Genomic DNA, 55,560 nt, shown 5'->3' on the forward strand with positions numbered 1-55,560 from the left:
GTCGGTGATGCCGATGCCCTGCCCCGGCGTGGTGCCCCACGTGACGACGGGTTCGAGTTCGGAGCCGTCGATGGTGACGACGTCGTCGTACTCCGCCTCGGCGTCCGAGCGAATCGACTCCCAGTACTCCTTGTGGCGCTCGAACTTCTCGGGGTCGTCGGCGTAGGCGTCGGTCTCCGCGAGCCACTCGTAGGTGGTCTCGTCGGGGTTGACGTAGCCCGCACGGGCGCCGCCCTCGATGGACATGTTGCAGATGCTCATCCGACCTTCCATGCCCATGTTCTCGATGGCCTCGCCCGCGTACTCGTAGACGTGACCGACGCCACCGTCGGTGCCGAGCCGGCGGATGATCTCGAGGATGACGTCCTTCGCCTCGACGCCCGGGCCGAGCTCGCCCGTGACCTCGATTTTGCGCACCTTCTGTTTCTCCATGGCGATACACTGCGTGGCGAGCACGTCGCGAATCTGCGAGGTGCCGATACCGAAGCCGATAGCGCCGAACGCGCCGTGCGTCGACGTGTGCGAGTCGCCACAGACGATGGTCTTGCCGGGGGTGGTGATCCCCTGCTCCGGGCCGATGACGTGGACGATACCCTGGTCGCCCGTCGTCGGGTCATCGAACTCGATGCCGGCGTCCCGGACGTTCTCCTCTAGTTCCTCCATCATCCGCTCGGCGGCGTCGTTCTCGAACGGCCGCGAGCGGTCGCCCGTCGGGACGATGTGGTCCACCGTCGCGTGCGTCAGCTCGGGGTACGCGACGTCGAGGTCGCGCTCCTGGAGCATCCCGAACGCCTGCGGGCTCGTGACCTCGTGGATGAGGTGGAGACCGACGAACAGCTGCGTCTGGCCCGTGGGGAGCGTCGTGACCGTGTGCTCGTCCCAGACCTTGTCGTAGAGCGTGCCCTCACTCATTCAGCGTTCACCTCTACGCGTTCGTCCTCGCTCTCGGTCTCCTCGTCGGCCCACTCGAAGAGTTCGCGCAGGCGCTCGCCGACCTCCTCGATGTCGTGGTTACGCTCGCGCTCGTAGAGCTGGTTGTACTTCGGCCGGTTCGCCTGGTTCTCCAGAATCCACTCCTGGGCGAACTCGCCGTTCTGCACCTGCTCTAAGACCTCCTCCATGTTCTCGCGGGCCTGCTCGTCGACGACGACGTCGCCGCGCGTCAGCCCGCCGAACTCGGCCGTGTCGGAGACCGAGTCCCACATCTCCGCGAGCCCGCCCTCGTACATCAGGTCGACGATGAGCTTCAGCTCGTTGAGGACCTCGAAGTACGCCATCTCGGGGCTGTAGCCCGCATCGACCAGCACCTCGTAGCCGGTCTTGACGAGGGCCGTCGCGCCGCCGCAGAGGACGGCCTGCTCGCCGAAGAGGTCCGTCTCCGTCTCCTCTTTGAACGTCGTCTGGATGACGCCGGCGCGCGCGCAGCCGATCGCGTTCGCGTACGCGAGGGCCTGCTCTTTCGCGTCGCCCGTCTCGTCCTGGTAGACGGCGACGAGCCCCGGCGTCCCCTCGCCGGCCTCGTAGTTCCGGCGGACGAGGTGGCCCGGGGACTTCGGCGCGACCATCGTCACGTCGATGCCCGATTTGGGCTCGATCTGGCCGTAGTGGATGTTGAAGCCGTGGGCGAACTGGAGCGTGTCGCCTTCCTCGAGTTCGTCCTCGATCTGCGCGTAGACGTCCGGCTGGACGGTGTCCGGGACGAGGATGCTCACCACGTCCGCCTCAGCGGCGGCGTCCGTGGGCGTCTCGACGCGCAGTCCGTCTTCCGTCGCGGCCGCGCGGGAGGCCGACCCCTCGCGGAGGCCGACGACGACGTCGACGCCCGACTCGTTCAGGTTCTGGGCGTGCGCGTGGCCCTGGCTCCCGTAGCCGAGCACCGCGACCGTCTCGTCGGCGAGGTACTCGGGGTTCGTGTCTTCTTCGTGATACACCGGCTGGGTGAATTCGTCGTCACTCATTGTCGTGGGTTTCGTGTGCCGTGAACTCCGTGCCGCCGGCGAGCGCGGCGGTGCCCGTGCGGGCGACCTCGCGCACGCCGAACCGTTCGAACGCCTCGACCGCGGCGTCGATCTCGCTCTCCGTGCCGGTCAGCTCGACCGTCACGACCTCCGGGCCGGCCTCGACGGCCTCGCCGCCGTACATCTCCGCGACGGCCGCGACGCCGGCGGGGTCGTCGTCGCCGACCTTGATGAGCGCGAGCTCGCGCTCGGTCGCGGCGTCGAGCTCCCGGACCGCGTGGACGGGGACGAGCTTCCGCAGTTGGCGCTTGACCTGCTCGACGCCGGGACCCGTCTCCTCGACGACGATGGTCATGCGCGCGAGGCCGTCGGTGGCCGTCGGGCCGACCGTCAGGCTCTCGATGTTGAACTGGCGGCGGGCGAACAGCCCCGAGACCTCGGCGAGGACGCCGGGCTCGTGGTCGACGAGCGCCGACAGCACCTCCCGTCTGATCTCGGGTTCGGCCTCCGCCTGCGGGTCGATGCGGATGCCCTGCTTGTTCCGGCGGCCCGACGGGTGCGGGCGCTCCTCGGGCGCGGGCCCGGGGAGTTCGCCGGTCATCGCCGCTCACCCCGCTCGTGCGTGCGTGCGTTCGCGTGTGCGTGCTCGTGTCCGTCTCCGAATCCGTGTCCGTTCATAGGTGCTCCTCCTGCAGGGCGAACAGCCCGTTCGCGCCGCCGCTCGCGACCATCGGGTAGACGTCCTCGCGCGGGTCGATGTGGCAGTCGATGACGCTGGGGCCGTCGTAGTCGCGCGCCGCCGCGATGGTGTCCGCGACGTCGTCGTAGTCGTCGAGCGTGAAGCCCGCAGCGCCGAACGCCTCGGCGAGCGTGGCGAAGTCCGGCCCCCACGGGTACTCGGAGGCCATCCGGCGCCCCTCGAAGAAGGCGTCCTGCCACTGTCGGACCATCCCGACGGCCTCGTTGTTGAGGACGCAGACCGTGAGGTCGAGGTTCTCGCGGACCGCGACGGAGAGCCCCTGGACGGTCATCAGGAAGGAGCCGTCGCCGTCGAAGCAGACGACCTCCTGGTCGGGGGCGGCGACCTTCGCGCCGATGGCGGCGGGGAGGCCGTACCCCATCGTCCCGAGGCCGTGACTGGATATCCACGTCCGGGGTTCGGTGAACGTCCAGTACTGGACGGCCCACATCTGGTGTTGGCCGACGCCCGTGGTGACGATGGTGTCCGCGTCCGTCGCCTCGTCGAACGCCTCGACGACGAACTGCGGTTTGAGCGGTTCGTCCTCGGGGGCGTCGTAGTCCATCGGATACTCGTCTTTCCACTCGGCGCACCGCTCGCGCCACGCCGCGGCGTCGGGCGAGCGGGGGAGCGCGTCGTCGAGCTGGCGCAGCACCGTGCTCGCGTCGCCGACGAGCGGGTAGTCCGCGTGGACGTTCTTCGAAATCTCGGAGGCGTCGATGTCGACGTGGATGACCTCGGCCTCGGGCGCGAACGTGTCGACGCCGCCGGTGAGGCGGTCGTCGAAGCGCGTGCCGACGCCGAGCAGCACGTCGCAGTGCGTGATGGCCATGTTCGCGTAGCCCGTGCCGTGCATCCCCGCCATCTCCATGGCGAGGTCGTGGGTCTCGTCGAACGCGCCGACGCCCGGCATCGTCGTGATGACCGGGATGCCGTGGTCGACGGCGAACTGCCGCAGTTCGTCGGTCGCCTCGCCCTTGATGACGCCGCCGCCGGCGAGGATGGCGGGCCGCTCCGCGTCCGCGAGCGCGTGTGCCGCACGGCTGACCTCCTCGGCGTCGGCCTCGTCCGGAATGTCCTGCGTCTCCGGGCCCTCCGCGGGGCCGGGGCGCGCGACGTCCTCGGCGTTCGAGACGTCCTTCGGAAGGTCGACGAGCGTCGGGCCCTGGCGGCCGTCGCGGGCGAGCGCGAACGCCTCGCCGACGGTGTCGCCGACGGTGTCCGGGTCGCTCGCGAAGTAACTCGACTTCGTGACGGGGCGGGTGATGCCGGTCGTGTCCGCCTCCTGGAAGGCGTCGTTGCCGACCATCTCGGTGGCGACCTGCCCCGTCAGGGCCAGCACCGGCTCCGAGTCCATGTCGGCGTCGGCGATGCCGGTGACGAGGTTGGTCGCGCCGGGGCCGGACGTCGCCAGGCAGACGCCCGGCTCGCCCGTGACGGCGCCGTAGGCGTCGGCGGCGTGAGCCGCGCCCTGTTCGTGCGCCATCGTGACGTGGTGGATGTCGCTCTGGTAGAGCGCGTCGTAGATGGGCATGATCGCCCCGCCCTGCACGCCGAAGGCGGCCTCGACGCCGGCGTCCTCCAGTGCGGTCACGACGGACGACGCACCCGTCGGTAGCGTCTCCGCCTCGTCGCGGTCAGTGGTTCGTTCTGGTTCGCTCTCGCTCATTGTGTGGTGTGTGTGGTGCGGTCGCTGATCGGTCGGTCGGCCGGTACTGACGGTCGGGGAGGATGAGGAGAGAGGGGGCTTACGCCCCTACGATGAACGTCGGGACGGCGGCGACGACGCTGCCCGAGAGACGGTCGGTCCGCGCGGTGGGTCGTCGCATCGGTATCGGCTGTAGGCGTCGCTCCTATTTGAACCTTCCCGGCCGTGCAAGCGTTGCCGAACGAGGGCATGACGTCTCAGGCCCTCACTTCGGCCGATTCGCGCTCGATGCCGACGTCCGCCGCGAACTCGTGGAGGTCGTCCGTGGTGACGCGGCGTTTGCCGGCGGCGTGCTCCTTCACGCGCTTGGTGACCGCCACCACCTCGTCGTCGGTCGGCTCGTAGCCGGCCTCCTCCAGGTGTTGGCGGACCGCGTTCGTCCCCGTGTGCTTCCCGAGGACGATGGAGCGCTCCGCGCCGATCATCTCGGGGGTCATCACGCCCGGCTCGAACGTCTCCGAGTTCTCGATGACGCCCGCGGCGTGGATGCCCGACTCGTGGCTGAAGGCGTTCTTCCCCACGACGGGCTTGTTGTCGGGGACCGGGACGCCGGCCTTCTCCGCGACCAGCTCGGAGAGCTCGGCGATTCCGGTCGTGTCGATGCCGGTGTCGACGCCGTAGAGGCTCTCGATGGCCATGACGACCTCCTCCAAGGCGGCGTTGCCGGCGCGCTCGCCGATGCCGTTGACGCTCACTTGCGCCTGGTCGGCTCCGGCGACGATTCCCTCGACGGCGTTCGCGGTCGCCATCCCGAAGTCGTCGTGACAGTGCACGTCGATCCGGGCGTCGGTGTGCTCTTTGACGTAGCGCACCAGGTCCGCGAACCGGCTCGGGGTGGCGATCCCGACGGTGTCGGGGAGGTTCACCCAATCGACGCCCGCCGCATCGACCGCCTCCAGCACCTCGGCGAGGTACTCGGGGTCGGTCCGCGTGACGTCCATCGGGGAGTACATGACTTCGACACCGGCGTCCGCGACCTGCTCGACCGCGGCGACCGAGCGCTCGACGACCTCCTCGCGGGTGGCGTGCATCGAGTCCTCGATCTGGATGTCGCTGGTGGACGCGAAGACGTGCACCATGTCGACACCTGCGTCGATGGCGGCCTCGACGTCGGACTCGACGACGCGCGCCAACCCGCAGGTGGTGGCGTCGGTCGCCTCGGCGACGTCCCGGACGGCCTCGAACTCCGCCTCGGAGTTCGCGGGGAATCCGGCCTCGATGACGTGGACCCCCATTCCGTCGAGCAGCGCCGCTATCTCACGCTTATCGTCGTAGTCGAACGACGTGCGTGGCGTCTGCTCGCCGTCGCGGAGCGTCGTGTCGAAAATCCGTGCGTCGTCGATCTCGTCGTTATTGTGGGCTAATGTGCCCTGGAAGAACCCGTTCCCCCGGACTCGCACCGGGAATGTCGTTGGATGACATCGTGTACGTTCGTCCAGACCGGCCAGCCACATAAGGGTATCCCTCTCGTTCCGACACCGCGCCGCCGGCCGCGTCGCACGCCGCGAAACCACCGGACTGCGGCGTCTCGTAGGAATATTAGGTCTGAGTATGAGAGTGAAGAACAAGGCGATGCGGGGCGTGCCGACTCGGGTCGCCCCCGAGCCTAGTGACCGAACGTTCAGTCGCGTCGCCGTCGGCGGGTAGGAAACCCCCCGTGTGTCAGACGACACCGAGGCCGACGCTCGCCGCGAGGACGCAGGCCCCGCCGACGACCGTGCTGGCGACGGCGTGCGTGCGGAGGGTGTCGAGGAGCGCGTGGTCGTGGCCGTCGTGGTCGTGGGTGACGGCGTCGTGTATCTCGCCGCCGACCTCGCAGTCCGGGAGGAAGTCCATGGCGATGTGGAGGAAGACCCCCGCGGCGAAGCCGAAGACGACGGCGTCGACGGCGGGGTTCGGCGGGACGCGGAGGAGAGAGACGGCGACGGCCGCGATGCCGACGGCGGCGGCCGGGAGGAGCATCGGCGTCACGGGTCGCCCGTCGAGGCGGAGGCGGCGCGCGGCCGCGTAGCCGGCGGGACCCTTGTGCGAGACGATGGCGAGCCCGAGCACCGCGCCGAGGTCGGGCATCGTCGCGTAGACGGCACCGATGATGACGCCGGCGGCGAGCGCGTGCGCGGTGAGCTGTGCGGCCGTCCGGTCGATGGGGAACTCGCGGTGGGAGAGCCGGTGGCCGACGGTGTGCGCGGCGAAGCCGGCGACGACGCCGGCCGCGAGCCCGAAGCCGGCGAGCTTCGGCTGGTAGCCGACGGCCTGCGGGACGAGGAAGACGGCGGCGCTCGTCACCATCGCGCCGCTGGCGAGCCCGTAGCCCCAGACGAGGCCGCGCGCGCTCCCGTTGTGCGCGCGCTCGCCGAAGAACGCGCCGCCGGTCATCGCGGCGAACGCGACCCAGCCGATTCCGACGACCTTGCCCCCGCGGCCGGCGGCGAGCGCGACGGCGGAGAGCACACAGAGGAGGACGACGGCGACGGCCCCGAGGGCGACCGACGGGCGGCGGACGGCGCGGGTGAAGAGTGTGTTCGACACAGTTACTAAATCTTCTCCTAATGTTAATAACCCTGTCGGTGGCCGCGACGACGGCCGGCACGACGAAGGGGCCGCGCGGCGAAGCGCGCGTATGCGAGTTATCTCCATGGACTGGCGCGACGTCTGCGTCGCCTCGTACGCCGTCGACCCCGACGTCGTCGCCGCGACGCTCCCCGAGGACGTCACGGTCGACACCCACGGCGGCGACGCCTACCTCTCCGTCGTCCCCTTCGTGATGGGCGACGTCCGTCCCTACGGGTTCCCGCGGTTCGTGGGACCGACCTTCGGCGAGTTGAACCTCCGGACGTACGTCACGGGCGACGCCGGCCCCGGCATCTACTTCTACAACCTCGACGCCACCGACCGCCTCGGCGTCGCCATCGCGCGCGCGACCTACCGGCTCCCCTACTACGACGCCAGTCAGCGCATCGTCCGGCGCGGCGAGACCGTCGAGTTCGAGAGCGAACGCACGCACGCCGGCGTCCCGCCCTGCGAGTTCGACGCCGACTACACCCCGCGGGGCGACCCCGAACCCGCCGAGCCGGGTTCGCTCACGGAGTTCCTCCTCGAACGCTACCGCTTCTACGTCGAGGGGCGCGACACCCTCCTCCGCGGCGAGATCGAACACGACCCGTGGCGGGTGCAGGAGGCGACCTACGACGTCCGCGAAAACGACCTCTTCGCGGTCAACGGCTTCGACGACCCCGCGGGCGACCCGCACGTCGTCTACAGCCCCGGCGTCGAGGTCGCCGCGCACGCCCCGAAACGCGTCTAGACGATTCGCGCCGCGCGCCCTCAGAGGAGCGTCCGCTCGACGAGCGCGGCGTGGGCACGCCGGAGGCGCTCCGAGAGCGACTGGTCGGAGATGCCCAGTTCCTCGGCGAGCTCCACCGTCGTCGTCCCACGCGGGATGTCGTAGAAGCCGGCCTCGTAGGCGCGGCGGAGCGTCTCGCGCTGGTTCGCCGTGAGACCGTCGTCGCGCTCCTCGGTCGGGTCGAGGCGGTTGACGCCCGTGACCGTCAGGTCGATGTCGGCCTCGCGGCAGGCGTCGTGGAAGCCCGAGAGGGCGTCCTGCGACGGGAACCGGGCGGTGAACTCCCAGGCGTCGCGGGTGCCGGTCGCGCCGCTCAGACTCGCCGACGCCCGGCGGAGGTGCGAGAGGACGCACGTCTCCGAGGACGCCCAGTCGACGCGGTAGAGCCGCCGGTCGTCGAAGACGTCGACGGCCTCGACGTCCGCGACGTCCGCGTCGCCGGCGAGACGCGTCTGGAAGTCGTCGAGCGCGTCCGCGTCGGCGTACGCCCAGAGGAACGGCGGTGTATCTACGCCCAGCGGTACGACACGGTCGAGTTCGGCTCGTATCCCCCCTTCCGGCATCGCGCGGCCGAGTGCGAACTGGCCCCCCGGAACGGTGAACGTCAGAACGACGCTCATCCTACCGGACCTAGTCGGTGGGTGTTGATAAACCCATCCGCATCGCGCTCAGGGGTCGAGGACGGCACCGAGGCCCGCGTCGAGGAGTTCCGCGGGCGTGGTGTCGTGGAACGCGACCTCGTAGCGCGCGCGGACGACGGGCGCGTCGACGTCCACGACGGCGTCGAGGTCGACCGGCGTCCCCGCGACGACGACGTCGGGGTCGGCGGCGTCGATGGTGGCTTCGAGGTCCGCGAGCTGGGCCTCGCTGTACCCCATCGCGGGGAGGACGTCGTCGAGGTGGTCGTACTCGGCGAGGACGTCCGCAATTTCGCCGACAGCGTGGGGCTCCGGGTCGATAATCGACGCCGCGCCCGCGTCCTCGGCGGCGACGTACCCCGCGCCGTGGGGCGTCCCGCCGTGGGTGAGCGTCGGGCCGTCCTCGACGACGAGCGCGTCGCGGCCCGCGATGGCGTCGGGGTCGTCGGCGCGCACGACCGAGTCGCTGTGGTACACCGGCGCGTCGGCCGGCGCGAGGCGGGCGGCCGAGTCGCGCGCCGTCTCGACCTGGTCGTCGCTCGCCGCGTTCTCCTTCGTGACGAGGACCGCGTCGGCGCGTCGGAGGTTCGCCTCGCCGGGGTGGTAGCGCTCGCCGTGGTCGGGTCGCAGCGCGTCGACGAGCACGAGGTGGTAGTCGGGGCGGGCGAACGCGAGTTCGTTGTTCCCGCCGTCCCAGACGAGCACGTCCGCCTCGTCGCTCGCCCGCTCGAATACCGCCCGGTAGTCGACGCCCGCGTAGACGACGTGGCCCGCCGCGACGTGGTCCTCGTACTCTTCGCGTTCCTCCACGGTGAGCCCGGCGAGGTCGCGCTCGTCGGCGAAGCGCTCGACGCGCTTCTCGACGAGGTCGCCGTACGGCATCGGCTCGCGGACGACGGCGACGTCGAGGCCGCGCGCGTCGAGTTCGTCCGCGAACGCCCGCGCGACCGCGGACTTCCCGCAGCCCGTGCGCACGGCGTTCACGGCGACGACGGGGACGTCGACGTCGAGCTGGACGCTGTCGGGGCCGAGCATTCCGAAGTCCGCGCCGGCGGCGAGCGCGCGCGAGGCCGCGTGCATCACGTCCCCGTGGGCGACGTCGGAGTACGCGAACAGCACCGTGTCGGCGTCGCGCTCGGCGACGGTCTCCGCGAGGGCCGCCTCGGGGACGATGGGTATCGGGCCGCGGCCGTCGGGCGTGAGTGCGGCGGGGAAGGCGTCGTCCCCGCCCGCCTCGGTCTCGCCGAGGTTCTGGCCGGGGGCGCGCGTGAACGCGACGACGCGCCGGTCCGGGTCGTCCCGGAGGGCGGCGAAGTAGTCGTGGAAGTCGCGGCCGGCCGCACCCATCACGACGACGCGTTCGGTCATGTTCCGGGGTTGTCGCCCGCGGGCGAAAAGCGTGTCCGCCACGCGGGCACCCGCGGTGGGCGACTCAGACGAGGAGGAACGACGGCACGTAGAGCGCGGCGACGACGAGGCCGGCGCGGCGGCCGACGGTGCGCCGGACGGCGAAGAGACAGACGACGAGGGCGGAGACGCAGAGCATGTAGAGGCCGGCGGGGAGGACGCTCGCGGGGTGCGGGACGCCGAGGCCGCCGACGGCGGCACCGACCCCGAGGCTGAACAGTGGGTCGGTGACGTTCGAGCCGAGGAGGGTGCCGACGGCGATGCCGGATTCGCCGTCGCGGACGGCCTGGAGGGAGACGACGATTTCGGGGAGCGTCGTCCCGAGGCCCGTGAGCGCGCCGACGAACGCGGCGGGGACGTCGAGGGCGAGCGCGACCGTCCGGCCGGCGGTGACGAGCAGGTGGCCGCCGAGGAGGACGAGCGCGAGGCCGGCGAGGAGCCACGCGACGGCACGCCGGGGGTCGTCGATGCCGTCGTGGTCGCTCGCGTGGTCGGCGAAGTCGGTGCGCTCGACGACGACCGCGAGGAAGCCGAGGTAGCACGCACAGAGGAGGACGCCCTCGACGCGGCTCACGGCCCCGGAGGCCGCGGCGGCGAGCATGAGGACCATCGCGGCGAGCATCCCGCCGCCGTAGACGGCGAGGCGGTCGCGCGGGACCGTGAGGGGGGAGGCGGCGGCGACGAGGCCGATCCCGAGCGTCACCTGCGAGGTCGCGGAGCCGACGACGTGGCCGACGGCGAACGTCCCGGCACCGTAGAGACCGGCGTACGCCGCGGTGGCGATTTCGGGGACGCTGGAGCCGACGGCGACGACCGTGACGCCGACGAAGAGCGCGCCGACGTCGGCGTGGTCGGCGAGGCCGGCGGCGGCGTCGACGACCCGGTCCGCGCCGGTGACGAGCGCGAGCAGACCGACGACGAGCAGGGCGAGCGGGACGAGCACGGCCTACTCGGTGAGGTCGAGGTCGGCCTCGACGGTGGAGAGGTCGTCCTCGGAGAGGCCGCGTTGGATGGCGCGCACGAGGTTCTCGATGTCGTCCGGGTCGACGTCGAGCGTGAGTTCGAGGCCGACCGCGACGGAGCTCTGCGGGGAGTCCTCGACGCGGCCGGGGAGGTACGCGCCCCGGTCGGTGCGGTCGAGGACGCCCGCCCACGTCCAGAGGTCGAGGAGGGTGCGGAGGCCGACGCGGACGCGCTCGCGCTCGGTGTCGTGGCCCGTGAGACCCGCGAGGACGGGGATGAGGGCTGGTGCGTGCATCGGTTCGTCGGCGAGTAAGGCGCGCACGCGTCGGGTCGGCGGCCAGTCCGCGAGGACGTCGCGGAAGGCCGCGCGGGCGTCCGCTTCGCGGTCGTTGGCGAGCGCCGCGGCGAGGTCCGTCCCCTGTTCGGTGAGGCGGTGGTCGCGCCCGTCGACGTCGAGGACGCCGACGTCGTCGAGGAACGCGGTCTGTCTGCTCACGGCGTCGCTGATACCGGTGGCGTCCTCGACGGCGCTCGTCTGCGTCGCCCCCTCGCTCGCGCCGGCGGCGTACCAGCCGGCGACGACGGTGCACAGCGTCCCGCGGCTCACGCCCTTCGGTATCGGGTGGTCGCTCACGCCCGTAGGTGAGCGGGGGACGGCAAAAAGCCCGCGGGCTCAGCCGGTCGTGCCGGTCGGCTCGACGTCGCGGCCGGCGCTCGGGTAGCCGGCGCGACGCCACGCCGGGAACCCCTCGCGGACCGCGTACACCTCGTCGTAGTCGGCGGCGACGAGCGCGGCGGCGCGTTCGCGGCCGTGTCGGTCCGTCTCGCCGCCGTAGCAGACGATGCGGTCGCCCTCGGGCCAGTAGTCGACGGGGTCGCACGCGTCGTTCGTGTCGCTCTCGTCGCTTTCGTCGCTCCCGTCGCTGCCGTTGGCCGGGTCGGTCGTGCCGTCGGCGGGGCTCCAGACGGCCCCGTAGACGTGGGCGCGGTCGTAGGCGTCGCGCCCGCGGGCGTCCGCGAACCGGGCGGCACCGCGGCGCCACCAGTAGTGCGCGGCGTCCACGGGAACGAGGCGGACGTCGACGCCCGCAACGGTGGCCACGGGGAAGACGTCCGGGTCGAGGTCGTGGGAGGGCGGGTCGCCGTCGAGGGCGGGCGGGATACCGTCCGTCGGCGTCTCGTCGGGCGGGAGGGCACCGCGGTTCGCGGCGAAGCTCTCGGGGACGCCACAGCCCGCGGGCGGGCCGTCACCGAGACCGTCGCGGCCGGAGAGCGCGCCGCAGCCGGCGAGGCCGGCCAGACCGGCGACGCCCAGGGCGGCGAGGTAGTCGCGTCGGTCCATACGTCGGCTCAAGAAGGACGGAACCGAAAAGTTTCGGGACCGCGGGCGCGCCGGCACGGTCCGGCCCTAGAGGCGCTCGGGGACCGAGACCGTCCGCTCGTCGTCGTTCGCGTCCCCGGTGTTCAGCGTGCCAGCGGGCTCGAAGAGGAGCACCTTCGCCTCGCCGTCGGCCACGGGGCGGTGCTCGACGCCCGCGGGCACGACGGTCAGGTCGCCCGCGGCGAGCTCGACGGCGTCCACGTCACCGTCCTCGCGGTACTCGACCGTGAGTGCGCCCTCGACGACGTAGAAGAGTTCGTCGGCGTCCGCGTGGCTGTGCCAGACGAACGCGCCGTCGAGGCGCGCGACCTTCACGTGCTGGTCGTTGAGTGCGGCGACGATGCGCGGGCTCCACGTCTCGTCGAACGAGTCGAAGGCGTCGGCGAGCGATGTCGACTCCACGTCGAAGGCGTCGGGCCGGGGGCGCAAAACGACGCCGGCCGCCCCGTCACCGCCGGCCGCGTCCGTCGTGCCCACCGCGCGTTCGTTCGCCATAGAGTACCACGCTATCGCCCTTCAGAAGACCATTTAGGCCGCGATGGCCTTCGGGTGGCTAATGAGCTACAAGATCGGTCTCGTGGGCAAGCCCTCCGTGGGCAAGTCCTCCTTCTTCAACGCGGCGACGATGAACGACGTCCCGGAGGGGGCGTACCCGTTCACGACCATCGACCCCGCGGTCGGCGAGGCGTACGTCCGCACCGACTGTGCGGCCCCCGAGTTCGACGAGGAGTGCGCGCCCAACGCCGGCTACTGCGAGGACGGCAAGCGCTTCGTCCCGACGAAACTCGTCGACGTCGCCGGGCTCATCCCGGGCGCACACGAGGGGAAGGGCCTCGGGAATCAGTTCCTCACCGACCTGAACGAGGCGGACGTCCTCGTCCACATCGTGGACTTCTCGGGGAAGACGGACGCCGAGGGCGAACCGACCGAGGGCCACGACCCGCGCGACGACATCGACTTCTTAGAGGAGGAACTCGACCAGTGGTATCTGGGCATCCTCCGCAAGGGCATCGAGCGCTTCGAGACGGCGCACACCACCGAGGTCGAACTCGAAGTCGAACTCGCCGAGCAGATGAGCGCCTTCGGCACGAACAAAGACGAGATAAAGCAGATAATCCTCGGCGAGGGCCTCGACCTCGACCCCGACACGTGGGACGATGAGGACGAACTCGAACTGGCGCGCGCGATCCGCGAGCGCACGAAGCCGATGGTCGTCGCCGCGAACAAACTCGACACGCCGGAGGGGCAGGCGAACTACGAGGAGATAACGAACGACCCCGCGTACGAGGACGTCACCATCGTCCCCGTGAGCGTCCACGCGGAGAAGGCGCTGAAGAACGCGGCCGAGCAGGGCGTCGTCGACTACGTGCCGGGCGACGACGACTTCGACATCGTCGCGGACGTCTCCGCGGAACAGGAGCAGGGCCTCGAGGACATTCGCGAGTTCGTGACCGAGTTCGGCGGGACGGGCGTCCAGGAGGCCCTGGAGACCGCGCTGTTCGAGGAGCTCGGCCTGAAGGCGGTGTTCACGGGCGACTCGGGGCTCAACTGGACGCAGGGCCCGTTCCCGGACGTCTTCTTGCTCCCGCAGGACGCGACGGCGGAGGACTTCGCCTACCACATCCACTCGGACATCGGCGACGGCTTCCTCCACGGCATCGACTGTCGCTCGCAGCGTCAGCTCGGGAAGGACACCGTCCTCGACCACAACGCCGTCGTCGAGGTCGTCACGACGAACTGAGCGAGTCGTCCGCGACGGCCGCCGCGGCGGGCCCGCCGCGTTTGCCCCCAGTCACGGCGGCGAGCGCGTGAACGTAGTCGTCGAGGTCGAGCGCGAAGGCGGTGTCGGGGACCGTCGAGAGGTCGACCCACGAGAAGTCGAACTCGGCGCCGACCTCCGCGCCCTCGCCCGTGACGACGTGCGTCCACGCGTCGCGGGGTTCGTGGACGGGGACGTGGTAGAAGTGCCGGACGTAGCGTTTGTCGTCGCGGCGGACCCAGACGTCCGTGGCGAGGTGCCGGACGCCGTGGAAGGTGGCGACGCCGCTCTCCTCGATGACCTCCCGATAGAGCGCCGCACGGGGCTCCTCGCCGGTCTCGACGGTCCCCTTCGGAATCTGGCGGCCGTCGTGGCCCGGCCCCTCGAAGGTCAGTAGCTCCGACCCGCCGCGGGTCACGTACGCGCACGCCTTCTCGACGTACGTCACGTCCGTGTCACTCATGCCCATACAACGGCGGTGGGTACTGATAGGCGTGTCCCTGAGACGCCCTTGGAGAATACTAGGTATCGGTCAGGCGTGCGCGGCGTCGGGGGCGTCCTCGACGCGGCGGAACCCGCGCTCGACCGCCGCGGTCAGCGCGCTCTCGACGTCGTGCGTCGGCAGTTCGTAGTAGCGTTCGCGGCCCGCGGGCGTCCGCACGAGGACGACCGTCGCGCCGCCGACATCGTGGACGGCACCGCGGACGGTCCCGCCGATACGGCGCAAGCGGGCGGTTCGCGTGCCGTCGTCGGTGATCGCGTCGCCGAGCGTCCATCCCAGTCGCGTCGCGGCCGCCGCGTCGAAGGGGAGCGTGAGGTGCGGCGTGCCGCTCGCATCACGGGAAGCCATACCAACCCGTGGTGGAGACGGGGATATAATCGTGACTATCTCGCGCGACACCCCGAGCCCGGCGGTCTACGCGAGGCGGGCGAACGCGAGGTCGCCGCTCGTGCTCTCGACGTACGCGCGGACGGTCTGGCCCTCGCGCGCGCCGGAGACGAAGACGGTGTAGCGCCCGCGTTCGGCGACGCCGTCGCCCTTGCGGCCCGTGCCGGTTATCTCCAGTTCGTAGGTCTTGCCGGAGTCGACGGTCTCGCGGGCCGTGCGGGTGGTGTTCGTCTTCTTCTGAACGGGACGGAACGCCCCGCAGGCCGTACAGCGCAGCATCTCGACGCCGTCCTCGGTGACGAGGCGGGTGTCGGGTCGCTCGCACTCCGTGCAGGTGACGAACTCGGCGACGTAGGCGTCGATGGCGGCGTCGAAGTCCGCGACGGAGAACGACCCGTTGTAGCGGGCGCGCTGGCCGTCGAACTGGCCGTTGGTGCCGAGTTCGCGCTGGACGTTGCGGAAGAGGTGGTCGGGGTCGCGCGAGACGGCGTCGGCAATCGCGCGGACGTTCGTGAGGCGGGTGAACGCGCCGTCCGTCTCGCCCTCGGGGGCGGGAATCTGGAGACGGGCGTCGGCTTCGGCGGGGCGCTCGGGGAGGGCGTCGAACGCCCGGTCCAGCGCGATCTGGTAGTCCATACGGAACTGAGACGACCGGCGCGTAAAGCACCTCCGAGGGGAGTGGTAGCACGGTTTCGGGGCGCGCGTGGCGTGTCGAAAAGCGCCGCTCAGCCGAACAGCGGGCTCTCCTCGCCGGGGACGAAGGTGTTGAGCAGGAGTGCGGAGAGCGCGGTGACGATGACGGGTTCGCCGAAGAACGTCCGGGCGGCGACGGGGAGGCCGCCGAGGGCCTCGGGCGTGGTGGCGACGCCGAGGCCGAGACCGAGCGCGACGGCGAGGATGACCATGTTCCGCCGGTCGAGCGTGACGTCGAGGGTGATGAGGCGAGCGCCGCTGGCGGCGACCATCCCCGCCATGAGGAGGACCGCGCCGCCGAAGACGGCGCTCGGGATGGTGGTGACGAGCGCGCCTATCTTCGGGCTGAGGCCGAGGACCGCGAGTATCACGCCCGCGACGCCGACGACGTGGCGGCTCATGACCCCCGTGAAGTTGATGATGCCGGCGTTCTGCGAGAAGGACGTGACGGGGAACGCTCCGAAGATTCCCCCGAGGGAGCTCATCAGGCCGTCGGTGAAGAGGCCGCCGCGGAACTCCCCGTTCGTGGGCGTGCGGCCCTCCGCGGCGGTGACGCTGGACATGTCGCCGACGGTCTCCATCGCGGAGACGAGAAAAAGGAAGGCGAAGGTGAGGATGGGGACGGGTTCGAAGGCGAAGCCGAAGCGGCCCGGGTTCGGGACCGCGAACCACGGTTGGGCGGCGACGGCGTCGAAGCTGAGGAGGCCCGGGGCGACCCCGGTGACGGTGAGGACGCCGGCGGCGACGTAGCCGACGGCGATGGCGACGAGCGTGCTGAGGAGGCGCGTGACGCCGCTCGTGAAGAGGTTGAGGACGACGGCGATGCCGAGGACGAGGGCGGCGAGGCCGACGTTGTACGCCGCCCCGTAGTGGGCGCTGCCCGCGCCGCCGGCCGCGTTGTCCATCGCCGCGGGGACGAGGTAGAGGCCGATGATGACGACGACGAGGCCGGTGACGAGCGGCGGGAAGAAGGGTCGGATGCGCTCGAACTGCCAGCCGATGAGGCCCTCGACGAGCCAGCCGGTGACGAGGATCGCGCCGAAGACGGCCGCGAGGCCGTAGTTGATACCGATGGTGGAGGCCGCGCCGACGAAGGTGAAGCTCGTCCCCATCACGACGGGGAGTTTCGCGCCGACCGGCCCGACCGTGTAGGCCTGCACGACCGTGGCGAGCCCGGAGAAGAGCAGCACCATCTGGACGATGTAGGCGGTCGCGTCGCCGAGCCCGACCGCGCCGCCGACGATGTAGGCGACGGCGGTCGCGGGCACGATCATCACCGCCACGTGCTGGAGGGCGAGGAGGAGCGAGCGCGGCCACGGCGGCCGGTCGTCGAGGCCGTACTGAACGTCGATTTCGGTGTCCGTCTCGGACGCCATTCGTGTCACGTCCGTCCCCGCTCGCACCGATAAGTGTTGCGTGTTCGCCGCTACTTCTCCGCGCGGCTAGCGACGAATATGCACGACCGTGCTCAGTCGTGGACGGTGACGCCGGTCTCGTCGACGGTGATGTCGAGGAGGCTCGTGGCCTCGTAGTCGGTGTCGTCGAGCGCGGAGGGGCCGACCTTCCGGAGCGCGACGACGATGTCCGTGACCTCCGCGCCGATGTCGTCGAGCGCGCCCGTGATGGCGGCGAGCGTCCCGCCCGTCGAGAGCAGGTCGTCGAGGATGAGGACGCGGTCGCCCTCCTCGACGTCGTTGATGAACATCTCGGACTCCGAGTAGCCCGTCTGTTGGTGGAGGGCGACCTCGCCGTCGAGGCCGTACTCGCGCTTGCGGATGACGACGAGCGGGACGTCCGTCTGGAGGGAGACGGCGGTGGCGATGTGGATGCCCATCGCCTCGGGCGCGACGATCTTGTCGACGTCGAGGTCGGCGGCGCGCGTCACGCCGACGACGACCTCGCGCAACAACGCGGGTTCGAGCATTGGCACGCCGTTGCTTATCGGGTGGACGAGGTAGTGATAGCCGTCCTTGTCGATTATCGGGGCCTCGTGGAGGGACTCGCGGAGCCGTTCCATATTGCCCGTTCGCCGAAAGACGGGAAAAGCCGTTCGCTCCGCGAGTCCGGGGTTTTTCGACCCCCGCCCGCGAACCCCCGGTATGACAGAGTTCCGCGGCGCGTGGGACGAGGCGGGCGTCGCCGACTTCCTCCGGGACGCGACGGTGCCGATTCGGCTGACGACGCACCGCCCCGACGGCACGATGTGGACGGTGACGCTCTGGTTCGCCTACGAGGACGGGACGTTCGCGTGCGCGACGGGCGCGAACGCCGACGTCGTCCGCTTCCTCCGCGCGGACGACGCCGTCGCCTTCGACGTCTCCGTGAACGACCCGCCCTACTACGGCGTCCGGGGGACCGGGACGGTGACGGTCGAACCGGACGAGGAGAAGACCCTGTTGCGCTCGCTCATCACCCGCTATCTCGGTGGGACGGACTCCGAACTCGCCCGGAGTCTCCTCGACGCAGACCGCGAGGAGGTGCGCGTCGAAATCGACCCCGCGGAGGTCTACAGCTGGGACTACACCGAGCGGATGTCGTAGCGCCGCCAGTCGGAGCGGCACCGAACACCGGCGTGTTGGCAGACGTCGGAGCGCCGCCAGAGGTTTGGGCGTCGCGGCGCTGACGCATCGACGTGGGTCTCCTCGGTACCGGCGACTACTGGCTGACGCGCGTTCTGCTCCAGCGCGGCCTCGCGCTCCTCTACCTCGTCGCCTTCCTCGTCGCCGCCCGGCAGTTCCGCCCGCTCGTCGGCGAGGACGGCCTCCTCCCGCTCTCCGAGTACGCGGAGCGCGCCGACTTCGCCGCGCGCCCGAGCCTCTTCTACCTCGCCCCCGACGACCGGGTGGTCGGCGTCGCCGCGTGGACGGGCGTCGCGCTCGCCGCCCTCGCCCTCGTCGGCGTTCCCGGCTTCCTCGGCGCGTACGCCGTCCCCGCCTCGATGGCGCTCTGGGGCGCGATGTGGCTCCTCTACCTCTCCTTCGTCAACGCGGGGCGCGTCTTCTACGGCTACGGCTGGGAGTCGATGCTCCTCGAAACGGGCTTCCTCGCCGTCTTCCTCGGCGCGGGCGCGAGCGCGCCCCCCGAAATCGTGGTCTGGCTGCTGCGCTGGGTGCTCTTTCGCAACATGTTCGGCGCGGGGCTCATCAAGCTCCGCGGCGACGACTGCTGGCGCGACCTGAGCGCGATGGACGACCACTACGAGACCCAGCCGATACCGAACCCCGGCAGCTGGTTCGCCCACCACCTCCCGGCGCGCTTCCACCGCGTCGAGGTGCTCGGCAACCACGTCGTCGAACTCGCCGTCCCGTTCCTCTACTTCGCCCCCCAGCCCTACGCGGCGCTCGGCGGCGCGCTCACCATCGGCTTCCAGCTGTGGCTGATGGGCACCGGGAACTTCGCGTGGCTGAACGCCCTCACCGCCGTGCAGGCGCTCGCCACGTTCGACGACGCGACGCTCGCGCGCCTCCTCCCCATCGACGCCCCGGCGGCCGCGTCGCCGCCCGACGCGCAGGTCGTCGCCGCGTTCGTCGTCGCGCTGGTCGTCCTCGCGCTCAGCGTCCGCCCCGCGCGGAACCTCCTCTCCGAGTCGCAGGCGATGAACCGCGGCTACGACCCGCTCCACCTCGTCAACACCTACGGCGCGTTCGGCTCCATCACCGAGACGCGGTACCAGCTCGTCGTCGAGGGGACGCGCGCGGCCGACCCGGACCCCGACGACTGGACGGCCTACGGCTGGGCGGGCCAGCCCGGGCCGGTCGACGAGCGCCCCCGCCAGTGGGCTCCCTACCACCTCCGGCTCGACTGGCAGCTCTGGTTCGCCGCGATGCGCCCGCGCCCCGGGCCGCGCCAGCGCTGGCTCTACCGGCTCCTCGAGGCCCTGCTCGACGCCGACCCGGCGACGCGCTCGCTCCTCGGCGACGACCCGTTCGGCGACGAGCCGCCCGAGCGGGTGCGCGTGCTGCGCTACCGCTACCGGTACACCACGCCCGAAGAGCGCGCCGAGACGGGCGACTGGTGGGTGCGCGAGCGCGTCGGCACCTACGTCCCGGCGAGCGACGCCGCCGACCTCGCGCGACGGCGGGGATGCCGCGGGCTCGGGCGAGGGCGGTACTGAGCGGGCGGCGACGAGACGGACAGCACCGCAGGGGGGTGACGGCGACGGGGGGAGTGACACGCACCGGCGGCGGGCGACGGAACGGGGAGTGGGCGACAGAGCCAACCGTCCGGCCGCCGACGCGTCCGACGTGGAACGCTTCGTCCGGTTCGTCGTCGCCGGCGGGCTCACGCTCCTCGCCGGACTCTGGGTGGACCGTCTCCTCGCCTGGCCGCGCGCCGCGCTGGGCGTCGCGCTCGCCCTCGCGGGCCTCTGTCTGCTCGGCGTCGGCATCGCGGGCGAGCTAGAGGTGGAGTACTAGCGCTTCCCGAGCGCCGTCTCGAAGGCGCGCTCGGCGCGCTCGTAGGCGGCGTCGCGCTCGACGATCGGGTCCGCGTACGCCGGCGCGAGGTCGTGGCGCTCCGCGGCGTCGAGGGTCGGCCACTCGACGACTTTCCGTGCGGGGACGCCGCGCAGTTCGGGGACGTACTCGCTCACGAACGCCGCGTCGGCGTCGTACTTGTCCATCTGCGCGACCGGGTCGAAGATTCGGACGTCGACGGTGTCGGTGCCCGTGGAGGCGCACCACTGCCACATCGCGGCGTTGCTCGCGGGGTCGTAGTCGACGAGGCGGCGCGCGAAGTGGCGCTCGCCGTCGCGCCAGTCGTGGAGGAGGTGTTTCGTCAAAAAGGAGGCGACGACCTGTCGGGGGCGGTTGTGGACGTACCCCTCGCGTTCCAGTTGACGCATCCCGGCGTCGACGAGCGGGTAGCCCGTCTCGCCCGCCCGCCACGCCGCGAACGCCTCGTCGTCGTCGCGCCACGCGACCGGCGTCTCGAAACTGCGGTAGGTCTCGCGTCGGAGGTCGGGGTTCGCCGCGAGGAGGTGGAAGTGGCGTTCGCGCCACGTGAGTTCGTAGCGGTACTTCTCGACGTTCCGCGCGGCGTCGCCGGCCGCGTCGTCGAGCGCGGCACCGGCGGCCGCCCACGCCTCGCGGATGCCGAGCGCGCCCGCCGCGAGGAACGGCGAGAGCCGGGAGACCGCTTCACGGGGGCGTTCGACGGCCGCCGCGAGGTCGTCCCGCGTGTCCGCGTACGTCTCGATGCCCGCGTCCACGAACCCATCGAGGCGTTTGCGCGCCGCGTCGTGACCCGCCCCCGGGAGGTCGATATCGGCCGTCGCGGCGGGGAGCGCGGCGTCGTCCGTGACGGCGGCGAGCGCGTCCGCGTCCGGTGTCGGCGCGGGTTCCGGTTTCTCGACGGCCTCCCAGTCGTCGAGGAACGCCCGGTGCGAGCGGTAGTCGTCGCCGAGCGTCTCGGGCGCGACGAGCACCGCGTCGGTGTGCGCCGCGACGTCGAGGCCCGCGCTCGCGCAGGCGTCGGCGACGCGTTCGGCGCGCTCGCGGCGTTCGCGGCCGTACGCGACGTTCCAGTGTACGGCGTCCGCACCGCACTCGTCGGCGAGCGCCGGGAGGACGGCCGCGGGGTCGCCCGAGCGGACGCGGAGGTCGCTCCCGCGCTCGCGATACGCCTCGCGGAGCGCCGCGTCGGTCGCCGCGCGGTAGGCGCGCGCCCGGGAGTCCGCGGGCGGGCCGACGGCGTCGTCGCGCACCGCGACGGGGAGGACGGTGTCGTCGCTCGCGGCCGCGGCGAGCCCGCGGTTGTCGTGGAGCCGGCGGTCGCGTCGGTGCCAGAAGAGCCGCATACCGGAGCGACGGCGCGGGACGGGTATAGGGTTGTGGCCGGCCCCGCGCGTCACGTCGACCCGCGGAACGCGACGTCGCCGAACTCGAAGCGTGCGCCCCCCTGCTCGCCCTCCGTCAGCGCGAGCGTCCAGCCGTGGGCGTCCGCGATCTGCCGCACGATGTTGAGCCCGAAGCCCGTCCCGCCGTCCGCCGTCGTGTAGCCGATGTCGAACACCTGCTCGCGCTCGTCCGCGGGGATGCCGGGACCGTCGTCCGCGACGTAGAAGCCGTCGTCGGTGCGCCCGACCGTGACGGTGAGGTCGGCCGCGTCCTCCCCCGTGGCCGCGTGCGTGATTGCGTTCCGAAAGAGGTTCTCCAGGAGCTGGCGCAGGCGACTGCGGTCGCAGGCGACGACGCCGAGGTCGTCCGCGACCCGGAGCGTCGCGTTCGGCGTGCCCGCCGTCGACCACGCGCGCTCGACGACGTCGCCGAGGGGGACGGGTTCGACCTCGTCGACGGTCTCGCCCTGTCGCGCGAGCGTGAGCAGGTCGTCGATGAGGTCGTTCATCCGTTCGAGCGCCGCCTCGACGCGCTCGAAGTGCGCGTCCTCGCCCGTCTCGCGCGCGAGTTCGAGATACCCCTCCGCGACGTTCAGCGGGCTCCGGAGGTCGTGAGAGACGACGCCCGCGAACTCCTCCAGGCGCTCGTTCTGGCGCGCGAGCTCGCGTTCGCGTCGCGCGAGGCGCTCGCGGGCCTCGATGGAGGCGACGGCGTGCCCGACGGAGTCCCCGAGTTCCGAGAGCACCTCGCGCTCGCGCTCGTCGAAGACGTTCGGCCGGTCGGCGTAGATACTGAAGAAGCCGTAGACCGTCTCGTCGTGCGTGACCGGGATGGCCGCGAGCGACTTGACGCCCTGACGCTCGAGGACGTCCCACCACGGCTCCATCGTCGGGTCGTCGTAGACGTCCGGCACCCACTGCGGTTCGCCGGTCTTGATAGCGCGCCCGCCCGCGCCCCGCCCGAGGTCGCTATCGTCGACTCTGACCTCGAAGGACTCGACGTACTCCCCGTCGAACCCCGCGGACGCCGACGGGACGACCACCTTCCTGTCGGGGTCGTAGCGCCCCATCCAGACCGCGTCGTACGGGGCCGACTCCGTGAGGCGCTCGCAGACCGCCCGTTCGAGGGCGTTCCGGTCCGTCTTGTCGACGAGCTCCTGCGTCGTGATGCGCAGCGTCTCGTTGATGCGGTTGAGCCGCCGGATGTCGCGCTGTTGGTCGAGCCGGCCCGCGTCGTAGATGCCGACGATCAAGCCGAGCAGGACGCCGAACGGGACGGCGCTGAGGAGCTCCCGAACGGGGTCGTACTACCCGTTGACCGGCGCGAAGAGGCGTATCTCGGCGACGATCCACGTGTTCATCCCGCCGATGGCGACGATGCCCGCCGCCATCCACAGGAGCGTGCGCCCCACGAACGGCTCCGGGACGACGTTCCCGCGCGCGATGACGACCCCCGCGATCACGACGGCGAGCGACGCGACTAACGGGACGGCCTCCAAGCCGGCGTGCATCGCGACGTCGCGGAACACGTAGACGTGGTACGCGAGAAAAGCGGCGAGCGCGACGCCGAGCGCCACCGTAATCGCGCCGCCCGTCCGCGCCGAAATCCTGTGCATCCACGGTAAACTACGTTCTCCACGGTTATCATACCCCGCATCGACTCGAACATGTCGGCCTCGAAATTAATCGACGCGCGGGTCGGTCGGCACGAGCCAGATTAAGCCAGTCCGGACGTTGACTCCGGGACCGCCCATACGACGACTCACCGGTACGGACGTCGTAGACGCAAATCTGTACGCGTTCGGGAGTCTGGTAGACCAGGACGCACCGATTTCCGTTCTAGTTCGTCAGCTGGCTGGGTTCGGGAGCCCAATACCTCTCGGTGGTGTACTCTTCTTGTGGAACGGGCTCGACGGTTAGTTGGTCGTTCTCCGCGTGTATGAGCCCGATCTCCTCTTTGTTCACCGTATTTTGGAACTCGTCGTGGAGTTTTTTGAGGTAGTCGGGGCCATCGTAGTCGTGAATCGCTTCCTCCTGCAATTCTTTTGCCCCCGACCTCGAAGTCCACGCCCACGGATTCTCCGGCTTCAAGCCTTCTGGGTATAGTCCTGGGACTAGTTTACCCATGTTTAGATGGTAGAAGTCGACATCTTTGTCGGATACCTCACTTTCTGGTATTTTTTGGTTCATTGTTTTCATTTCATCGTAGGATGTGATTCTCAAGTTGTGGTCTCCTGATCCTGTCTGTGTTTCGTCTTGTGTTAGGCTTTCTATCCATCTTTCTACTGTGCTGTTTGGGTCTTCGCCGGGGTAGAGTGTTTTTCGTTCGTCGGTTAGGCCGTATTCTGCTAGTGTTGTTGTTTTGCCGGCGTCGGTGTGGATGTCGATTCCGTGGATGGGTTTGCCGGAGACGACCATCGGCGTCGGGTATATTTGCATCCAGTCGTCTTCGTCCGTATCGATGGGGCGCTCGAGTTTTTGGTGTGCGATGTAGCGTGCGGCCTGTGCGAAGTCGGCGGCCTCCTCCCATGTGATTCCCGAGTAGTCGTGGATGATGTCCCCGATTGGCTCCATGAGAATCTCGCCGTGTCTCTCACTCGGAGAGTCCTCAAGCCGGGATTCGACCTCCTCGAAGGGGTAATTCTCCTCCATCTCCCGTGCAATATCATCATCGGTGCTCGGTACAAGATTCAAAATATAGTCATCCAAAAAAGATTCTTTGATATAGAATGTTTCGTCTTCTTGAGTGGTTGTTTCTTCTTCTGTTGTGGTAGTTGTTTCTGTTTGCGTTGTGGTTGTCGTCGTAGTCGTTGCCGCTCTGTTGGTTTCGGTATCTGCACACCCCGCTGCGAGGACGGTGGCGCCAGCAGCTCCGGCCGTCTTCAGGAATCGTCGCCGCGACCCGTCCATCTCGGCTGCGCCATCATTTTCCAAATCGTTCGTCGACTCCTGCACCGTATTCGAATCCGTCTTTTTGTGTGTCATCGTCAGATAGCGGTCACGTAGTCAGTTGTCGTACCGTGCGTATGTTAGATACTTATACATTCTCCCCGGAAGGGAGCGCACTCTGTGCGGAGTCGGGTCGTCGGCGTCCTCTTCGACGGCGGTGCTCCCGTTCGGCGCGGTGGACGGTCGGCCGGCCGACGCGCTCGACGGCCTCCTCGCCGTCGAGTTCGCTATGGAGTCGGCTCGAAAGTAGCGGCCTCGGCACTCATAGGGCTCGTCACGGCGCGGGTGCCAGCCCGGCTCGGCCCGGTGCGTTCGTCATCGGCCACCGTGACGTACCACGGCGTCGCGTAAAACGCCACCGTCACCGCGGGCGCGGCGTCGCGGCGCAACCGTAATCCGGTCGGGCGACGACGGGCGCGTATGACCGTTTCGCGGACCGTCGAACTGGAGGGCCACATCATCGACTCGGGGACGATGCAGCGCTGCTTCGAGGTGATCATGGACCTCGGCGGGGACTTCGACGTGGAGGCCTTCGACGTGGGGCGGGCGAAGGACGAGGAGTCCTACGCGCGCCTGCGGGTGCTCGCGCCGGACGAGGCGACGCTGCAGTCCATCGTCCACGAGCTCCACCAGTCGGGAGTGAACCCGGCGGACCCGCAGGACGCGACGTTGACGCCCGCGCCGGCGGACCGCGTGGTGCCGGCGGGGTTCTACTCGACGACGAACCACCCGACGGACGTGCGCGTCGGCGGGGAGTGGATCACGGTCGAGGACATCGAGATGGACTGCGCCATCGTCGTCGAGGACCCCGAGGGCGAGCCGACGGCGCGCACGCAGGTCCTGAACGGTATCGAGGCGGACGACCTCGTGGTGACGGGCGAGGCGGGTATCCGCGTGCGGCCGCCCGAGCGCCCGCGGGACACGTCGGGCGCGTTCGGGTTCATGCGCGGCGGCGTCTCCGCCGAGCGGCCCTCAGAGTCGCGCATCCGGAAGGTCGCGGAGGCGCTCCGCGAGGTGAAGGCCGAGGGCGGGAACGTCCTCGTCGTCGCCGGCCCGGCGGTCATCCACTCCGGGGCGGGTGACGCGCTCGCCGAGCTCGTCCGCGAGGGGTACGTGGACGCGCTCTCCGCGGGGAACGGCTTCGCCACGCACGACATCGAGCGCGGGCTCTACGGGACGAGCCTCGGGATGAACATCGAGACGCTGGAACACCCCCGGAAGGGGCACAAACACCACATCTACACGATCAGCGAGATCGTTCGCGCGGGCGGGATCGCCGAGGCGGTCGACGACGGCCTCGTGACGGAGGGCGTGATGTACGAGTGCGTCGAGAACGACGTCGACTACGTCCTCGCGGGGTCGATCCGCGACGACGGCCCGCTCCCCGACACCATCACGGACACCGTCGAGGCGCAGGGCGAGATCAGACGCCAGGCCCACGAGGCCGACATGGTCGTGATGCTCTCGACGCTGTTGCACTCCGTCGCGGTCGGGAACTGCCTGCCCTCGGCGACGCGCGTCGTCTGCGTCGACATCAACCCCGCGACGGTCACGCAGCTGCTGGACCGGGGGAGCGCGCAGGCGGTCGGGCTCGTCACGGACGTCGGGACGTTCGTGCCGACGCTCGCCGACGAACTGGTCGCGGCCGACTGAGCGGGGGAGACACGCGAAACGGTAGCGCGGGAGAAGAGGGGGAGTCGTTACTCGTCGTTGTCGTCGGCGGCGTCGTCGCTCTCCGCGCCGTCCGCGTCGCCGGGCGTCGCCGCGACGCCCTCCTCTGCGTGCTCGTCGGCGCGCGGGAAGGCGTCGATGGTGTCGCCGCGGAAGGCCTCCTCGTCGAACTCGTAGTCCTCGTCGAAGAAGTCCATTATCGTGTGCGTGTCACGCATGGCGTTCTTCAGGCAGGTGGAAGCCCCGGGCGAGGGCGTGATGTTGAAGATGACGTCGTCGCCGACGATCTTCGCCTCGCCCATGTCGAGGGAGTACGTCTCCGTGTTGACGATCTGCGGGCGGACGCCGCCGTACCCCTCCGCGCGCTGGATGTCCTCGAGCTCCATCGTCGGGACGACCTTCTGGACGTCCGGGAGGAAGGCCCGGCGGCCGACCTCCGGGAGGTCGTATATCAGGTTGCGGATGACGAACGGGAAGAGGATGCGGTCGGCGAGGATGTTCCCGTAGCTGAGGAAGGAGGGGAGGTTGAGGCCGAAGACGTCGAGGAAGTCCTCGACGGTCCCGAGGCGGCCGCGTTCGAGCGTCGGGACGACCTTCGCGGTCGGGCCGAAGCGCGTGATGGAATCGTCGTGGACGTCCGCGTCGCCGTGGACCGCGGCGAACGGCAGCTTCTTCATCTGGAGAGTGTAGACCTTGCCGTTCAGCGGGCCGTCCTCGGCGAGGAAGAAGCTCCCCGCGACGGGGAGGAGCGCGAGGTTCTCACCGTATCCCATCTCCTTCGCTATCTGGAGGCTGTGCGACCCGGCGGCGACGACCGCGACCTCGCAGTCGAAGGGCCCTTCATCGGTCGTGAGCGTGTACCCGCGGGTGGTCTCGGTGATGTCCTCGACCTCGGTCCCGGTGTAGACGTCGACGCCCGCCTCCTCTGTTGCGGCCTCGACGAAGGACTGGGCGGTCGCGCCGTAGTCGACGACGTAGCCGTCGGGCGTCTGGAGCGCGAGCAGGTCGTCTTCGGGGTCGCGGCCCTCGACGACCTTCGGTTCGACCGCCGCGATTTCCTCGCGGCCGATGGGGCGGAGTTTCGGGAAGAGGTCGCCGAAGCCCTCCTCGTGGTAGCGCTCTTCGAGCGAGGCGACTTCCTCGTCGCCGACGCCGAGGACCATCTTCGAGCGCTTCGAGTGCATCTCGCGCCCCTCGTCGTGGTTCTCGAGGTAGCCGGCGAGGAGTTCGGCGCCCTCCTTGACCTCCTCGGCCTTCTCCAGGGTGTAGTTCGTCTCGATGTCCCCGAAGTGGAGCGTCTGGGAGTTGTTCGTGTGGTGGGAGTTGATCGCCGCGATCTCGTCTTCTTTCTCCACGAGCGCGACCGACTCGACGTCGGTGAACTTCGCGACCGTGTAGAGGAGCGATGCGCCACTGATACCGCCGCCGACGATGACTAAGTCGTACTCTCCGGACATGGTTAGAGGTGGGGAGGCTATCTCGACGCTCTCGCTCCACCCGCTTAACTCATGTTCTATCGGCGCGTCAGCGCCCGACGACCGTCGAATCGGGGGTTCGACGGTCGTGTAAGAAACGGCGGGTCGCGGGCCGTCTCAGGGCGGGGTGCCCCCGGCGCGCCCGGTCGAGCGCCGTCGCTCGTCGGTGTGGTGTGCTGCAAAACGAAAGTGTGCTGCGTCGCCCGGGGGGCGACGGTGTGAACGGACTTACGAGCGGACGACGTTCGTCGCGCGCGGGCCCTTCGGGGCGTCCTCGATTTCGAAGTCGATTTCGGTCCCCTCGGTGAGGTCCTCGCCGCCGACGTCCTCCATGTGGAAGAACACGTCCTCGTCCGCGTCGTCAGTCTCGATGAAACCGTAGCCGCCCGTGTCGTTGAAGAAGTCAACCGTACCGTGTGCCATTACGAATAGACGAACGTCCGGTACAGGGATAAGTCCTGCGTGACTGTCGTTCACTTACCGCTATCGAGTGAACGAACGACCATATCGAATCGGTTTGTGCGGATACTCGACCATCCAGTCGGTTCCGGCCGGGCGAACGCCCGGAACCCGACACGACCGCCGCCGTTCCGGACGTATCGACGGTTCTCCCTCTCCCCCTACTCGATTCGCTCGCGCGTCGCCGCCGTCACGAGCGGGAGGGTGATCGTCGCGTCGCCGACGACGGTGGCGTTCGCCGCGCTCGGCTTCAGCTTCCCCCACGAGCGCGCCTCGTCGAGCGACGCGCCCGAGAGCCCGCCGGTGTCCGTCGAGTCCATCGTCAACTGGACGGCGTAGTCGTACGCCTCGGGGACGACGAGCATCGTCTGGAGGACGTAGTTCTTCGGGACGCCGCCGCCGACGAGCATCGCGCCCGCGCGCTCCGCGTCGAACGCGATGTCCGTCAGGTGCGTCATGTCCGAGAGCGCATCGAGCGTGAAGTCGGAGGTCTGCGAGTACATCCACGCCTGGAGGCCGAGCACCGAGTCCTGAATTGCCGGGACGTATATCGGGACGTCGTTCTCGTAGGCCGCGGCAGCGATTCCCGCACCTTCATCGACGTCCTCGGCCGCGTTGCGCTCGCTGTTCGCCTTCCCGAGCGCCTCGGTGAACTCCTGAATCGACACCGTGCGCTCGACCGTCGGGAAGACGTTCTCGCGGAGGTGGGACTCGAAGAGCGCGAAGTGCTCCTGGGGGAGGTAGACGTTGTAAATCCGGTCCACCTGCTCCTCGCGCAGCGACTCGTCGTAGTCGCGCTCCGACATCCCGCGGTGCTCGTCGCCCGCGTCCATCCGGTGGTCGTCGGGGCCCGCGTGGCCGTGGTGGTGTTTTCCACCGATGGCCTCGATGGCGTCGTGCGTCAGGTTCGCGCCCGTCGTGACGAGCACGTCGATGTGGCCGTCGCGGATGAGGTCAGCGACGATCTTGCGCATCCCCGTCGGCACCATCGCGCCCGCGAGGCCGAAGAAGTTCGTCACGTCGTCGTTCCCGAGCATCTCCGCGTAGGTGTCGACGGCGTGCGAGACGTCCGCCGCGCCGATGCCCGCGTTCCCGTACTGCTCGACGAGTTCGCCGACCGTCATCCCCGCGCGGACGTCCGCGTGCCCGAGCGGGTCGTGCTCGAACTCCTCGCGCTCCGGCGTCCCGTGGCCCTGTTCGTCGCCGTGCTCGTCGTGTTCACCGCCCCGTTCGTCGTGACCGTCGTCGTGGTCGCTCATGGCGGAGGTGAGGGGCGACGACGCTTTGAATGGCCCGACTCAGAGCCCGGTCGGCACGTCGAGGTACGTCGTCTCGACGCCCCACGAGTCGGCGAGGGCCAGCAGCGAGCGCACCCCGAACGTCTCCGTCCCGTAGTGCGTCCCGCAGAAGACGTTGATCCCCGCCTCCTTTGCCTCGTGGTACGTCTTCCCCTTCGGTTCGCCCGTCACGAACGTGTCGACGCCCGCCGCGACGGCCTCGTCGAGGAAGTCCGCGCCCGCGCCCGTCAGGACCGCGACGTCCTCGACCGTCTCCGGGCCGAAGTCGAGACAGCGAACCCCCGTCCCGCCGTGGTCGAGTTCGTCGCTGAGGGTGTCGTGGACGGCCGCCCGCGAGAGCCCGTCCGCCCGTCCGCGTAAGCCGACCGTCTCCGGGCCGACCGCCCCGAACCCCTCGACATCGTCGAGGTCGAGCAGGTCCGCGACCCCCGCCGCGTTCCCGAGTTCCGGGTGGCCATCGAGAGGGAGGTGCGAGACGTAGAGCGCGACGTCGTTCTCTATCAGCGGCGCGACCCGGCCGTACTGGCGGCCCGTCACGCGCTCGATTCCGCCCCAGGAGAGGCCGTGGTGAGTGACGAGGAGGTCCGCGCCGACGTCGGCGGCCGCCGCCGCCGTCTCCGCGACCGCGTCGACGGCGAACGCGACGTGCGTGACCTCGCGTTCGTCCGGGCCGACCTGCAGGCCGTTCGCGGAGGCGTCCACGTCCGCGTAGTCCTCGGTTCGCAGTCGCTCGTCGTAGCGCGAGACGATCTCGGAGAGCTTCATGGGGAAATGAGCGAGGCGCGGCGACAAGAAAGTGGGAGTTCAAACGCGAGGGCGGGACCACGCCGAAACGTGTTCTGAGAGTCGCCCGTCGGCGGCCGCCGCGAAACGGTGGCGTGGCCCCGGCGGGAGCGGCGATGCCACCTGTTCGCCATTCGACAAGCCGTCGCCGTCCGACGAGCCGTCGTCATTCGACGAGCCGTCCACACCGACGCCGGCGTCCGTGTCGACCACGGCGTCCACCCCCGCGCTCGCGGTCAGTCCGCCCCGTCGCTCGCGTCCGTGTCCGCGTTCGCGTCGGCGTGCGCGAAGACGAAATCGCGGAGGAGCTTCGCCGCCAGCGTCGCCGCCTGCCCGTCGTCGCGGTCGTTCACCTCCACGACGTCGAAGCCCGCGGCGTGGGGTGCGACGGCGCGCACGACGTCGCGGAGCTCGCGCGACGTCAGCCCGTACGGTTCGGGAGTGCCGGTACCGGGCGCGTACGCGGGGTCCGCGGCGTCGACGTCGACCGAGAGGTAGACGTCTCGGTCGGCGAACGCGGCCGGCGGCGTCCACTCCGCGACGGCCGCGGGCTCGACGACCGTGACGTCGGCCGCGTCGGCGCGTTCCCACTCCGCTTCGCTCCCCGAGCGCGCCCCGAGTATCACCGCCTCGTCGGCGGTGTCGAGGGCGTGACGCGTCACCGTCGAGTGACTCCACGGGTCGCCGTCATACGCCTCGCGGAGGTCGAGATGGGCGTCGCAGACGACGACCACCTCGGGGTCGAGCGCGCGGACCGGCGCGAGGGAGACGGTGTGCTCGCCGCCGAGCACGAGCGGGGTCGCGCCGTCGCGGACGACCTCGCGGCAGACGCTCGTCAGGTAGTCGAGATACTCCTCGGCGTCGGTCCACGCGTGGACGTCGCCGCGGTCGGCGACGCCGAGAGTCGAAAAGGATTGGTCGGTCGCGCGGTCGTAGTCCTCGAACGTCCCGGCGAACCGGCGGACGCGTTCCGGACCGAAACGCGTCCCGGGTCGAAAGGACGTGGAGACATCGAGCGGCGCGCCGACGACCGTATATGCGGGAGCAGAGGGGTCCGCCGTCGCGCCGGGGAACATCCGACTACTGGAGGACCTTGCGCTTGCCCTCCCACTCGAGGTACTCGATCTCGTCGTCGGGGTCGACCTCGACGTCGCCGGGAATCTCCATGGTCACGGTCTCGTACGTTTCGAGGTCCATGACCTGCACGACGGTGTCGGACTCCTTGGAGACGATCTGGCCCTGCTTGCGGTCGATTATCGGAACCCAAATCTTCGCGTCGACCGGCTGGCTGAGCGACCGGCGCTTGCCGTCGAAGACCCCGCGGGCCTCGATGCGGGCCTTCGCGCTGCCGTGTTTCCCGGGCTTGGCGGTCGAGTAGCCGTCGATCTTACACGCGGCGTCCTCGACGATGACGTAGTTGCCTTCCTGGAGGTCACGGACTTCCTTCTGCTCTTTCGCCATGCTCCCGGATTCTCGCCTGCCGGGTATAAACGGTTTGGAACGCGCCAGCGGCCCCGTCAGCGCTCACCACGCCCGGCGGCGAGGCCGGCCGCGGCCCGGCTCCTGCGGCGGCGAAACGAGCGCCAGCAGAGGAGGCCGACGACGAGCGTGCCGGCGCCGACGGCGAGCGCCGCCGCCTCCGCCGCGTCGGCGTACAGCAGGCCCGTCGAGACGGCACCCGCGCCGAACAGCAGGCCGGTGACGAGGCGCTTGGCGAGGGCGTCGAGGGCCCCGGTCGAGTCCTCGACGGCCGCCTCGACGTAGAAGTCGTCGCGGTCGATCCGGTCGAGCGCGCGTTCGAGCGTCGGCGCGAGACGCATCGTGGAGCGCGCGGACGCCGCGAGCTGGTCGCCCGTCTCCGCGAGGAGCTCCCGGGCACCGCGCTCGTAGTAGCCCTGTTCGCCGAGGTAGTCGGTGGCGACGGAGACGAAGTCGAAGTCGGGGTCGAGCGTGAGACAGACGCCCTCGACGACGGTGGCGACGCGGAGGACGAGCGCGAGGTTCGGCGGGAGACGAAGCGGGAACTCGTACATCGTATCCTCGACCTTCGAGACGATCTGCTGGACGCGATACTGCTCGACGTCCTCGCCGCGGGCGTCCGCGATGGCGAGCTCCATCACCTCGGCCATCGTCGCGCGGTCGGCGTCCGGGCTCAGCGTCCCCATCTCGATGAGCGTGTCGAGGATGGCCTCGATGTTCTGGTTCGCCACGGCGACGTAGAAGTCGACGATGTGGTCCTGGACCTCCGCGTCGACGCGCCCGCTCATGCCGAAGTCGTAGAAGACGATGGTGCCGTCGTCCTGCACCGCGAGGTTCCCCGGGTGGGGGTCCGCGTGGAAGACGCCGTCCGTGACGATCATCTGGAGGTAGGTGCGCTCCAAGGTCTCGGCGACCGCGTGTCGGTCGATATCGTGGCGTTCGAGCTCCGCGGTGTCGCTTATCTTCGTCCCGGGGACGTAGCGCATCGTGAGCACGCGCTCGCCCGAGCGCTCCTCGTACACCTCGGGGATGACGACGGCGGGGTCGTCGACGAAGTTCGCACGTATCTCCGCGAGCATCGTCGCCTCCCGCGAGTAGTCCATCTCCTGGCGGAGCGTCGTCGAGAACTCGTCGGCGACGTTGCGGAGGCTGAACGCCCGCGCGTCGTCCACGAAGAGGAGCAACACGGGGAGGAGCCACTGAATCGCGCGCAGGTCGGCCTCCACGAGCGCTTCGATGTCGGGCCGACGAACTTTGACGGCGACGCGCTCGCCCTCGTAGGTCGCGGTGTAGACCTGCCCGAGGCTCGCGCCGCTGATGGCGTCCGTGTCGAAGTCGTCGAACGCCTCCCCGACGGGGCCCACCTCCGCCTCCAACACCCGACGGGCGTCCGCCCAGTCGGCCGGCGGCACCCGGTCCTGCAGTTGGGTGAGCTCCTCGACGTACACGGGCGGGAGGACGTCCGGGCGCGTCGAGAGTATCTGACCGAGTTTGATGAACGTCGGCCCGAGCGTCAGGAGGTTCTCGACGAGTCGCTCGGCGCGCCGGCGCTGTCGCTCCGTCGAGACGCTGCGGCGGCCACCGATGAGGAGGAAGCGCCGCCGGTCGCGCGCGTACGACCAGACGAGCGGGAGGAAGCGCCAGCAGACGACGACGAACCGCCGGTAGGCGCGCAGCGACGCCACGCTACTCCTCGACGGGAACGGTGGTGGCCTGCCCGTCGGCCTTCGGAATCGTCACGTCGAGTTCGCCGGCGTCGAGCGTCGCCGACGCCCCATCGCCGACCGCGTTCGGCGGGAGCGGGACGTCGAACTCGATGAAGAGCGGGCGCTCCTCGCGCTCGTAGCGGAACCCCTCGGGGACGTCCTTCCCGCGCCGGGCGTCGACGTGGAGCCGGCAGGGGTGGACGTCGAGCGTGAGGTCGTCGGCGGAGACGCCCGGGAGGTCGAAGACGAGCCGGTATGCGTCGTCGCTCTCCAGGAGGTCGACGAAGACGGCGTCGGGAAGCTCCCGGAGCGCCTCGCGGAGCCGATTCATACCCGCTCGTTGGGGCGCGGGGTCGAAAAAGGCGGTGGTCGTGGTCGAACCGGCGTTACGCGACGACCGACGCGACCGCGGCGTCGAGCGTCGAGAGTGCGTCCGTGAGCGACGGCACGACGGCGTTCACGTTGCCGTTCGCTCGGGCGTTGCCGTTATCGCTCGCGCCGGCGTCGCCGTTACCGCTTGCACCGGCGTCGCCGCTACCGTTCGCGCCGGCGCCACTATCGTCGCTCGCGTCGTCGGACTCGGAGTTGCGCTCGTCCGCGTCATCGTCGGCGTCAGCGTCGCCGTTGGACGCGCTACCACCGGCGTGCGCGCCGGCTTCCACGGACGCGCCGGCTTCCTCGTCGTCCGCTTCGTCAGCGTGCTCCGAGCCCCGTTCGTCGGCGTCCGACTGACCGCGCTCGTCGGCACCGGCACGCTCGGACGCGTTCGGCTGGCCGCGTTCCGACGCGTTCGGCTGGCCGCGCTCGTCGGCACCGGCACGCTCGGACGCGTTCGGCTGGCCGCGTTCCGACGCGTTCGGCTGGCCGCGCTCCGACGCGTTCGGCTGGCCGTGCGTCGAGACGTTCACCTGACCGCTCGCCGATGCGTTCGCGTGGCCGTCGGCCGACGCGTTGGCCTCGCCGCCGACGACGCCGCTGACCGCGGCCCCGAGGTTCGACACGTCACCGCTCAGGAACGCGTTGATGAGGCCGTGGATCGACGAGACGTGGTCCGGTGCCTGCGCCGGCATGTCGGTGGGCGGGCCGGCACTCGCGTCCGTCTCGTTAGTCGCCTCGTTTTCCGTCGTTGTCGTCGTTGTTGTCTCGTTTTCCGTCGTTGTCGTCGTTGTTGTCTCGTTTTCCGTCGTTGTCGTCTCGTCGGTCGTCGTTGTCGTCGTGGTCGTCTCGTTTTCCGTCGTTGTCGTCTCGTTGGCCGCGACGGTCACGTTCCCGGTCGCGTTCGTGGCGGCCGCGACGTCGCCGTCGAGGGTCGCGTCCGTGGTGGCTCCCGTACTTGTGCCGACTGTCGCCGCGCTCGCGCCGCCCGCGGTGACGAGCAGCGCGACGAGCGCGACGGTGCCGAGTTTGGTGAGCGTCATTGGTCGTGCCTCCACCCGGGTCGTGGGTCGGATGGGTATTGAACGGTGGCGACCGTACCCGGCGGTTTGAGCGCCGTTTAGTCCGATTTAACTCGGCTTAACGGTCGAGGTCGGAGTGATCCCGGGCGCTTTTCGGCCGGCGGGTCCTACCGGTTCGCATGACCGGACCACACGACCGCCGGCGCGCCGGATTCAAGGAGCGCACCCGGGTCGCCGAGGCCCGCGCGACGCTCCGGGAGGCCGTCACGACCCACGGGCGGACGGAGACCATCCCGGTCGCGCGGGCGGCCGGGCGGACCCTCGCCGCGCCGACGCGTGCGGGACGCGCCGTCCCGGGCTACGAGCGCGCGGCGATGGACGGCTACGCGGTGCGCGCCGCGGACACCTTCGGCGCGAGCGAACGCGACCCCGCGGTCCTGCGCGCGGCCGACTCGATGGGTTCGAACGCCGCGGTCCGCGTTCACACCGGGAGCGAACTCCCCGAGGGCGCGGACGCCGTCGTGATGATCGAGGCCGTCGAGGAGTACGGCGACGACGTCGAGGTGCTGGACGGCGTCGCGGTCGGCGAGAACGTCGGCGCGGCGGACGAGGACGTCGCGGCCGACCAGCGCCTCCACGACGCCGGCCATCGGCTCCGCCCCTCCGACCTCGGGTTGCTGAAGGCGAGCGACGTCCGCGAGGTCGAGGTGTACGACCCGCCGGAGGTCGCGGTGATACCGACCGGCGAGGAGCTCGTGCAGGCCGACCCGGAGCCGGGCGAGATGATCGAGACGAACGGCCTCACCGTCTCGCGCCTCGCCGAATCGTGGGGTGCGACGGCGCGCTATCGGGACGTCGTGACGGACGACGCCGACGCCCTCCGCGAGGCCGTCGCGGGCGACTGCGACGCGGACGTCGTCGTCACCACCGGCGGGTCGAGCGTCGGCGAGCGCGACCTGACGCCGGACGTCGTCGCGGACCTCGGGCGGCTCGTCTTCCACGGCGTCGCGCTCAAACCCGGCCACCCCGTCGCGGCGGGCGTCGTCGACGACACCCCCGTCCTCTGCCTGCCGGGCTACCCCGTCGCCTGCATCGTCAACGCCGTCCAGTTCCTCCGGCCGGTGCTGAAGGACGCCGGCGGGATGCCCGTCCCGGCGTTCCCGAGCGTCGAGGCCGAACTCTCCGGGAAGCTCCGGAGCGAACCCGGCGTGCGGACGTACGCGCGCGTGACGCTCGACCGAGAGGGCGGGGAGGGAGAAGGAGACGCGAACGGCGACGGCGGCGAAACGCGCGCACGCGCCGAACCCGTCCACACGAGCGGGTCGGGCGTCCTCTCGACGGTCGCGCTCGCGGACGGCTGGGTGGTGATTCCGGAGTCCGTGGAGGGGTACGCGGCCGGCGAGACCGTCACCGTCGAGCAGTGGGAGGTGGCGCCGTGACGGACCGCAAGGAGTTCCGCGACCTCGCCTCGCCCGCGGAGGCCCACGAGGTCGTCGCGTCGCTCGACATCGCGCCCGACCCCGAGACCGTGCCGCTCGCGGAGTGTCGGGGGCGGGTGCTCGCCGAGCGCGTCGACGCGGGAATCGACGTCCCGGGGTTCGACCGGGCGTCGATGGACGGCTACGCGGTGCGCGCGCGCGACACCTTCGGCGCGGACGAGACCGACCCCGTCGTGCTCCCGCGCGTCGGGACCGTCCACGCGGGGACGGAGCCCGACGTCGACGTCGGCGCGGGCGAGTGCGTCGAAATCTCGACCGGCGCGGTGCTACCCGGGGGCGCGGACGCCGTCGTGCCCGTCGAGCGCACCCACGAGGCCGACGAGAGCGACGGTGTCGCCTTCGAGACGGCGGTCGCGCCCGGCGACAGCGTGATGGCCGCGGGCGCGGACGTCGCCGCGGGCGAGCGCGCACTCGGCCCCGACACGGAGCTGACGCCGCGCGAAATCGGCCTGCTCTCCGCGCTCGGCGTCGACGAGGTGCCCGTGCGCGGGCGGCCGACGGTCGGCGTCGTCTCGACCGGCGACGAACTCGTTCGACCCGGCGAGGCGCTCGATCACGGCGCGGGCGAGATTCACGACGTCAACAGCTACACCGTCGCCGCCGCGGTCGAGGAGGCGGGCGGCGAGGCCGTCCTCTACCCGCACGCGGGCGACGACTACGACGAGCTCGAACGCCAGCTCCGGAGTGCGGCCGCGGAGTGCGACCTCGTCTTGAGCTCGGGCTCGACGTCCGCCTCCGCCGTCGACGTCGTCTACCGCGTCATCGAGGAGCGCGGCGACCTCCTCCTGCACGGCGTCTCGATCAAGCCCGGGAAGCCGATGCTCGTCGGCCGCCTCGGCGGGGCCGCGTACGTCGGGCTCCCCGGCTATCCCGTCTCCGCGCTCACCATCTTCCGGACGTTCGTCGCGCCCGCGATACGCGACGCCGCCGGACGACCCGACCCCGAGCGCGCGAGCGTCACGGGTCGCCTCGCGAGCGCGGAACGCCACGGGCAGGGCCGCACTCGCCTCGTTCCGGTCGGCCTCGTCGCGGACGGCGCGGGCGAGACACTCGTCTACCCCGTCGACAAGGGGAGCGGCGCGACGACGTCGCTCGTCGAGGCCGACGGCGTCGTCGAGATGGACGCCGACACCGACTACCTCGCGGCGGGCGAGACCGTCACCGTCGAGTTGTTCTCGCCGGCCGTCCGCCCGCCCGCCGTGCTCTGCGTCGGCGAGGACGACCCGCTCTTCGCCCGCGCGCTCGACGGCGTGCGGGACCCGCGCTACCTCGCGGCGGGGACGCGGACGGGGTTCCGCCGCCTCCGCGACGGCCTCCCGGACGTCGTCGTCGCCAGCGGCCCCGACGACCCGGGCGAGGCGACCGCGGAGCTCGCCGCGTGGACGCGCGAGTGGGGGCTGCTCGTCCCCGCGGGCAACCCCGACGACGTCGCGGGCCTCGCCGACCTCGCCGGGAGCGAGGGACGCTTCGTGAACCGGACGACGGCGAGCGGCCTGCGCGCGACGTTCGACGCGGCACTCGACGACGCGGGCGTCGACCCCGAGGAGATTTCGGGATACGAGCGCACGGTGCGCGCCCACGAGTCGCCGGCGCGAACCGTGGCGGACGGCGGTGCCGACGTCGGCCTCGGCCTCCGCGCGAGCGCCGCGAAACTCGGCCTCGGCTTCGTCCCGCTCGGTGAGGAACGCGTCCGTGTCCTCGTGAACCCGGAGCGACGGGAGAAGGCGGGCGTCGCGGCGCTCGACGCAGCGCTCGACGGGCTCGCGGGGCTCGTCGCCGACCTCCCCGGGTACGAAACGGCGTAGTCGTCGCTCGAACGGTGCCGATGCACGGACGTGGCGCCACCCGGCGCGCCGGCGCGCGGTCGCCGCCCGTCAGTCGCCGCCGCTCTGCGCGCCGGCGAGGTCGCGGAACGACTCGATTCGGTGGTCGCCGAGGACGCAGACGCCGCGACGAGCCGGGTCGTGGCGCTCGACGTGGATGGAGTCGAGGCCGGCGTTCGCGGCGGCGTCGACGTCGCTCGTCCCGTCGCCCGCGTAGACGCCGGTCTCGGTCGCGTCCACGCCGAGGTCGGCGCGCGCGCGGTGGAGCGGTTCGGGGTCGGGTTTGAACCCCGTCTCCTCGTCGCAGGGGAGGACGACGTCGAACCAGTCGCGGACGTCGAGCGAGTCGAGGACGACGTCGGTTATCGGCGCGGGGCAGTGCGTGACGAGGCCGACCGGCCGGTCGAGGTCCGCGACGAACGCCGCGTCGTCGTAGAGGTAGGTGGCTTCGGCGCGCGCCGTCGCGTCGTCGAGTTCGTCGAAGACCGGCCAGAACGACTCGGGGTCGTACCCCCACGCGCGGAGGCTCTCGTTGCGGTCCCCGCCGAGGCCGTGCCAGAGGACCTCGGCCTGCCGGTCGCTGAAGGAGACGCCGAGGCGGTCCTCGACGCGGTCGAAGGTCTCGCGGACGTACGCCCACTCCGTGTCGACGAGCGTCCCGTCGAGGTCGAGCAGCCAGTAGTCGTAGGCCGGGCGCGTCTGCATCTACGTGGAAGAAGGGCCCGGACCGGGAAGTGGTTTACTCCGCCTCGGGCTCGACTTCGAGGCTACTCCCGAGGTACTTGTTCACGACCTCGTCGACGCTCTCGGCACGGAAGGCGTCGAGATTCGCGGCAATCTCCTCGCGGAACGCCTCGCGGTACGCCGCATCGACCTCGAAGGCGCGATAGTCCACGTCGAGGACGGTGACGCCGCCGAGCGCCTCCGCGGTCAGCTCCCGGACGTGCGCCTCGTCGCCGATTTCGCCGCGCCAGAGGGTGTCGCGGAAGAACAGCCACCCCGCCTCCCCGGGCGGCTCGGCCGGCCGGACGAGACGCGTCTCGAACGTGTCGGGGTCGACGGTCACGTCGCGTTCGGGTTCGAGGCGAAAGCGGACCGCGAAGACGTACCGGCCCTCCATCTACCGGAGCGCGTCGCACTCCGCCGCGAGTTCGAGGTCCTGCTCGGTGACGCCGCCGGCCTCGTGGCTCGTGAAGCGAATCTCGACGGTGTCGTACTCGATGACGATGGTCGGGTGGTGGAACGCCTCGTCGGCGAGTTCGCCGACCTCGCTCGCGAACGCGACACCCGCGAGGTAGTCGTCGAAGTCGTAGCTGCGGACGATTTCGTCGTCGACGTACTCCCACTCGGGCGGCAGTTGCTCCGCGATCTCCTCGTCGGTGAGCGTCTCGCTCATAGTGGGAGCACGTCGCGGACCCTCAAAACGGTGGGGGCGGTCGGTGCGCGTCGCTCAGTCGGTCTCGCTCTCGACGGCCGCGAAGCGCGGGGCGTCGGCGCCGTCGCCGAAGGGCGGGTCGGCACCCTCGACGTCCGGGTCGAAGAGGCGGATGGCGGTGGCGATGGTCTCCCAGTCGTCCTCGCCGGCGGCCTCGCGGAGGCTCCGGGTCGGCGCGGCGAGGAGTTGGGAGACGAGCGCGTCCGCGAGGGACTCGACGACCTCGCGTTCGGCGTCGCCGATGCCGCCGTCGCTCGCGGCGTCGAGGCGGGAGAGCGCCGTGGCGACCTCGCGGTCCTTCGTGCGCTCCGCGCTCTCGTACATCTGGGCGATGACGGCGTCGGCGCGCTTGCGTTTGTACTGCGAGAGGAGTCGGTCGAGTTCCTCCTCGACGATGGACTCGACGGCGATGGCCGCGGTCGCGCGGCGTTCGCGGGTCCGGGCGGTGACGTCCTCCAGGTCGTCGAGGTCGTGGACGGCCGCCTCGTCGTCGGCGGCGACGGCCGGCGCGACGTCGCGGGGCTGCCCGAGGTCGACGTAGAAGGTCTCGCCCGCGTCGTCGGCGACGGCGGGCGTGACCACGGGCTCGTCGCTCCCGGTGGCGGCGACGACGACGTCCGCGTCGGAGAGCGCTCGCGGGAGGGCGTCGAGGTCGACGGCGCGTCCGGGGGCGTCGAGGTCCGCGAGCACCCACTCGGCGTGCTCGGGCGTCCGGTTGGCGACGACGACGTCCGCGACGCCCGCGGCGTCGAACGCCTTCGCGGCGAGCGACCCCATCTCGCCCGCGCCGACGACGAGCGCGCTCGCGTCGTCGAGGTCGAGTTCGGCGTCGGCGAGGTGGACGGCGGCGCTCCCGAGGCTGACGACGCCCTCGTTGATCGCGGTCTCGTTGCGCGCGCGCTCGCCGACGTGGATGGCCTTCGTCACGCCCTCCTCGAGCACGGGGCCGATGTCGCCCGAATCGACCGCCGCCTCGTAGGCGCGCCGAACCTGCCCGAGTATCTGGTCCTCGCCGACGACGAGGGACTCCAGGCCGGCCGCGACGCGCATGAGGTGTCGCAGGCTCTCCTCGTGGCCGGTGGCGACGGCCGCCGGGTGGTCACCGAGACCGACGGCGTCGAGGGCGCGACGGCCCGCTTCCGGGTCGTCGGTGACGACGTACGCCTCGACGCGGTTGCACGTCTGGAGGGCGTACGCCTCCTCGACACCGCCCTGCGCGCCGAGCGCGTCGAGCAGGACCGCGGTGCTGTCCGCTCGGGCGTCCTCGATGTCCTCGACGGTCGCCTCGGGGTGGGCGACGCGGACGCCCGAGACGACGCTCGTGTTCCGGTTCACGTTGTGTACTCCGTGTCGACGACGTCCGCCACGACCCGCCGGACGGCGTCGTCGACCGCTTGGTTGCCCTTGGCGTCTGCGCTACGTAAAGCCTTCCAAACCGGCTCCGACCGCACGACGGCGCGGACCGCGTCCCGCCGCTCGCCGGGGGGTACTCCCGCGGCCTTCAGGTCGGCGCGCAGGTCGGCGGTGAGGGACGCCATCGCGCCCGCGCCCGCGACGGACGCCTCGATTTGCTCGCGGAGGTGTTTGGCGAGCGCGGGGCTCGTCCCGCCCGTCGACACCGCGACCGTCACCGGGTCGTCGCGGACCGTCGCGGGCACGGCGACGTCGTCGAACGCCCGCTCGCCCGCGTGGTCCGCGCGGTTCACCAGCGCGCCCGCGTCCCGGGCCGCCGCGACAGCCATCTCGTTCGTCTCGGTGTCGTCCGTCGCCGCGACGACGAGGACGGGGTCAAGGCGCGCCAGCCACGCGTCGAGCGTCTCCCGGTCCGCCCGCGAACGGACGCGCTCCGCGTCGCCGAAATCCGCGTCCGCGAACGCGGGACTGAGGACGACGACGCGGGCCTCCCGAGCGAAGCGCCGGGCCTTGCGCGCGCCGACCGACCCGCCGCCGACGACGAGCACCGACTCGCCCGCGAAGTCGAAGGCGAGCGGTATCACGCGCGCCCACCCCGCACGCGGTACGCGGCCCGGGCTCGTCGAGTCGGCGCGTCGGTCGTCACCGTCACCCCGCGGCGAGTGCGGCGCATCCGCCCTACTCCGCGTCCCAGCCGTCCTCGGTGACGCCGACGACCGAGACGGCGTGGTCGAGCCCGCCAAGGTCAGCGACGACGGTGTCGAGGGCGTCGCCCGCCTCCCAGTAGAGCACGAGGTCGTAGGTGTCGTCGCGCATGAGCTGCTGGCACTCCCAGACGAACTCGTCGCCCGCGACCGTGAGCCCCTGGTGTTGGTTCACGCCGAAGCGGTCGTCGTCGTTCCCCGAGTAGACGTAGGTGTCGCTCGCGTCGATGCCGGCGTGCTCCGCGACGACGTCGCCGGCCTCCAGGGTGAGCTGGTGGAGGAGGCTCTCGGCCTCGTTGTCGAGGTCGGTGTGGACGACCGCGCCGTGGAGCGTTATCTCGCCGGGTTTCAACAGGTCCGCCGCGCGCCGATAGAGGTCCGCGTTCGCCGTCTCGGTCATATCCGGCCCCACGCGAGTCCGGGCTAAAGGGCTCACGGTCCGCGCGTCGAGCGCGCCGCCCGCGCCGCCCGCGGCGTCGAGAGGGCAAGGCTCATACCCGCCGGCGCGTAACCGGGAGCGTATGCGAGGGTGGCTCCGCCGCCGCTTCGACGCCGCCTACGAGCGCGTCCTCCGTCGCGAAATCTCGGGCGCGCCGGCGCACGTCGCGGTCATCCAGGACGGCAATCGCCGCTACGCGCGCGAGCGCGGCGACGACCCCAGCGACGGCCACCACGCGGGCGCGGAGACCACCGAGCGCGTCCTCGACTGGTGCGCCGACCTCGGCGTCGCGGAGCTCACCCTTTATGCCTTCTCCACGGAGAACTTCGAGCGCCCCCCGGCGGAGCGCGAACGCCTCTTCGACCTCCTCGAAACGAAGCTCCGCGAGTTCGCGGACGCAGAACGGGTCCACGAGCAGGGCGTGCGTATCCGCGCCATCGGCGAGACGCGACGCCTCCCCGAGCGCGTCCGCGACGCCATCGACTACGCCGAGCGCCGCACCGCGGGCTACGACGGGTTCGCGCTGAACGTCGCGCTCGCGTACGGCGGGCGCGCGGAACTCCTCGGTGCCGCCCGCGACGTCGCGCGCGCCGTCGAGGCCGGCGACCTCGACCCCGCGGACGTCGACGTCGCCGAAATCGAGGAGCGCCTCCACGACGACCCCGTCCGCGACGTCGACCTCATCGTCCGTACCGGTGGCGACGAGCGCACCTCGAACTTCCTGCCCTGGCACGCGAACGGCAACGAGGCCGCCGTCTTCTTCTGTGCGCCCTACTGGCCCGCGTTCTCGAAGGTCGACTTCCTCCGCGCCATCCGCACCTACGAGTCCCGCGAGGCCTCCTGGCAGCGCGCGAAGGCCGAACGCGCCCTCGCGCTCGTCCGGGCCTTCGGAAGCGTCGAGGTCCGCGAAGCGCGCGACGTCCTCGCGCGCCTCCGCGAGTACGTCCCCGACGGCGCCGAGGTCGACGTCGAGACGGACGGCGAATCGCGCGCGGACTGACGAGGATGGGAACGGTTCGGCGGCGGACCGCTTCCTCCCTCACCGGCCGAACCGACGCTGACGGTCCTGGTACTCCCGTATCGCGCGCAGGTAGTCCCGCGCCCGGAAGTCGCGCCAGTTGACGTCCGTGAAGTAGAGTTCGGAGTAGACGGACTGCCAGATCATGAAGTCCGAGAGGCGTTCCGCGCCGGTCTTGATGAGGAGGTCGGGGTCCGTGGGGAAGACGAGGTGGTCCTCGACGGCGGCCTCGTCGACCTCGTCGGGGTCGAGCGCGCCGCGCTCGACGTCCTCGGCGATGGCGCGGACGGCCTCCGCGAACTCGTGTTTGCCGCCGAGGCCGATGCTCACCTGAACCGGCGCGTCGGCGCGTTCGGTGTCGTCGGGGCCGCGGAGGGCGATTTCGCGGGGGCTGTCGATAGCGGTGAGTTCGCGTTCGAGCGTCGGGACGACGGCGCGGTCGAGGACGCTCACGGAGACGGTGACGCGCGACGCGCCGTGCTCGACGGCGAGGGCGAGAAACCGCTCCAGCGTGTCGTACGCGCCGGCTTCGAGGAGGTCGCGTTCGGTGATGACGAGCGCGACGTGGTCGGGGACGGCGGCGTCGGCGTGCCGGACGCGCCACGACTGGTAGCGATCGTAGAGTCCCACGCAACGAGATGGGGCGCGAGCGCCCCTAAACCTCACGTCCCGCTCCGTCGTTCGGGATTCTTAAGTACGCTGGCGGTGATACCCGCCGGTAGTGACTCCGCCGCTCCGTCGGGCCGTGGCGTACGCGCTCGTCTCGACGTTCGCGCTCGCCGCGCCGCTGCTCGGGCGGTTCGCCGCGGCCCCGTTCGTCGTCGTCGCCGCGTTCGCCTACGTCGTCACCGACGGCCCGGCGTTCCGACTGTTCGCCTACCCGTGGGACGAGAACGACGGGCGGCTCCGGACGCTCCTCGGGTTCGCGCTCGCCGCGATTGGCCTCGGCGTGCTCGTCCCCGCCGTCGACCTCGGCGTCGGCGCGTTCGTCGCCGCGGTGCTCGCGCTCGGCTACGGCGACTTCGGGCGACGACTCGTCCTCGAATACCGGGCGGACGCGTTCGCCGGGAGCGTCGGCTTCGTCGCGGCGTCGCTCGTCGGCGCGCTCCTCGGGCAGGTCGTCGTCGCGGCCGCGGTGACGCCGTCGATGGCCTTCCTCGCGGTCAGCGCGGCGCTGCTCGCCGGCCTCCTGCGCGAGACGTTCACGGAGCGCGACTACCCCTACGTCGTCCTCTCCGTCGGCCTGCTCTGCTGGCTGTTGGCGGCGCTCGCCCCCGCGCCGTCGTGGACGCGAATCGTCGCCGCCGTCGCCCTCACCGTCGTCTTCGGTGGGCTCTCCTACGGCCTCGGCGCGGCCTCCGTGACGGGGATGCTCACCGGGGTGTTCCTCGGCGTGCTCGCCCTCGTCCTCGGCGGCTACGGCTGGTTCGCCGTCCTCGTGACGTTCTTCGCGGTCGGCGGCCTCGCCTCGAAGTACCGCTACGACGAGAAGGCGGACATCGGCGTCGCCGAGGAGAACGACGGCGCGCGCGGGAGCGGGAACGTCCTCGGGAACTCGCTCGCGGCGCTCCTCGCGCTCCTCGGCTACGCGGCCGGCCCCGCGCTCCCGGTCCCCGGCGCGCTGTTCGCGCTCGCGTTCGCGGGGAGCGTCGCCACCGCGCTCGCCGACACCCTCTCCTCCGAGATCGGCACGCTCTACGGCCCGCCCCACCTCCTCACGACGTTCGAGACGGTGCCGCCAGGGACCGACGGCGCGGTGACGTGGCAGGGCGAACTCGCCGGCCTCGCCGGTGCGCTCGTCGTCGCCGCCCTCGCCGGCGCGCTCCTCGGATTCTCGACGACGGGGGCGGCGCTCGTCCTCGCGGGCGGCGTCGTCGGGATGACGGTCGACAGCCTCGCGGGCGCGACAATCGAGGGCGGCTACGTCGGCAATCAGGGCGTCAACGCGCTCGCCACGTGCTGTGGCGGGCTGGCGAGCGCACTCCTCGCCGCCGCCATCGGGCTCGTAGCGTTCTGAGAAGGCGTCTAGGTCAGGTCGTCGAAGGTGTGGAGCGCGACGCTCACGGGCTCTTTCACGACGTCCGCGCGCTCGGTGCCGACGAGCGCCTCGACCCCGCGCTGGGCGGCAACGTCGAGAAGTCGTTGGGTTATCGGGCCGTCCCGGACGGCAAGCATCGGCGCCGGCTCCGTCTCTCGGAGCGTCTCGAATGCGTCGGCTGCCTCGGTGTCCGCGACGCGCTCGAAGCCGGCGGCGTAACAGCGACAGCGGCCGCTCCCGCGGACGGACGCGGCGGCGTCGGCAGTGGACGTCGGGCCGGGTTCGGGGGTCGACTCGGCGGGCGTGTCGCCCGTCGCGTCGGTACTCTGGTCGTCCGCGTCGGGCACGCTCTCGGCGTCGGCGTCGTCGGACGCCGACGGACTCGGCCCCGACTCCGGTTCGTCCGTCGGCGTGGGCGAGGGGACGGCGCTCCCGTCCGTCGCGGCGACACCGAGCGTCTCGGCGTCGGTGGCTTCGGTGCTCGCGTCGGCGGCCGTCGTAGACGACGCCGACGCGTCCGTGTCCGTCGTAGCCGTCGTGTCCGACGTGTCCGTCGCGTCGCTCGCGCCCGCGGGGCGTTTCCCGCGGAGCGCGGCGTGGACGGCGGCGCGCGAGAGGTCCTCGACGGATTCGCTGTCGGGGGGTGAGGCGACGTAGTCGACGTCGCCGACCTGCCGGAGCTCTTCGAGGATGAGGTCGCCGCCCCGGTCGCCGTCAAGGAACGCGGTGGTGCGGCGCTCGCGGGTGAGGTCCGCGACGGCGTCGGGGACGGACGTCCCCTCGACGGCGATGGCGTTCTTCACGCCGTACTTGAGGAGGGTGACGACGTCGGCCCGGCCCTCGACGACGACGACGGCGTCGCTCGATTCGACGTTCGGGCCCGCGGGGAATCCCTCGAACTCGGTGACGTCGCCGACGCGCACGGCCTCGCGGACCTCCGTGAGGATGTCGTCGCTGTCGATGGCGCCCTCGTCGAAGGAGGTGGCGAGGAGCTCCTTCGCGCGCTCCGTGATTTCGCGGCGTTTGGCGGCCCGGCAGTCCTCGATGCGCGAGACCTCGACGGTGGCGCGACAGGGACCGACGCGCTCGATGGCTTCGAGGGCCGCGCCGAGCACGGACGTCTCGACGCGGTCGAGGTTCGAGGCGAGCGTGATGTGACCGAAGGACTGCCCGCCCTCCGTCTCGACGTCGACGTCGAGCCGGCCGAGCTTGGAGGCGTCCTGGAGGGCGTGGATGTCGAGTTCGTCGCCGAGCAGGCCTTCGGTCTGTCCGAACACCGCCCCGACGACGTCGCTGCGTTCGACGATGCCGTCCGCGACGAGGTCGGCGTGAACGCGATATTTGGCGGTGTCTTCCATAGAGGGATATGGGAGTCCCTTCCTGATACACTATTCGGACTCAAATACCTACTGGCGTGACGGGTGGGGCGGGGGAGCGGACCGGTGCGCTCAGTCGAGCGGCGTCCCCTTCGTCTCGACGCCGAAGGCGAGGACTATCACGCCGCCGAGGGCGAACGCGACGGCGAGCGGGAGGAGCGCGGCGACGTAGCCGACGGGGACGAGCGCGCCGGCGAGGATGGGGCCGACGACGGCCGCTATCTTCCCGACGCCGCCCGCGAAGCCGTTGCCGGTCGCGCGGAGAGGCGTCGGGAAGAGCTCGGGCGTGTAGGCGTATATCGCGCCCCACGCGCCGAGCGTGAAGAAGGAGGAGGCGAGGAGGGCGAGGAAGAACGGCCAGAAGCCCTCGATGCCGAGGCCGAAGCCCGCGCCGGGCATCGCGGCCGCGAAGACGAACGTGAAGACGCCGGAGGCGAGCAGGTAGACGCCGAGCGTGGGTTTGCGGCCGACTTTCTCGACGAGGTAGGCGGCGCTCGCGTAGCCGGGGAACTGGACGAGCGCGATGAGGAGGAAGTAGCCGTAGATGCCGCCGATAGTGACGCCGCCGAGCTGGAAGGCGGGGACGGTGCCGCTCGCGCCGAACGTCTGCGGGAGCCAGATGAACACCCCGTAGTAGCCGAAGTTGATGGCGAACCACGCGAGCGCGATGGTGACGGTGCGGGCGCGGAGGCCCGCGGCGAAGAGGTCACGAACGCTCGACTCGGAGCCGGTGTCGACGGCCGCGGGGTCGATGGGTTCGTAGTCCCCGCCGGACTCCGCGGCGATGGCGCGCAGGCGCTCGTTCGCGGCGTCGACCTTCCCGACCCGCGCGAGGTAGTACGGCGTCTCGGAGAGCCCGTATCGGATGACGAAGACGAGGAGGCCGGGGAGCGCGGAGGCGACGAAGAGGAGCCGCCAACTCTCGACGGCACCGACGCCCGGGACGGTGACGAGGCCGCCGCTCGGGAGGTACGAGAGGAAGAGCCAGGCGAGCGCGACGGCGAATCCGTAGCCGAGCGGCCAGAAGGCGTCGAGGTACACCAGATACCGGCCGCGTCGGTCCGTCGGGAGGTGCTCGGAGAGGTAGGAGGTGTCGACGGCGAGCGCGCCCCCGAGACCGACGCCGGTCAAGAATCGCAGGGCGAAGCCGGTGTAGAAACCGACGGCGAGGGCGGTGAGGCCGGCGAAGACGGCGTAGGAGAGCACGGTCCACTGGAAGGCGGGTTTGCGGCCGTAGCGGTCGGCGACGTACCCCCAGCCCCAGTTGCCGGCGATCATCCCCATGAGGCTCGCGGAGCCGAGGAGGCCGGCCGCGAGCCCGGAGAGCCCCCAGGCTTCCAGGAGGACGGGGAGGGTGAAGCTGATCAGGATGACCTCCATCCCGTCGAAGGCCCACGCGGTGCCACAGATGGCCAACAGCCGGCGGTGGAACGACCCGATAGGGATTCGGTCGAGCGCGCCGGCGACGGACGTCGCGTCGTGGTCCGACATGTCGCACCGTTTGGTTGCATTGCATTATAATAGCAGGTGGTAGGCGAACGAATTGCCGGTGTGAAGAAGAAAAGTCTTCGAGGAGGGTCGGTAACGCTTATCCATCGTTCGACCGCTCTGTACGGACATGGCCACGCACGTCGTCCCGGTCGGCTTCGACTACGACCGGCTCATCGCGCCGCTCGTGCGCGAACGCCTCTCCGTCGAGCGCGTCGTCCTCTTGGAGGGCGCGGTCGGGAGCGAGGCGAACGTCGAGTACTCGCGGAACCTCGCGGAGAAGCTCGCGCGCGACTTCGAGAACCTCCTCGGCGCGGAGACCGAACGCCTCGACGTCGCGGACGTCTACGACTACGACGCCGCCTTCGAGCAGGCCTTCGACCTCATCAACGACGAACTCGACCGGGGCGAGGGCGACGTCTGGGTGAACATCTCCTCGATGCCCCGCACGGTGAGCTTCGCGTTCGCCACCGCCGCCGACTCCGTCGTCATCGAGCGCGCGGACGACCGCGACCGCGTCCACACCTACTACACGGCCCCCGAGAAGTACCTGGAGACCGAACTCGCCGAGGAGCTCCGCGAGGCCGTCGACCTCCTCGACGCCGCGGCCGACGGCGACGTCGGCGCGGAACGCGCCGCCGAACGCGCCGCCGCCGCCCGCGACCTCCTCGACGAGTTCGACGAGCGCGGCACCACCATCGGCGCGAAGGAGCTGGAGGGCGGCCACATCATCGAGTTCCCCGTCGCCTCCTTCTCGAACGTCAAGCCCTTCGAGGAGCTCATTCTCTACACGCTCGGCGACCACGGCGAGTTCGAGAGCGTGAGCGAGCTCGCGGAGACGCTCGCGGGCGAACTCGGCGAGGAGTACACGGACAGCTTCCGCTCGAAGGTCATCTACAACGTCGACCGGCTCGGCCCCGAGGGGAAGGGGTACGTCGAGCAGGAGCCGAGCGGGAACGCCCACCGGACCTACCTCTCGCGGATCGGCGAGCTCTGGGTGCGCGCCCACCGGGACGAAGGGGAGTAGTCAGCGCGCGGCGTCGAACAGCGTCGCTGCGACGCCGAACGCGACGACCGCCGCGGCCGCGACGGCGATATCGCTTCGCGTCGCATCCACACCGAGCGGTGGCGGGCCGTACGCGAGGACGGCGACGGCGAGGAGGAGCACGAGGGTTCGGAGGCCGTTGCGTCGGAGGGCGCGTCGCGCGCGCCCACCATCGAGGGGGGACACAGGTCGTCCGACGGTGGGCGCCGGCAAAAGCCTACTCCCACTCCAGCCCGCGCGAGTTCGCGGGCGCGTCGAGGGGGCTCGCCGGCGGGTCCGCGGGGACGTCCGGGTCGTTGTAGACGCGGGGCGCGACGTCGTTCGGCGCGTTCGGGTAGAGCAGCGACGCGAGCAACTGGACGTGCGTCCGCCCGACGTCGAGCTCGAACTGGCCGCCGCCGTAGCAGTCCACGCCGTTGTCGGCCGCCCATTCGAGCGTGTCGAGTAGCGACTCGACGCTGCCGAAGCGCGAGGGCTTGACGTTCAGCCACGCGGGTTCGACGGGGAGCGACTCGGCGCTCTCGACGCCGGTGACGGGCGCGTCGAACGAGACGCGTTCGGCGTTCGCCGCGACGAGCGGCCGCGTCTCCGGGGTGAGCGCGGGGTCCTCGACGATGGCACCGGGGACGTCGAAGACGCGTTCGTAGAGGTCGGGGTCGGGCGCCTGGTCCACGTCGGTCCCCTCGTAATACCCCTTCAGGTCGAGGATGCGGACCGCGCCCGTCTCGCGGAGGTCGGCGAACGTCTCCGCGGGCCAGTCGCTCTCCGGGTCGAGCTTGAACCCCAGTTCCGGGCGGCGCTCGCGGAGGCGGTGGACGCGCTCCGTGTCGCCCTCGGGGAGGCGCGCGGACGCGACGAACGTGACGGGCGCGGGATCGACGCCGAATACCTCGGAGAGGGACGTGACGGACTGCTTGAGCGCGAGGTCGAGCGCGGCGGACTCGATCCCCCAGCGCCGATAGTGCCTCGAATCCGCGCGCTCGGGGGGCTTCGACGGGAAGAGGTCGACGTCGTCGAGGTGGGCCGCGAACTCCGCGAACGTCCAGCGGCCCGTGAGCTCGTCGAAGTCCGTGTCGAGGGCGTCGTGGTCGACGGCGTCGTAGGTGACGTCCTCGCCGCGGCCCGCGGTGTTCCCGCCCGGCCCCCGGAAGACGAACGTCGTCGTGACGCGCTCGAAGCCGCTCGACGTCTCGCGGGCGTTGCGCTCGCGCTCGATGGTGGTGACGTAGAAGGGGAGGTCGGCGACGCGGTCGTAGAGGGACATAGGGAGCGAGAGGGCGGCGAGCCCCAAAAACCTCGGTCAGTCGGCGCGCCGGACCCGGAGTTTTGCGACCCGGGTGGCGAGCGCGAGGAACGTGGCGAGGAGCGCGACCGTCACCGCGCCCGCGGCGGCGAGCGCGTGCGCGGCCGGCGGATGCGTGATCGGCCCCGAGAGGAGCGGCTGACCGAGGAACGAGCCGACCGCGTAGCCGACGGACTCGGGCGGGACGAAGGTGTGGTGGGGCGTGCCGAGCAGGGGAACGAAGTAGTCGAGGAGGAGGTTCAGGAGGTACCACGCGAGCGCGACGGCGACGGCGCCGACCGAGAACTCCGCGTAGCGCTGTATCACGAACGCCTCGACGGCCATGGCGAGGTGCGAGCAGAGGAGGAAGGCGTACATCGGGAGCGGGAGGTAGGCGAACCCCTCGCGGAAGACGAGGAGGACGTACGGCGTCCAGAGGCCGAGGATCAGACAGCCGTAGAAGGCGAGGGCGTGCACCCACTCGCCGCCGCGTCCGGTCGCCCAGAGCGCGAGCGAGCACGCGACGAACAGCGTCGCCATCGGCGAGTCGGGGACGAACACCCAGAGCGCCGTCGGTTCGACGGAGAGTTGGGGAACGTAGTACCAGAAGCCGAAGAGGGTCCCGAGGACGTTGGCGAGGACGACCGGCCAGACGAGGCGGAGGCCGAGGTCTTCGAGGCGCGTCGGGAGCGGCGCGACGTACCACGGCAACCCCTCGGGGGCCGGGAGCGTGTCGCGCGGCCGGAGGAGCCACGCGGGGAGTGCCGACATACGCCCGAGGAGACGCCCGGGGCGCATATAGCGTGGTGGTCGCCGGGCGGTCGGAGCCGAAACGGGCGACGCGCGTGGCGGGCGGGGAGCCGAGGACGGACACGCCGCGCCGTCGGGAACGCCGACGCGCCGCCGCCGACGGTCTCGACGCGACGGCCGCGGGCACCGCAACCGGCATTCCTTTGGCGGTCCCGACGCTACTTTTTGGTATGACCGAGACGGACATCGAGGACCTCAAGCGCGGGACGGACCTCGTGAAGCGCGGCTTCGCACGCATGCAGAAGGGCGGCGTCATCATGGACGTCGTGAACGCCGAGCAGGCCCGCATCGCCGAGGACGCCGGCGCGGTCGCCGTCATGCACCTCGAAGCCGTGCCCGCCGACATCCGCAAGCGCGGCGGCGTCGCGCGGATGGCCGACCCCGGCACCATCGACGAGATCATCGAGGAGGTCTCCATTCCCGTCATGGGCAAGGTCCGTATCGGCCACCGCAAGGAGGCCGAAATCATGGAGGTCGCGGGCGCCGACATGATCGACGAGTCCGAGGTCCTCACCCCCGCCGACGACAAATACCACATCGACAAGCGCGACTTCACCGCGCCGTTCGTCTGCGGCGCGCGCAACCTCGGCGAGGCCCTCCGGCGCATCGACGAGGGCGCCGCGATGATCCGCACGAAGGGCGAGGCCGGCACCGGCGACGTCAATCAGGCCGTCCACCACCAGCGCACCATCAAGAGCGAGATTCGCAAGCTCGAGGGCATGAACCACGAGGAGCGCGTCATGTGGGCCCGCGAGCACGAGGCGCCGCGCGAGCTCGTCCACGAGACCGCCGAGATGGGGCGCCTCCCCGTCGTCAACTTCGCCGCCGGCGGCATCGCCACGCCCGCCGACGCCGCGCTCATGATGTACCACGAGTGCGACGGCATCTTCGTCGGCTCCGGCATCTTCGGCGCCGAGGACCCCGAGAAGATGGGCCGCGCCATCGTCGACGCCGTCAACAACCACGACGACCCCGAGCGTCTCGAGGAAATCGCCTCCAACATCGGCGCGGGCATGAAGGGCGAAGCCAACGCCGACCTCCCCGAAGAGGAGCAGCTGCAGGGCCGCGGCAACTAAGAACGACCGTCTTTTTCCACGGAGGGGTCGCCTCCGGCGACCCTCACCGTGCAAAAACACGGGAGAAAAGGCCGGTCGCCCCTGGCGACCGGTGAATCGCCTCGCTCGGGTTCTGACGAACCGCTCGCTCGGCGAACGCTGGCCACGTGGGACGGTCGATCGACCGAGGTACGACACGACCCGCGAGAGGGCGTCGTGGGAAGCTACTCAGTTAACGCTAATACTCTCTATCGCAGTTCTGATATTCGCATATATCGTCTACAAGTTGTTCTGGAGTAGTTAAGCGAGTCCGATAGCTCCTCTGTATTGAACGTTCCACGTGGGCTAGCGTCCGGCGACCGAGTGGCTCGAAGAGCCCGGTAGGTCGCCGGTTCACTCGCGCGCTAGCGCGAGGCCCGAGGACCACCGACGGTGGTCCGACGGGCTTTTGGTCGAGCTTTTGCCAGGGCGGCTCGCCGCCCGCAGCAAAAGGTCGTTAGTTATAACTCCGCCAGCGGTGGCCGCACTCGGTGCACTTGAAAAAGCGCGTGGGTGGTTCGTCTGCGGCGCCGGTCTGTTTGATGGTGTACCACGCTTCGGTATTGCCGCAGGCGTCGCAGATGACCTCGGCGGTGGGTTTGCCCTCGTCGTCGGCGTTCTCGGTGGTCTCGATGACGTCGCTGTCGTCCTGCGCGTCGGTCGTGACGTAGTCGGCTTCGCTGGCGGCGTCGCGGCCCTGTTCGTGGCCGCAGCTCGAACAGACCATCACGTCGCCGTCGGCGTGCATCATCGACCCGCACTCGTCGCAGAACTGCATACGCGTGGGGTGGGGACGGACGCCGAAAAGCCCCCGCTTTCGTCACTCCTCGTCGTCGTTCGCCCACTCGATTGCGAGGTCCTCGTCGTCGCCGTCCCGCTCCTCGCCGCCGTCGTCCGCATCGCCGTCCGCGTCGCCCCACGTGATTTCGTCGGGGGAGACGGTGTCGTCCTCGTCCGTGCCGTCGGCCTCCGCGTCGGCGTCCACGGTGTCGTCGTCGGTCGCGTTCGCTGACTCCGCACCGCCATTCGCGTCGTCGCCCCACGCGATGTCGTCCGGGGAGACGGTCTCGCCCGCGTCACCGGTGGCATCGTCGTCCGGTTCGGAGACCGCGGACGGCTCGTTCCCCGTTCGGCCGTCGTCGCTCGTGGCGGTCGTCGCGTCCGCCTCCACGGTCCGCTCGTCGTCGTTCGCGCGTTCGGCGTCGTCCGCGGCCACACCGGCGACCGCGCCGGATTCGTTCGACGCGTCGCTCGGCGTCGGGTCCCCGACGGCGTTCTCGTCGGCCGATGTGTCGTGAGACGTGTCCAGGTCGTCCGGTTCGTCGTCGGCCGATACATCGTCAGACGTGTTCGGGTCGTCGTCGATGGACGCGCCAGGCGTGGGGCCGTCGCTCCCGGTGTCCGACGTCGTCGTCTCGTGTTCGTCGCCGTCCGCGGCGTCGCGGATGTCGATGAGCCCCTCACCCGCGTCGCCGTCCTCGTCTCCGGCGGCCACGACGGGTGTGTCCCCCGCGGCGTCGTCTGCCGCGTCCTCGTCCGTGGCGGGCGCGTCGACCTCGTCGAGCTCCTCGGTGGGTGACTCATCCACGGCGTCGACGTCGACGTCCTCGACGACCATCGGGCAGTCGACGACCTCGAAGCGCTCGCTGTCGACGACGCGGCGTATCTCCGTCCCCTCGTGCGTACATTCGAGGGCGGGCGGGTCGGCGAAGAAGCGACAGCCGTGGCAGGTGCGATCCGAGACGACGCGGACGTCGCCGTCGACGTCGACGTCGGCGGCCTCCTCGTCGGCCACCTCGCCCTCGGTGAGCGACTCCCACGCGCTCGCGTCCGCGGGGTCACCCTCGACGTCCACCTCCTCGAAGAGGTCCTCGTCGACGTCGACCTCGGCTTCGTCCTCGTCCGCGGTGTCGTCCTCGTCGAAGGTCGGCGCGCCGCGCTCCTCGGGTGGCGGGAGGTCGGTCGTCGCCGCGTCCTCCGGGAAGTCGTCGTCCGCGCGCTCGTCGTCGCTCATCGAATCTTGCGGACGTTCGAGACGTCGAAGCCGGCCTCGTGTATCTCGGTCTCGAAGCGGACGATGTCCTCCTCTTCGAGCTGGCTGAGGACGCCGCGGAACTCCTGAACGAACATCGTCCGGACGCGTTCGTTACCGCCGGTCTCCCAGCCGAACTGGACGGTGCCGTCGACGCAGGCCATCAGCTCGCCGAACTCGGTCTCGGTAATCGCGTCGCGCGAGAGGTGGAGGAGCACGAGGCCGTCCCACTCGCGGGTGGCCTTGCGCAGGCCCTTGAGGAGGTAGACGACGTCGGCCCACGGGCGCTCGCGCTGCTGGTCGCCGACGAGGTCCGTGAGGGAGTCGACGACGACGAGGCTGTCCGCGGCGTGCTCGTCGAGGTAGTCGGCGAACGCCTGGATGACGCTCCGTCGGTCCGTCGTCTCCCCGAGTTCGGAGAGCGAGCGGGGTTCGTCGACGTACCACTCGCGTGGGACCGGACTCAGCTGGAAGTACTCGGCGGAGAGGTCGGCGAACGTCACGCCGGAGAGCCCCGAGGCGACGATTTCGTTGTCCATCGAGAACGTTATCTCGCGGCTGACGTCCCCTCGGCTCGCCGAGAAGGAGACGTAGTGGACCTCGTCGGGGGGTTCGACGCCGGGGTCGAGGTCGCCGTAGTGGAGATCGAAGAGCTCGGGGTCGTCCTTGAGCATGCCGTTGAAGACGGTGCTCGTGTAGAGAAACTCGCGTGCGCCGGCCCCCGCGCTCCCCGCGAGGAGCACGACGCTCCCCGACGGGGCACCACCCCCGATTTGCCCGTCGAAGCGCGAGACGCCGAACGGTAACCTCGCCATACGCCCCCATGAGCGCGCCCGGCGCTTACCAGTTGTGGAGGATTCGGCGAGCGGCGGCCGGCCGGTCGACCGATGGAGGGAGCGACGTCACCCGTCGAGGACGCCGGCAGCGACGCGTCCCGCGCCGTTCTCGTAGGTCGGTGCGGCCGGCGGGTCGCGGGCGGCCCGGACGACCTCGTCGGGCGACGTGACGGTGCGAAAGCCGGTCGCGCGCGAGGCGAGTCGCGCGACGCCGCGCTGTTCGCTCGTGAAGGGGTAGATAAGGCAGGGCGTCCCAGCGACGGCGGCCTCCATCACCGTCGAGTAGCCGGGACAGAGGACGAGGTCGGCGGCGCGGAGCGTCGGCAGCATCGAGGCGACGGGCTCCCAGTCGTCGCCGCCGACGAGCGTCACGTCCCGACCGGCCTCGCGGAGGCGCGCGACGCTCTCGTCGAGCGCCGTCGAGTACGTGCTGGGGAGGACGACGACGTCCGGGTCGCCGACGACGGGGGCCTCGACGTCGAGCGCGAGCGGGGGGACGCGCGTCACGCCCGCGGGGTCGGCGCTCGCATGCGGCCAGACGGTCGGATAGTAGAAGTCGCGGGCGACGCCGCGCTGGTAACGCGTGAGGACGTCCGCGCCCGCGCGCTCGACGGCGTCGTCGTAGAACCCGGGCGCGTTGTGCGTCGTGACGTAACAGGGGACGCCGGCGAGCGGCGCGGCCATCGCCGCGAACATG

At 70.7% G+C, this 55,560-nt stretch carries 58 protein-coding genes (2 of these 58 running past the window's edge); 12 read left to right on the forward strand and 46 right to left on the reverse strand.

The window, feature by feature from the left end:
• The 6 genes from leuC to IEX84_RS00890 all read right to left on the reverse strand — a co-directional run.
• Positions 1-912 carry the 5' portion of a 3-isopropylmalate dehydratase large subunit gene (gene leuC / locus IEX84_RS00865; protein ID WP_188869090.1) on the reverse strand. It extends 510 nt beyond the left edge of the window, so 912 of the gene's 1,422 nt are visible here — the first part of the coding sequence; it begins with the start codon at positions 910-912; its stop codon lies off the left edge, out of view.
• Positions 909-1,958: a ketol-acid reductoisomerase gene (ilvC, locus tag IEX84_RS00870; protein ID WP_188869091.1), complete on the reverse strand. Its 1,050-nt coding sequence runs from the start codon at positions 1,956-1,958 to the stop codon at positions 909-911. Before ilvC ends, leuC begins: the two co-directional genes overlap by 4 nt.
• Positions 1,951-2,559, reverse strand: coding sequence for an acetolactate synthase small subunit (gene ilvN / locus IEX84_RS00875; RefSeq protein WP_188869092.1), 609 nt, complete (start codon positions 2,557-2,559; stop codon positions 1,951-1,953). The genes ilvC and ilvN overlap by 8 nt, the downstream gene beginning before the upstream one ends.
• Positions 2,560-2,632: 73 nt before the next feature.
• The gene (ilvB, locus tag IEX84_RS00880; RefSeq protein WP_188869093.1) at positions 2,633-4,366 is read right to left on the reverse strand and encodes a biosynthetic-type acetolactate synthase large subunit; all 1,734 of its coding nucleotides are present in this window, start codon (positions 4,364-4,366) and stop codon (positions 2,633-2,635) included.
• Positions 4,367-4,602: 236 nt separating this feature from the next.
• Positions 4,603-5,805: a LeuA family protein gene (locus tag IEX84_RS00885; RefSeq protein WP_188869094.1), complete on the reverse strand. Its 1,203-nt coding sequence runs from the start codon at positions 5,803-5,805 to the stop codon at positions 4,603-4,605.
• 262 nt (positions 5,806-6,067) lie between these two features.
• Positions 6,068-6,934, reverse strand: coding sequence for a ZIP family metal transporter (locus tag IEX84_RS00890; protein WP_188869095.1), 867 nt, complete (start codon positions 6,932-6,934; stop codon positions 6,068-6,070).
• A 91-nt stretch (positions 6,935-7,025) separates the two neighbouring features.
• Here IEX84_RS00890 and IEX84_RS00895 point away from each other — a divergent pair, with 91 nt between their 5' ends.
• Positions 7,026-7,709 carry a YqjF family protein gene (locus tag IEX84_RS00895; protein WP_188869096.1) on the forward strand — a complete coding sequence of 228 codons (684 nt, stop codon included), beginning with the start codon at positions 7,026-7,028 and terminating at the stop codon, positions 7,707-7,709.
• A gap of 20 nt (positions 7,710-7,729) precedes the next feature.
• On the opposite strand, the gene IEX84_RS00900 is transcribed toward IEX84_RS00895, so the two are convergent.
• From IEX84_RS00900 to IEX84_RS00925, 6 genes are all read right to left on the reverse strand, one after another.
• Positions 7,730-8,368 (reverse strand): helix-turn-helix domain-containing protein, encoded by a 639-nt coding sequence (locus IEX84_RS00900; protein WP_188869097.1) that lies wholly within the window; start codon positions 8,366-8,368, stop codon positions 7,730-7,732.
• A gap of 48 nt (positions 8,369-8,416) precedes the next feature.
• Positions 8,417-9,754, reverse strand: coding sequence for a GTPase (locus IEX84_RS00905; protein WP_188869098.1), 1,338 nt, complete (start codon positions 9,752-9,754; stop codon positions 8,417-8,419).
• Between the two features lie 64 nt (positions 9,755-9,818).
• Positions 9,819-10,736, reverse strand: a complete 918-nt coding sequence (locus IEX84_RS00910; protein WP_188869099.1) for a sodium:calcium antiporter — start codon at positions 10,734-10,736, stop codon at positions 9,819-9,821.
• 3 nt (positions 10,737-10,739) lie between these two features.
• On the reverse strand, positions 10,740-11,390 hold the full coding sequence (locus tag IEX84_RS00915; protein ID WP_188869100.1) for a hypothetical protein: 651 nt from the start codon (positions 11,388-11,390) through the stop codon (positions 10,740-10,742).
• A 39-nt stretch (positions 11,391-11,429) separates the two neighbouring features.
• Positions 11,430-12,098 (reverse strand): rhodanese-like domain-containing protein, encoded by a 669-nt coding sequence (locus IEX84_RS00920; RefSeq protein ID WP_188869101.1) that lies wholly within the window; start codon positions 12,096-12,098, stop codon positions 11,430-11,432.
• 66 nt (positions 12,099-12,164) lie between these two features.
• Positions 12,165-12,539: a cupin domain-containing protein gene (locus IEX84_RS00925; RefSeq protein ID WP_188869871.1), complete on the reverse strand. Its 375-nt coding sequence runs from the start codon at positions 12,537-12,539 to the stop codon at positions 12,165-12,167.
• A 154-nt stretch (positions 12,540-12,693) separates the two neighbouring features.
• Between IEX84_RS00925 and IEX84_RS00930 the strand changes: the two genes are divergently transcribed.
• Entirely contained in the window at positions 12,694-13,878 is a 1,185-nt protein-coding gene (locus IEX84_RS00930) for a redox-regulated ATPase YchF (protein WP_188869102.1), read from the forward strand.
• Here the strand turns inward: IEX84_RS00930 and IEX84_RS00935 are convergent.
• From IEX84_RS00935 to hpt, 5 genes are all read right to left on the reverse strand, one after another.
• Positions 13,865-14,359: an NUDIX hydrolase gene (locus tag IEX84_RS00935; protein WP_209590267.1), complete on the reverse strand. Its 495-nt coding sequence runs from the start codon at positions 14,357-14,359 to the stop codon at positions 13,865-13,867. The genes IEX84_RS00930 and IEX84_RS00935 overlap by 14 nt on opposite strands.
• A gap of 69 nt (positions 14,360-14,428) precedes the next feature.
• Complete coding sequence (locus IEX84_RS00940; protein ID WP_188869104.1) at positions 14,429-14,746, reverse strand: hypothetical protein; 318 nt, start codon at positions 14,744-14,746, stop codon at positions 14,429-14,431.
• Between the two features lie 66 nt (positions 14,747-14,812).
• Positions 14,813-15,421, reverse strand: a complete 609-nt coding sequence (locus tag IEX84_RS00945) for a translation initiation factor IF-2 subunit beta (protein WP_188869105.1) — start codon at positions 15,419-15,421, stop codon at positions 14,813-14,815.
• An 89-nt stretch (positions 15,422-15,510) separates the two neighbouring features.
• Entirely contained in the window at positions 15,511-16,854 is a 1,344-nt protein-coding gene (locus tag IEX84_RS00950; RefSeq protein ID WP_188869106.1) for a uracil-xanthine permease family protein, read from the reverse strand.
• 92 nt (positions 16,855-16,946) lie between these two features.
• The gene (gene hpt, locus IEX84_RS00955) at positions 16,947-17,495 is read right to left on the reverse strand and encodes a hypoxanthine/guanine phosphoribosyltransferase (RefSeq protein WP_188869107.1); all 549 of its coding nucleotides are present in this window, start codon (positions 17,493-17,495) and stop codon (positions 16,947-16,949) included.
• 82 nt (positions 17,496-17,577) lie between these two features.
• Between hpt and IEX84_RS00960 the strand changes: the two genes are divergently transcribed.
• The 3 genes from IEX84_RS00960 (at position 17,578) to IEX84_RS00970 (ending at position 19,893) form a co-directional block, all read left to right on the forward strand.
• Complete coding sequence (locus IEX84_RS00960) at positions 17,578-18,018, forward strand: pyridoxamine 5'-phosphate oxidase family protein (RefSeq protein ID WP_188869108.1); 441 nt, start codon at positions 17,578-17,580, stop codon at positions 18,016-18,018.
• A gap of 92 nt (positions 18,019-18,110) precedes the next feature.
• Entirely contained in the window at positions 18,111-19,592 is a 1,482-nt protein-coding gene (locus IEX84_RS00965; protein WP_188869109.1) for a lipase maturation factor family protein, read from the forward strand.
• Positions 19,593-19,722: 130 nt separating this feature from the next.
• Positions 19,723-19,893 (forward strand): hypothetical protein, encoded by a 171-nt coding sequence (locus tag IEX84_RS00970; protein WP_188869110.1) that lies wholly within the window; start codon positions 19,723-19,725, stop codon positions 19,891-19,893.
• Here IEX84_RS00970 and IEX84_RS00975 read toward each other — a convergent pair.
• The 4 genes from IEX84_RS00975 to IEX84_RS00985 all read right to left on the reverse strand — a co-directional run bounded on the left by IEX84_RS00975 (position 19,890) and on the right by IEX84_RS00985 (position 24,269).
• Positions 19,890-21,275, reverse strand: coding sequence for a cryptochrome/photolyase family protein (locus tag IEX84_RS00975; protein ID WP_188869111.1), 1,386 nt, complete (start codon positions 21,273-21,275; stop codon positions 19,890-19,892). The genes IEX84_RS00970 and IEX84_RS00975 overlap by 4 nt on opposite strands.
• A gap of 50 nt (positions 21,276-21,325) precedes the next feature.
• The gene (locus IEX84_RS00980; protein ID WP_229732280.1) at positions 21,326-22,567 is read right to left on the reverse strand and encodes a receiver/sensor box histidine kinase; all 1,242 of its coding nucleotides are present in this window, start codon (positions 22,565-22,567) and stop codon (positions 21,326-21,328) included.
• 54 nt (positions 22,568-22,621) lie between these two features.
• Complete coding sequence (locus IEX84_RS14545) at positions 22,622-22,930, reverse strand: hypothetical protein (protein WP_209590269.1); 309 nt, start codon at positions 22,928-22,930, stop codon at positions 22,622-22,624.
• Positions 22,931-23,153: 223 nt separating this feature from the next.
• Positions 23,154-24,269: a twin-arginine translocation signal domain-containing protein gene (locus IEX84_RS00985; RefSeq protein ID WP_188869112.1), complete on the reverse strand. Its 1,116-nt coding sequence runs from the start codon at positions 24,267-24,269 to the stop codon at positions 23,154-23,156.
• 414 nt (positions 24,270-24,683) lie between these two features.
• On the opposite strand from IEX84_RS00985, the gene IEX84_RS00990 reads away from it, so the two are divergent.
• Positions 24,684-25,916: an ornithine cyclodeaminase, nickel-pincer nucleotide-dependent gene (locus IEX84_RS00990; RefSeq protein ID WP_188869113.1), complete on the forward strand. Its 1,233-nt coding sequence runs from the start codon at positions 24,684-24,686 to the stop codon at positions 25,914-25,916.
• Positions 25,917-25,963: 47 nt separating this feature from the next.
• Here the strand turns inward: IEX84_RS00990 and IEX84_RS00995 are convergent, their stop codons facing one another.
• The 9 genes from IEX84_RS00995 to IEX84_RS01035 form a co-directional block, all read right to left on the reverse strand.
• Entirely contained in the window at positions 25,964-27,391 is a 1,428-nt protein-coding gene (locus IEX84_RS00995; protein ID WP_188869114.1) for an FAD-dependent oxidoreductase, read from the reverse strand.
• A gap of 246 nt (positions 27,392-27,637) precedes the next feature.
• Positions 27,638-27,832, reverse strand: a complete 195-nt coding sequence (locus IEX84_RS01000) for a cold-shock protein (protein ID WP_188869115.1) — start codon at positions 27,830-27,832, stop codon at positions 27,638-27,640.
• A 197-nt stretch (positions 27,833-28,029) separates the two neighbouring features.
• Positions 28,030-29,127 (reverse strand): deoxyhypusine synthase, encoded by a 1,098-nt coding sequence (locus IEX84_RS01005; RefSeq protein ID WP_188869116.1) that lies wholly within the window; start codon positions 29,125-29,127, stop codon positions 28,030-28,032.
• A gap of 39 nt (positions 29,128-29,166) precedes the next feature.
• Positions 29,167-29,931: a Nif3-like dinuclear metal center hexameric protein gene (locus tag IEX84_RS01010; protein WP_188869117.1), complete on the reverse strand. Its 765-nt coding sequence runs from the start codon at positions 29,929-29,931 to the stop codon at positions 29,167-29,169.
• A gap of 254 nt (positions 29,932-30,185) precedes the next feature.
• Positions 30,186-31,025, reverse strand: a complete 840-nt coding sequence (gene speB, locus IEX84_RS01015; protein WP_188869118.1) for an agmatinase — start codon at positions 31,023-31,025, stop codon at positions 30,186-30,188.
• Positions 31,026-31,029: 4 nt separating this feature from the next.
• Complete coding sequence (locus tag IEX84_RS01020) at positions 31,030-31,410, reverse strand: translation initiation factor IF-5A (RefSeq protein WP_188869119.1); 381 nt, start codon at positions 31,408-31,410, stop codon at positions 31,030-31,032.
• Positions 31,411-31,466: 56 nt separating this feature from the next.
• Positions 31,467-33,113, reverse strand: coding sequence for an ABC1 kinase family protein (locus IEX84_RS01025; RefSeq protein WP_188869120.1), 1,647 nt, complete (start codon positions 33,111-33,113; stop codon positions 31,467-31,469).
• A 1-nt stretch (position 33,114) separates the two neighbouring features.
• A complete protein-coding gene (locus tag IEX84_RS01030; RefSeq protein ID WP_188869121.1) occupies positions 33,115-33,465 on the reverse strand; it encodes an Hsp20/alpha crystallin family protein in 351 nt (116 codons plus the stop codon).
• A 55-nt stretch (positions 33,466-33,520) separates the two neighbouring features.
• The gene (locus IEX84_RS01035; protein ID WP_188869122.1) at positions 33,521-34,552 is read right to left on the reverse strand and encodes a hypothetical protein; all 1,032 of its coding nucleotides are present in this window, start codon (positions 34,550-34,552) and stop codon (positions 33,521-33,523) included.
• A gap of 158 nt (positions 34,553-34,710) precedes the next feature.
• Between IEX84_RS01035 and IEX84_RS01040 the strand changes: the two genes are divergently transcribed.
• On the forward strand, positions 34,711-35,970 hold the full coding sequence (locus IEX84_RS01040) for a molybdopterin molybdotransferase MoeA (RefSeq protein WP_188869123.1): 1,260 nt from the start codon (positions 34,711-34,713) through the stop codon (positions 35,968-35,970).
• Complete coding sequence (locus IEX84_RS01045; RefSeq protein ID WP_188869124.1) at positions 35,967-37,835, forward strand: molybdopterin biosynthesis protein; 1,869 nt, start codon at positions 35,967-35,969, stop codon at positions 37,833-37,835. Before IEX84_RS01040 ends, IEX84_RS01045 begins: the two co-directional genes overlap by 4 nt.
• Before the next feature lie 69 nt (positions 37,836-37,904).
• On the opposite strand, the gene IEX84_RS01050 is transcribed toward IEX84_RS01045, so the two are convergent.
• From IEX84_RS01050 to IEX84_RS01075, 6 genes are all read right to left on the reverse strand, one after another.
• A complete protein-coding gene (locus IEX84_RS01050) occupies positions 37,905-38,558 on the reverse strand; it encodes an HAD family hydrolase (protein WP_188869125.1) in 654 nt (217 codons plus the stop codon).
• A 34-nt stretch (positions 38,559-38,592) separates the two neighbouring features.
• Complete coding sequence (lwrS, locus tag IEX84_RS01055; protein WP_188869126.1) at positions 38,593-38,973, reverse strand: LWR-salt protein; 381 nt, start codon at positions 38,971-38,973, stop codon at positions 38,593-38,595.
• On the reverse strand, positions 38,974-39,249 hold the full coding sequence (locus IEX84_RS01060) for a 4a-hydroxytetrahydrobiopterin dehydratase (RefSeq protein WP_188869127.1): 276 nt from the start codon (positions 39,247-39,249) through the stop codon (positions 38,974-38,976). It abuts the gene before it with no gap.
• A 54-nt stretch (positions 39,250-39,303) separates the two neighbouring features.
• Positions 39,304-40,623, reverse strand: coding sequence for a glutamyl-tRNA reductase (gene hemA, locus IEX84_RS01065; RefSeq protein ID WP_188869128.1), 1,320 nt, complete (start codon positions 40,621-40,623; stop codon positions 39,304-39,306).
• Entirely contained in the window at positions 40,620-41,285 is a 666-nt protein-coding gene (locus IEX84_RS01070; protein WP_188869129.1) for a precorrin-2 dehydrogenase/sirohydrochlorin ferrochelatase family protein, read from the reverse strand. The genes hemA and IEX84_RS01070 overlap by 4 nt, the downstream gene beginning before the upstream one ends.
• A 94-nt stretch (positions 41,286-41,379) precedes the next feature.
• Positions 41,380-41,805 carry a DUF5778 family protein gene (locus IEX84_RS01075; RefSeq protein WP_188869130.1) on the reverse strand — a complete coding sequence of 142 codons (426 nt, stop codon included), beginning with the start codon at positions 41,803-41,805 and terminating at the stop codon, positions 41,380-41,382.
• A gap of 121 nt (positions 41,806-41,926) precedes the next feature.
• Between IEX84_RS01075 and uppS the strand changes: the two genes are divergently transcribed.
• Positions 41,927-42,844, forward strand: coding sequence for a polyprenyl diphosphate synthase (uppS, locus tag IEX84_RS01080; RefSeq protein ID WP_188869131.1), 918 nt, complete (start codon positions 41,927-41,929; stop codon positions 42,842-42,844).
• 39 nt (positions 42,845-42,883) lie between these two features.
• Here the strand turns inward: uppS and IEX84_RS01085 are convergent, their stop codons facing one another.
• Entirely contained in the window at positions 42,884-43,492 is a 609-nt protein-coding gene (locus tag IEX84_RS01085) for an undecaprenyl diphosphate synthase family protein (protein ID WP_188869132.1), read from the reverse strand.
• A gap of 91 nt (positions 43,493-43,583) precedes the next feature.
• On the opposite strand from IEX84_RS01085, the gene IEX84_RS01090 reads away from it, so the two are divergent.
• Positions 43,584-44,879, forward strand: coding sequence for a DUF92 domain-containing protein (locus IEX84_RS01090; protein WP_188869133.1), 1,296 nt, complete (start codon positions 43,584-43,586; stop codon positions 44,877-44,879).
• A gap of 8 nt (positions 44,880-44,887) precedes the next feature.
• On the opposite strand, the gene dnaG is transcribed toward IEX84_RS01090, so the two are convergent.
• On the reverse strand, positions 44,888-46,258 hold the full coding sequence (dnaG, locus tag IEX84_RS01095) for a DNA primase DnaG (protein WP_188869134.1): 1,371 nt from the start codon (positions 46,256-46,258) through the stop codon (positions 44,888-44,890).
• 90 nt (positions 46,259-46,348) lie between these two features.
• Positions 46,349-47,767 (reverse strand): MFS transporter, encoded by a 1,419-nt coding sequence (locus IEX84_RS01100; protein WP_188869135.1) that lies wholly within the window; start codon positions 47,765-47,767, stop codon positions 46,349-46,351.
• Positions 47,768-47,894: 127 nt separating this feature from the next.
• Between IEX84_RS01100 and IEX84_RS01105 the strand changes: the two genes are divergently transcribed.
• The gene (locus IEX84_RS01105) at positions 47,895-48,791 is read left to right on the forward strand and encodes an HFX_2341 family transcriptional regulator (RefSeq protein WP_188869136.1); all 897 of its coding nucleotides are present in this window, start codon (positions 47,895-47,897) and stop codon (positions 48,789-48,791) included.
• On the opposite strand, the gene IEX84_RS01110 is transcribed toward IEX84_RS01105, so the two are convergent.
• Genes IEX84_RS01110 through IEX84_RS01120 form a run of 3 tightly spaced genes read right to left on the reverse strand, consistent with a single transcriptional unit; the run spans position 48,792 to position 50,862 of the window.
• Complete coding sequence (locus IEX84_RS01110) at positions 48,792-48,995, reverse strand: hypothetical protein (protein WP_188869137.1); 204 nt, start codon at positions 48,993-48,995, stop codon at positions 48,792-48,794. It lies immediately after the preceding gene.
• A gap of 31 nt (positions 48,996-49,026) precedes the next feature.
• Entirely contained in the window at positions 49,027-50,073 is a 1,047-nt protein-coding gene (locus IEX84_RS01115; RefSeq protein ID WP_188869138.1) for a hypothetical protein, read from the reverse strand.
• A 36-nt stretch (positions 50,074-50,109) separates the two neighbouring features.
• Entirely contained in the window at positions 50,110-50,862 is a 753-nt protein-coding gene (locus IEX84_RS01120) for a DUF1405 domain-containing protein (protein ID WP_188869139.1), read from the reverse strand.
• Between the two features lie 209 nt (positions 50,863-51,071).
• Between IEX84_RS01120 and pdxS the strand changes: the two genes are divergently transcribed.
• Positions 51,072-51,977 carry a pyridoxal 5'-phosphate synthase lyase subunit PdxS gene (gene pdxS, locus IEX84_RS01125; protein WP_188869140.1) on the forward strand — a complete coding sequence of 302 codons (906 nt, stop codon included), beginning with the start codon at positions 51,072-51,074 and terminating at the stop codon, positions 51,975-51,977.
• Between the two features lie 475 nt (positions 51,978-52,452).
• Here pdxS and IEX84_RS01130 read toward each other — a convergent pair whose 3' ends face one another.
• From IEX84_RS01130 to IEX84_RS01145, 4 genes are all read right to left on the reverse strand, one after another.
• On the reverse strand, positions 52,453-52,773 hold the full coding sequence (locus tag IEX84_RS01130; protein WP_188869141.1) for a transcription factor S: 321 nt from the start codon (positions 52,771-52,773) through the stop codon (positions 52,453-52,455).
• Between the two features lie 42 nt (positions 52,774-52,815).
• The gene (locus IEX84_RS01135; RefSeq protein ID WP_188869142.1) at positions 52,816-54,009 is read right to left on the reverse strand and encodes a hypothetical protein; all 1,194 of its coding nucleotides are present in this window, start codon (positions 54,007-54,009) and stop codon (positions 52,816-52,818) included.
• On the reverse strand, positions 54,006-54,842 hold the full coding sequence (locus tag IEX84_RS01140) for an RAD55 family ATPase (RefSeq protein ID WP_188869143.1): 837 nt from the start codon (positions 54,840-54,842) through the stop codon (positions 54,006-54,008). Before IEX84_RS01140 ends, IEX84_RS01135 begins: the two co-directional genes overlap by 4 nt.
• 87 nt (positions 54,843-54,929) lie before the next feature.
• Positions 54,930-55,560, reverse strand: partial view of a glycosyltransferase gene (locus tag IEX84_RS01145; RefSeq protein WP_188869144.1) — the 3' portion only. It continues 308 nt past the right edge of the window; the window shows 631 of its 939 coding nt (coding positions 309-939); its start codon lies beyond the right edge, outside the window; the stop codon is at positions 54,930-54,932.

Source organism: Halarchaeum rubridurum (genome assembly GCF_014647115.1).
Lineage (GTDB): Archaea > Halobacteriota > Halobacteria > Halobacteriales > Halobacteriaceae > Halarchaeum > Halarchaeum rubridurum.

Coding starts and splice junctions, on each gene's coding strand:
- ilvC (WP_188869091.1), bottom strand. CDS start 1,958: ATGAGTGACGACGAATTCACCCAGCCGGTGTATCACGAAGAAGACACG.
- ilvN (WP_188869092.1), bottom strand. CDS start 2,559: ATGACCGGCGAACTCCCCGGGCCCGCGCCCGAGGAGCGCCCGCACCCG.
- ilvB (WP_188869093.1), bottom strand. CDS start 4,366: ATGAGCGAGAGCGAACCAGAACGAACCACTGACCGCGACGAGGCGGAG.
- IEX84_RS00895 (WP_188869096.1), top strand. CDS start 7,026: ATGCGAGTTATCTCCATGGACTGGCGCGACGTCTGCGTCGCCTCGTAC.
- IEX84_RS00900 (WP_188869097.1), bottom strand. CDS start 8,368: ATGAGCGTCGTTCTGACGTTCACCGTTCCGGGGGGCCAGTTCGCACTC.
- IEX84_RS00905 (WP_188869098.1), bottom strand. CDS start 9,754: ATGACCGAACGCGTCGTCGTGATGGGTGCGGCCGGCCGCGACTTCCAC.
- IEX84_RS00920 (WP_188869101.1), bottom strand. CDS start 12,098: ATGGACCGACGCGACTACCTCGCCGCCCTGGGCGTCGCCGGTCTGGCC.
- IEX84_RS00930 (WP_188869102.1), top strand. CDS start 12,694: ATGAGCTACAAGATCGGTCTCGTGGGCAAGCCCTCCGTGGGCAAGTCC.
- IEX84_RS00935 (WP_209590267.1), bottom strand. CDS start 14,359: ATGAGTGACACGGACGTGACGTACGTCGAGAAGGCGTGCGCGTACGTG.
- IEX84_RS00940 (WP_188869104.1), bottom strand. CDS start 14,746: ATGGCTTCCCGTGATGCGAGCGGCACGCCGCACCTCACGCTCCCCTTC.
- IEX84_RS00945 (WP_188869105.1), bottom strand. CDS start 15,421: ATGGACTACCAGATCGCGCTGGACCGGGCGTTCGACGCCCTCCCCGAG.
- IEX84_RS00950 (WP_188869106.1), bottom strand. CDS start 16,854: ATGGCGTCCGAGACGGACACCGAAATCGACGTTCAGTACGGCCTCGAC.
- hpt (WP_188869107.1), bottom strand. CDS start 17,495: ATGGAACGGCTCCGCGAGTCCCTCCACGAGGCCCCGATAATCGACAAG.
- IEX84_RS00960 (WP_188869108.1), top strand. CDS start 17,578: ATGACAGAGTTCCGCGGCGCGTGGGACGAGGCGGGCGTCGCCGACTTC.
- IEX84_RS00975 (WP_188869111.1), bottom strand. CDS start 21,275: ATGCGGCTCTTCTGGCACCGACGCGACCGCCGGCTCCACGACAACCGC.
- IEX84_RS14545 (WP_209590269.1), bottom strand. CDS start 22,930: ATGCACAGGATTTCGGCGCGGACGGGCGGCGCGATTACGGTGGCGCTC.
- IEX84_RS00990 (WP_188869113.1), top strand. CDS start 24,684: ATGACCGTTTCGCGGACCGTCGAACTGGAGGGCCACATCATCGACTCG.
- IEX84_RS00995 (WP_188869114.1), bottom strand. CDS start 27,391: ATGTCCGGAGAGTACGACTTAGTCATCGTCGGCGGCGGTATCAGTGGC.
- IEX84_RS01000 (WP_188869115.1), bottom strand. CDS start 27,832: ATGGCACACGGTACGGTTGACTTCTTCAACGACACGGGCGGCTACGGT.
- IEX84_RS01005 (WP_188869116.1), bottom strand. CDS start 29,127: ATGAGCGACCACGACGACGGTCACGACGAACGGGGCGGTGAACACGAC.
- IEX84_RS01010 (WP_188869117.1), bottom strand. CDS start 29,931: ATGAAGCTCTCCGAGATCGTCTCGCGCTACGACGAGCGACTGCGAACC.
- speB (WP_188869118.1), bottom strand. CDS start 31,025: ATGTTCCCCGGCGCGACGGCGGACCCCTCTGCTCCCGCATATACGGTC.
- IEX84_RS01020 (WP_188869119.1), bottom strand. CDS start 31,410: ATGGCGAAAGAGCAGAAGGAAGTCCGTGACCTCCAGGAAGGCAACTAC.
- IEX84_RS01030 (WP_188869121.1), bottom strand. CDS start 33,465: ATGAATCGGCTCCGCGAGGCGCTCCGGGAGCTTCCCGACGCCGTCTTC.
- IEX84_RS01035 (WP_188869122.1), bottom strand. CDS start 34,552: ATGACGCTCACCAAACTCGGCACCGTCGCGCTCGTCGCGCTGCTCGTC.
- IEX84_RS01040 (WP_188869123.1), top strand. CDS start 34,711: ATGACCGGACCACACGACCGCCGGCGCGCCGGATTCAAGGAGCGCACC.
- IEX84_RS01050 (WP_188869125.1), bottom strand. CDS start 38,558: ATGCAGACGCGCCCGGCCTACGACTACTGGCTGCTCGACCTCGACGGG.
- lwrS (WP_188869126.1), bottom strand. CDS start 38,973: ATGGAGGGCCGGTACGTCTTCGCGGTCCGCTTTCGCCTCGAACCCGAA.
- IEX84_RS01060 (WP_188869127.1), bottom strand. CDS start 39,249: ATGAGCGAGACGCTCACCGACGAGGAGATCGCGGAGCAACTGCCGCCC.
- IEX84_RS01075 (WP_188869130.1), bottom strand. CDS start 41,805: ATGACCGAGACGGCGAACGCGGACCTCTATCGGCGCGCGGCGGACCTG.
- uppS (WP_188869131.1), top strand. CDS start 41,927: ATGCGAGGGTGGCTCCGCCGCCGCTTCGACGCCGCCTACGAGCGCGTC.
- dnaG (WP_188869134.1), bottom strand. CDS start 46,258: ATGGAAGACACCGCCAAATATCGCGTTCACGCCGACCTCGTCGCGGAC.
- IEX84_RS01100 (WP_188869135.1), bottom strand. CDS start 47,767: ATGTCGGACCACGACGCGACGTCCGTCGCCGGCGCGCTCGACCGAATC.
- IEX84_RS01105 (WP_188869136.1), top strand. CDS start 47,895: ATGGCCACGCACGTCGTCCCGGTCGGCTTCGACTACGACCGGCTCATC.
- IEX84_RS01115 (WP_188869138.1), bottom strand. CDS start 50,073: ATGTCCCTCTACGACCGCGTCGCCGACCTCCCCTTCTACGTCACCACC.
- IEX84_RS01120 (WP_188869139.1), bottom strand. CDS start 50,862: ATGTCGGCACTCCCCGCGTGGCTCCTCCGGCCGCGCGACACGCTCCCG.
- pdxS (WP_188869140.1), top strand. CDS start 51,072: ATGACCGAGACGGACATCGAGGACCTCAAGCGCGGGACGGACCTCGTG.
- IEX84_RS01130 (WP_188869141.1), bottom strand. CDS start 52,773: ATGCAGTTCTGCGACGAGTGCGGGTCGATGATGCACGCCGACGGCGAC.
- IEX84_RS01135 (WP_188869142.1), bottom strand. CDS start 54,009: ATGAGCGACGACGAGCGCGCGGACGACGACTTCCCGGAGGACGCGGCG.
- IEX84_RS01140 (WP_188869143.1), bottom strand. CDS start 54,842: ATGGCGAGGTTACCGTTCGGCGTCTCGCGCTTCGACGGGCAAATCGGG.